Source organism: Gilliamella sp. wkB72, from assembly GCF_001693745.1.
GTDB lineage: Bacteria > Pseudomonadota > Gammaproteobacteria > Enterobacterales > Orbaceae > Gilliamella > Gilliamella apicola_E.
The window spans coordinates 115,343-173,013 of sequence record NZ_LZEI01000012.1; the positions used below are offsets into that span (position 1 = coordinate 115,343).

Below are 57,671 nucleotides of genomic sequence, written 5' to 3' on the forward strand. Positions count from 1 at the left end.
CATATGGCACAACATTATCAACAAATTCAGCACCAGCTTCGTTCCAATTAGGTCGTGAAGTGACAAAATTATCTTCAATAACCCATTGAATAAATGGCTCACAAGCAATACCACACGGATCATACATGCCACCTAATACATCTTGAATTTCTTCTAAGGTTTCAGATGTTGCAGCAGGAACAATACGGTCAACCATCGTACAAGGGAAAGTTGTATTATTTTCAATCCATTTAGCCAGCTCAAGATCGCGAGCATTTGCTAAATCTAAAATAGCTTTCCTCAAAACTAAACCATTTTCTGGCATGTTGTCACATGATAAAGCCGTAAACGATTTCAATCCTCTTTGCATTCTTCTATATAAAGCTTCAACAATAACACCTGGCGCTGACATAGGTTTACTTGGAGAAGCTAAATCTGCTTTGATTAATTCATTATTCAAATCCAAACCAGTCCCACCAGGCAACATACAGTAACCTTTTTCAGTTACCGTTAATGAAACAATTTCGACAATAGGATCAGCCATTTTTTCTAAAATTGTTTCAATACCGTCTGTTGGTGCTAATAATGATTCTTTTACACTTCCAATAATATAGGCTTGTTTAGATGTCGCGCCTTTTTCAAGCACTGTATATAGATGATCTTGTTTTCTAATATCATTGATTAACTCTTCACCACCAACAATATTTACCTCGCAGATAGCCCAATCACTATTACCTTTATTCAATAAACGATCAGTAAATAGTGCCTGATGTGCTCTGTGAAATGCACCAAAACCTATATGTACAATACGAGCGGTCATTTTCTCCCTATTGTATAAAGGTTTATTTTTGATTGATTGTGGTATTTCTAATAAATTCAACATTTTATACACCGTAATTAACTAACTGCAATATTTATTGGTTAGACATATTTTCATTTGTTGACAAAATTTTCATCTTTATTTTTCAATTTTTGTGATTCATGTCACATTTTTTGGTTTATTTTATAGGGATGTTTGCTAAAATCTTTATAATGGCCGACAATATTGGTAAACCAATTTAAAGATGTAATGGATTTCTTTTATTATTAACTTAGAGGAGTTTAATAATTAGCGTATAATTATCTTCAATAAACTTAATAGTATTCTGAGGATTATAGATTATGCCAAGAGGCAAACGACTCTATCAAGAAATTGGTAATGAGTTAAAATTGTTATTAAAAAGTGGAACTTTTAAAATTGGTGACCGTCTACCACCAGAAAGAGATATTGCTGAGACCTTTGATGTTAGCAGAACGGTAGTTCGAGAAGCATTAATTATGTTAGAGCTTGAAAAATTAGTTGAAGTAAAAAAAGGCTCTGGTGTTTATGTAATTGGTTTACCAAGCGAGTTCTTGTCTGAAAAAGACAGGGAAATAGAAGAAGAGGATTTTGGTCCTTTTGAATTATTACAAGCGAGACAATTAATTGAAAGTAATATTGCCGCTTTTGCTGCCTCACAAATTGTAAAAGCTGATATTGTAGAGTTAAGAGCTATATTAGAACAAGAACGTCAAATTTTAGAACAAGATGTGCTTGATGACTATAGTGCTGATGAAATGTTTCATATTGCAATAGCTCGAGCCACAAAGAACTCAATACTTGAGCGGTTATTAGAAGATCTATGGACAAAACGTTCATCAAGTAAAATGTGGGACCAACTACAAAGTAGAATAACCGATCATAGTTATCGAAAAAAATGGTTATATGATCATGAAAAAATTCTACAGGCATTACAGTTGAAAGATGCAATGGCTGCACGCCATGCTATGTGGCAGCACTTAGAAAATGTTAAACAAACATTAATGACTGTTTCTGACAGTGAAGATCCAAATTTTGATGGTTATTTATTTGACTCTATACCGGTCACTATCGTTAACCAATAGAAACAAATATGCATTGTTTATGGATCTTCATTTTAGAATAATTTTGTAAATGAAGTATCTTTGAGGAGAATTTAAATGGAACAAACAATGCGTTGGTTTGGACCTAACGACCCTGTATCATTGGACGATATTAGACAATCAGGGGCAACAGGAATTGTTACAGCTTTACATCATATTCCCAATGGTGAAATCTGGACAATCGACGAAATTAAAAAACGAAAAAAAATGATTGAAGACAAAGGTCTAACTTGGTCAGTTGTTGAAAGTATTCCTGTTCACGAAGAAATTAAAACCCATTCTGGCAACGTTGAACAACATATTGCCAATTATCAACAATCAATTCGTAATTTAGCCGCTTGTGGTATTGATACTGTTTGTTACAATTTTATGCCAGTATTAGACTGGACTCGCACCGATCTAGGTTATGAATTATCAGACGGTTCAAGAGCTCTACGTTTCGATCAAATTGCTTTTGCTGCATTTGATATTCATATTTTAAAACGACCTAATGCCGAAAAAGATTATTCACAAGAAGATCAGATTTCAGCAAAAAAATATTTTGAAAATATGACGCAAGCCGATAAAGATAAACTTGTTGGAAATATTATCGCTGGGTTACCAGGTGCCGAAGAAGGTTACTCACTAGATCAATTTCGAGCACATCTTGCAACATATGACGGTATTGATAAAGCTAAATTACGTGAGAATTATGCTTATTTCTTGAAAGCTATAGTTCCTGTCGCCGAAGAAGTTGGCGTTGTTCTGACTGTTCATCCAGATGATCCTCCTAGACCTATTTTAGGTTTACCACGCATTGTTTCAACTATTGAAGATATGCAGTGGATAAAAGAAACAGTTGATAGCATTCATAACGGATTCTGCTTCTGTACTGGTTCTTATGGCGTTCGTAGCGATAATGATTTAGTTACAATGGCTGAAAAATTTGCTGATAGAGTTCACTTTATTCATTTGCGCGCAACAGTTCGTGAAGATAATCCATTATCTTTCCACGAAGGTGATCACTTAGCAGGTGATGTTGATATGTATGGCGTAATTAAAGTGCTTATTGCTGAAGAAGAACGACGTAAAAAAGCGGGAATCAAACGTTTAATACCAGTTCGTCCTGATCATGGTCACCAAATGCTTGACGATCTTAAAAAGAAAACCAATCCAGGTTATTCTGCAATAGGACGCTTAAGAGGTTTAGCGGAAATTCGCGGCGTTGAATATGCGATTAGACGTGCATTTTTTGAATAAAGACTAATCGCCTTTGACTTGAGAAGCCCATAATATTGGGCTTTTTTTAATTTGAACATAAAAATAGCGTGATATACACGCTATTGTTCTTATATAGTTAGAATGTCTTTATTTTAAATCATGATTTTAAATATTTATTATCGATATTTTTTATTTAAAGCAACACCAAAAAGATAGCCGAATAAGCACTGCTTAAAAAACATCATATTAAAGAAAGAAATTTTACTGTCTATCCAATTATTTATTCAAATAAAATATAACCAATAATTGGTGAACCAAATACTACTATTATTTTTAGTCGCTGTATTGAGTTATTTATTGAATTTGTGATGTATATCACAATACTTTCTCAAATTGGTATAATAAGTTTTTGATTGTCGATAGCTTTAATTAATTTGAAAATATGAGCTATTGAATAAAAATATATTTCTAAAACTTTAATAGCATTATTACAAAAAATGCTATTGGTTCATTGTTGCTTTGACACAATTTATATTTAACAGCTATACTTTAGGGGATATTTTCTACATCTATATCGTTAAGCAGTTTTTTAATAAGCAGTTTAAACATAAGGGGTGTAAAATGGGTATCTTAAATAATATTTTTTCTAAAATATTTCCAAGCGCACAAGCCGCTGTAGGTCATGCAAAAGATGCAGTGAAAGAGCAAGTTGATAAAATCACTGACACCGTTAAAGGCAACACATCAAGTAACAACACAAATAGTAATACTGAACAAAATCAACAAAATACATCAGAAAATAAAAACCCAATTTCTGAAATCGATGTGATGTCAATTTTAGATAATTTAGCTAAAAAATTTCCTGAAAAACTTAACTGGAAGACATCAATTGTTGATTTATTGAAATTATTAGGTATTGATAACAGTTTAGATGCACGTAAAAAATTAGCAACTGAACTTAATTATACCGGTAGTACAGACGATACAGCAGCAATGAATACATGGTTGATTAAAGAAGTTATGAAGAAAATTGCTGAAAAAGGTGGTAACGTTACTCACTTATTTTCTTAGTCTGGAATGAATACGTGATTTGTCATCCACCTGTTAATCAGGTGGATTTTTTTTAATTTAGTTGAATACAGAAAATATTAATCTTAGCAAATTTAAGCTTTGAATGAATGCAAACGATTCATTGCACTTTCTACTCCATCTTTCAGTAAGATATCTGTGCAATATACTGATTCATCGATTGCTTTATCAATTAAATCTTGTTCTGGTTTAGATGGTTTATTTAATACATAACCAACTACTTTATTCTTATCACCAGGGTGTCCAATACCAATTCTTAACCGATAAAAATTCAAATTATTGCCAAGTTTATTTGCAATATCTTTCAATCCATTATGACCGCCATGACTACCACCAAATTTCAATTTAGCAATACCTGGATTAAGATCTAACTCATCATGAGCAACTAATATCTCATCGGGCTGAATTTGATAAAAAGAAGCCATTGCTTGAACAGCTTTACCACTTAAATTCATAAAGGTAGTTGGTACTAACAAACGGACATCATGACCATGAATATTAATCCGTGAGCTATATCCAAAAAATTTAGCATCAATTTTTAGCGGTTGGTTATAACGTTCAGCAAGAAGATCTACATACCAAGCTCCTGCATTATGGCGAGTTGCAGCATATTCGTTACCTGGATTAGCTAAACCTACAATAAGTTTAATTGTTGTCATAATAGTCTGTCGTCAATTATTATTAGCAAAAAAGCCCCTAGAAGGGGCATTTATCTAATTCAGAAAAAAAGATTATTGATGGAACATTGCTGAAATTGATTCTTCGTTACTAATACGTCGAATTGCTTCAGCAAGCATACCTGATAATGTAAGTTGGCGTACATTTTTCAATGCTTTCACTTCTGCTGTTAATGGAATTGTGTCACAAACTACAATTTCATCAATGGCAGAATCTTTAATGTTACTTACCGCTTTTCCTGAGAAAATAGGGTGAGTTGCATAAGCGAAAACACGTTTTGCACCACGAGCTTTCAATGCATCAGCCGCTTTACAAAGTGTTCCGGCAGTATCAATCATATCATCAACTAAAATACAATCTCTGTCGGCTACATCACCAATAATATTCATCACTTCTGCTTCATTTGCACGTTGACGACGTTTATCAATAATGGCCATGTCAGTATCATTTAAAAGTTTTGCAATTGCACGTGCACGAACAACACCACCAATATCTGGTGATACCACGATTGGGCGTTCAAAATCACGTTGTAACATATCTTCTAAAATTACAGGGCTACCAAATACGTTATCAACAGGTACATCAAAAAAGCCTTGAATTTGTTCAGCATGAAGATCAACCGTTAAAACCCTATCTACACCAACAGTTGATAAAAAGTCTGCAACAACTTTAGCTGTAATAGGCACACGGGCTGAACGCACTCGACGATCTTGTCTTGCATAACCAAAATAAGGAATAACAGCAGTAATACGACCAGCAGATGCTCGACGCATCGCATCAATCATTACTAGTAATTCCATTAAATTGTCATTTGTAGGCGCACAAGTTGATTGGATAATAAAAACATCTTCACCACGGACATTTTCATTAATTTGGACATTGACTTCACCATCACTAAAACGGCTAACAATAATATCACCAAGAGAAGTATAAAGACGATTAGCTATACGTTTTGCTAGTTCGGGTGTGGCGTTACCAGCAAAAAGCTTCATATCAGGCACGAGAAATCCTCAAGCATGTAATCATGATTACATAAAACGTAATCGGTTAAATCGGAGTGATAATTATATAATCATTTACAGATCATCCTCAACTACATTATAAAAAATTATTACAAATATTTTATATCTATCACAATAATATATAGAAATATAAGTTAAAATGATGTTTTTTGAAGTAGATTAAAAATCGGTTAAAATACTGTACCACAAAGGTGAATAATTACCTTGATAAATCATTTAATACTAACAGCAGACACACAATGAGTGAACAATTAAAAACGAATAATCAAGAGACAGAATCTAAACGAACAATACGTAGTTTTGTATTGAGACAAGGCCGCTTAACTAAAGGGCAGCAACAAGCTTTAACTCATTTATGGCCTATATATGGCATTGAATATAATGCACACTCACAAATCACTTTCGAAAATGACAAACCGCTGGTTCTAGAAATCGGTTTCGGTATGGGTGCATCATTGATTGAGATGGCAAAATCCTCGCCAGACAAAAATTTTATAGGTATTGAAGTCCATCGACCAGGCGTAGGCGCTTGCTTAATGGCAATCGAAGAAAATAAATTAACCAATTTAAAAGTAATGTGTCATGATGCAGTTGAAGTATTAGAAAATATGATACCTAATGAATCATTAGATAAAGTTCAAATTTTCTTCCCTGACCCTTGGCATAAAGCAAGGCACAATAAACGCAGAATTATTCAACCTGAATTTGTTAAATTAATTCATGAAAAATTAAAAGTTGATGGAGTATTACATTTAGCTACTGACTGGCAACATTATGCTGAGCATATGCTTGAAGTATTAAGTCAAGCTGATGGGTTTAAAAATTTATCTACAACAAATGACTATATCCCGAGACCTGATGACAGACCTATTACCAAGTTTGAAAAACGTGGGCAAAATCTAGGGCATGGTGTTTGGGATTTGCAATTTATAAAAAAATAATGGTGCCTAGGAGCCAATATGCAAAATGAAACAATCGATTTAATTTGTCAGCGCCGCTCAATTCGGTCTTATAAATCAACACCACTGACTAATGAACAGTTGGAATCAATTTTTCAAGCGGCACAATCGGCTCCGAGCTCTAATTTTCTACAATGCACCACAATTATCCGAATTACAGACAGCGATAATCGTTCAAAGCTAGCACATTATTCAGGAGAGCAAAGTTATATTAATCAAGCTCCTGAATTTTGGGTATTCTGTGCCGATTTTAATCGCCACTTTCAAATTGATTCAACTATTCCACTTGAAAAAGCTGAGCAGCTTTTAGTTGGCTGTATCGATACGGCACTTATGGCGCAAAACGCCGTTATTGCAGCACAGTCATTAGGTTTAGGGACAGTTTTCATTGGTGGATTACGCAATAATATTTCGAAAGTTACCGAATTACTAGCATTACCTAAATATGTCCTTCCTTTATTTGGGCTTTGTATCGGTCATCCTGATCAAAATCCAGAAATAAAACCAAGATTACCGAAGGAATTAGTGTTTTTTGAAAATTACTATCAACCAATAGATGATCAACTATTAGCAAAATACGATACTCAAATGAGTGAATACTATAGTCATCGACAGACAAATCAAAAAGCAAGTGGTTGGAGTGATAAAATTGCTGAAACAATTATCAAAGGGCAAAGAGATTTCATTTTAACTTATTTGCATGAACAAGGATGGATAACTAAATGAACAACACTCAATATCAGTTAGACAAAGTCGTTATACTAAGTCGCCATGGCATACGTACTCCATTAGAAAACACGATAGCGTTCTTAGAAAAATCAAGCCCTTTTAAATGGCCAATTTGGGATCATGCTTATGGTTATCTAACAACACGAGGCGCCGTTTTAGAAACGTTTTTTGGACATTATCTATCACAATGGCTAGAGCAACGAAATATTAAGCTCTCACCAGAGAATCCTGATATATATGTTTATGCAAATAGCCTTCAAAGAACAGTAGCTACGGCTCAATTCTTAGTTGGCGGTGCTTATGCTGGTTATGACATACCTGTTCATCACAAATATACCATCGAAAAAATGGATCCTATTTTTGATCCAAGTGTACAAGATGACTCCCCAGAAATTAAACAAAAAGTCTTAAAAGATATTAATGATGCAGACAAAGCAGCATCAATTTTCAAAAATTTAGCGCCGGCTTATCAAATCGTGTCGGATATATTAGATTATAAAAATTCGCAATTATATTCTGAACTTAAATGTGATTTTGCTGATATTCCTTATGAGCTTCATTTTGTGAAAAATGAAGAACCCGAATTACATGGACCATTAGCAATTGGAATTTGTGCCGTTGATGCTTTTCTATTACAGTATTACTCTGCATTTCCTAAAGAACAAATTGCTTGGGGAAGAATAACCAGCCAAGAACAATGGCAACAAATAATACAAATTCGTAACCACTATATTAACTTAGTTTTTCACTCTAAAACGATTGCACGAAGTATTAGTAAATTATTAATCAATAAGATAGATGATTTAATACACAGTCAATCTCATAAAGTCAATTTATTGGTTGGTCATGATAGTACTATTGCTGCACTGCTCGGTGCTTTGGATTTTGCTGAATATCAACTGCCTAATCAATTTGAAAATACACCAATTGGCGGAATGGTTATATTTCAACGTTACCGCCATCTACCATCAGGTGAATACTTCTTCAAAGCTGAATATGTCTACCAAAGTTTTGATCAGCTATTTACTGGTGAAGCTATTGATATTAATAATCCACCACAACATTATCAACTTAAGTTGCTTAATGCAGAACAAAACAGTGATGGATTCTACCGATGGCAACATTTTGAAAATAGGCTAAAAGAGTTTCAATAAAATTCAGATTAGATTGCCGATATGACTTTAAGTTTCAAATCATTAGGCAATCTATAAATATCAGTCACATTTAAAATTGTTATTTTAATTTCGCCTCAAAATGTAATCGATACCACAAAATAGATAATAATTTTCATAAGTATCTATTCTTTGTATAAAATTTGTTACTTAAAACTTAATTAAAATACTATGAATTACTATTTCAATTAGGCACATATTGAATTTTGATATAACTTATTTGAATGTTATTTAACTAATCCAAAATAATTCAATAAAAATGTAATCGATTTCACAAAATGTTAACTAGATCACTTTTTTTGCATTTTTTTAATGTTATTATCCTGAGCAATTTATAGCTTTTAGTTTATTTCTTACATAAACGATTTCTGAATGATTAGGTAATCATTTAAAGCTTAGCAAAGGAAATTCACTATGAATCAGAAAATTAAATCTGCAATGCATAACAAAAATTATTGGGTATTTAGCCTCTACTTTTTTCTTTATTTTTTCATTATGGGAGCTTACTTTCCATTTTTCCCAGTTTGGTTAAAAATGATAGGTTTAGATCAAGCGGATACTGGATATGTTTTCTCATTTATCTCATTATTTGCACTATTCTTTCAGCCGTTATTTGGGTTGATATCCGATAAGTTAGGTTTAAGAAAACACCTTCTTTGGATTATCACCTTCCTTTTAGTTTTATTTGGACCATTCTTTATATTTATATTAGGTCCTTTACTTAAACTAAATGTTACTCTAGGGGCTACTGCAGGCGGCTTATATCTTGGTATGGTCTTTAGTGGTGGTGCTCCGGCAATAGAAGCATTGGTTGAAAAAATCAGTAGACGCAGTGGATTTGAATTTGGTCGTTGCCGTATGTTTGGTTGCTTCGGCTGGGCGATTTGTGCTTCATTTGTTGGAATCATGATTTCTAAGGATATTAATGCTGTTTTTTGGTTATGTTCTGGCTTTGCCTTAGTGTTACTTATTTTAGTCAAAATAGCCGATCCAGCTAAAACAGCAACCACAGATGTTGTCGACCAAATGGGACTAAATAAACCTGAACCATTTAATTTAAAACTTGCGGTTAATTTACTTAAAATGCCTAAAACTTGGTATTTTATGCTCTACATTATTGGTGTGGCTTGTACTTATGATGTATTTGATCAGCAATTTGCTAACTTCTTCACCTCATTTTTCTCAAGTGAACAAGTTGGTCGTGAAGCATTTGGCTACGTCACAACACTGGGTGAATTTTTAAATGCGACTGTAATGTTTTTTGCTCCAATTATTGTCATGAAAATCGGAAGTAAAAATACTTTACTCGTTGCTGGTGCAATTATGTCAATTCGTATTACAGGTTCAGCATTTGCTAGTAGCGCAGTTGAAGTTATTATTTTAAAAACCTTACATATGTTCGAAGCACCTTTATTGTTAGTTGGTGCATTTAAATATATTACAAAACATTTCCCAATTCGATTATCAGCAACTGTTTACTTAATTGCTTTTTGTTTTGCAAAACAATTATCTATAATGTTTATGTCCACCTTTGCTGGTTTAATGTATGTTAAAATTGGATTTGAAGGAGCATATTTAGTGCTTGGCTTAATTGCATTAAGTTTTACACTTATTTCTGCTTTCACCTTATCAGGACGTGGACCTTTGGATCTTTTCAAAAAGAAAAGCAACGTTGAAATTGAAGAATAGTTAAATAATAACAATTCAAAAAATTAAGGTATCAAAATGAAAATATTAGTAACAGGTGGTTGTGGGTATATAGGCAGTCACACTTGTGTTCAATTAATTCTTGCTGGCTATACTCCTATTATTATTGATAATTTATTTAATAGTAAAGCCTCAGTATTAGAAAGAATAAAAACCATCACAGGAAAATCAGTCGACTTCTATCATGGTGATGTTTGTGATGGAAATTTGCTTGCAAGAATTTTTAAAGAACACGATATTAAAGCTGTTATTCATTTTGCAGGATTGAAAGCCGTTGGTGAATCAGTATATAAACCACTTGAATACTATGAAAATAATGTTTATGGCAGTATTGTTTTAATGAAAGCAATGCGTGATGCTGGCGTTAAACAATTAGTCTTTAGTTCTTCAGCTACCGTATATGGTGAGCTAGCGCCAGTTCCTTACGTCGAAACATTACCACAAGGTTTACCAACTAGCCCGTATGGAAAAAGTAAGCTTATGGTTGAACAATGTATGATGGATTTAGCTATTGCTGAACCTGATTGGTCCTTAACTTTACTGCGATATTTCAATCCTGTAGGTGCTCATCCTAGCGGTTTAATGGGAGAAGATCCGCTTGGTGTGCCCAATAATCTGATGCCTTTCATTACCCAAGTTGCAATAGGCAAACGAGAATCGCTATCAGTATTTGGTAATGATTACCCAACAGTTGATGGCACATGTGTGCGTGACTTTATTCACGTTGTGGATTTAGCAGATGGTCATATTGCAGCACTTAAAACTGATAGAAATAAAGCTGGAGTTCATATCTATAATTTAGGTTCTGGTGTAGGCTTCAGTGTACTGCAAGTGATTAAAGCCTTTGAAAAGGCATCAGGAAAATCACTTAATTGGCATTTCGCACCAAGGCGAGCCGGTGATCTACCTGCATTTTGGGCTGACGCTAAAAAAGCTGAACAACAATTAGGTTGGAAAACAAAGTTAACCCTTGATGATATGGTAAAAGATTCATGGAATTGGCAATCAAAGAATCCGCAAGGTTATCCTGATTAGAGAAATGTTTACATCAAAATTGCAGTAAAACTATAATTAAAGAGGCAAATATGGATATTTTTAACCCAGTTGATCATCCTCATCGCCGATATAACCCATTGACCGCACAATGGGTGTTAGTTTCGCCCCACAGAGCAAAACGCCCTTGGCAAGGTCAACAAGAAACCTTAAATGAAGAACAGAAACCCCATTATGATCCTAATTGTTATTTATGTCCGGGCAATAAACGTGTCACTGGCGATATAAATCCTAACTACACTGGAACGTACGTTTTCACGAATGATTTTGCTGCATTAATGGAAGATACGCCTAATTCACCCGATAGTAACGATCCTCTATTTCAAATCCAAAGTGCCAGAGGAACAAGCCGAGTTATCTGTTTTTCACCAGATCACAGTAAAACTCTACCTGAACTTGATTTACCTGCAATTGAAACGGTGATAAAAACTTGGATCACCCAGCAACAAGAGCTAGGAAAAAAATACCCTTGGGTACAAGTTTTTGAAAACAAAGGGGCAGCAATGGGCTGTTCAAACCCTCATCCGCACGGACAAGTTTGGGCTAATAGTTTTATCCCTAATGAAATAGCGCGAGAAGATCTCAATATGCGCAACTATTTTCAAAAAAATGGACGAAATTTATTAGTAGACTATGTAGAAAAAGAGTTGACCAATAAAGAACGCATTGTGGTAGAAACAGAACATTGGTTAGCCGTCGTTCCTTTTTGGGCTATTTGGCCATTTGAAACCCTACTATTGCCAAAGAAACATATTGCTAGATTAACAATGCTTAACCAATCTGAGCAAAAAGATTTGGCCTTAGCATTAAAAAAACTGACCTGTCATTATGATAATTTATTCAATTGCTCTTTCCCCTACTCTATGGGATGGCATGGTGCACCGTTTGTGGAAGGAAATACTGATTATTGGCAAGTACACGCCCATTTTTATCCTCCGCTATTACGTTCAGCTACCGTAAAAAAATTCATGGTAGGTTATGAAATGTTAGCTGAAGTGCAAAGAGATTTAACGCCAGAGCAAGCAGCCGAAAGACTGCGCAACGTTAGTGATATGCATTATAAAGATAAGAAGGATAAATAAATGAAAGCATTAATCAATAAAACCGCGCAAGCATTTGAGGATCAATTTGGTTATAAACCCGATACCATTGTACAAGCACCGGGCAGAGTAAACCTGATAGGCGAGCACACAGATTACAATGATGGTTTTGTATTACCTTGTGCCATCAATTATGAAACTGTAATTAGCTGTCACAAACGTTCTGACAACTTAGTTAGGGTAATAGCGGTTGATTATAATAATGAACAGGATCAATTTTTACTTAATCCTTCAATTGAAAAACATCCAAATTACCAATGGGCGAATTATGTCCGAGGTGTAATTCAGTATATCGTAAAATATTCAGAAGATATTAGAGGTGTTGATTTAGCTATCAGTGGTAACGTGCCACAAGGTGCAGGATTAAGTTCATCCGCTTCACTTGAAGTTGCAATTGGTAAAATGTTTCAGGTGCTTTACGATTTACCTTTTGATGGCAAAAAAATAGCCTTAATCGGTCAAGAAGCAGAAAACAAATATGTTGGTTGCAACTGTGGCATAATGGATCAATTAATATCCGCGCTTGGCCAAGCACAACATGCTTTATTAATTGATTGCCGATCATTAGAAGCATTACCTATTTCTATCCCCAAAGATCTAGCAGTTGTAATCATTAATTCCAACATTAAACGTGGATTAGTTGATAGCGAATATAATACTCGTCGTAAGCAATGCGAAGCCGCAGCCAAAGCGCTAGGTGTAAATGCCCTTCGTGATGCATCATTGGTTGATTTACTACAGATCAAATCCTCACTCGATCCGCTAGTATTTAAACGTGCTCATCATGTCATTACCGAAAATGAACGTACACTTAAAGCCGCTTATGCGCTTGCTAATGAAGATTATCCATTACTCTCAAAATTAATGGCTGAAAGCCACAATTCGATGCGCGATGATTTTGAAATCACAGTACCTGCAATAGACTACCTAGTTAAAATTATACAAGACGTTATTGGAAATGAAGGTGGGGTACGGATGACGGGTGGTGGTTTTGGTGGTTGTGTTGTTGCCTTAGTTCCTAAGAACAAAGTTGATGAGGTAAAAGATGTGGTTAGCCAAAACTATCATAAGAAATTTAATATTAAGGAAGATTTTTATATCTGTCAGCCAAGTGAAGGGGCTCATAAATTATGTCTGTAAAACAAATTATCACCCTTAAAAATAGCCAAGGCATGAAAATTAAATTGTCCAATTGGGGCGCAACTTGGCTTTCTTGTACCATGCAAGTTGAAGGAGAAAACCGAGAACTAATACTTGGTTGCCAATCATTCGAACAATACGAACAACAAGATGCATATTTAGGCGCTACTGTTGGACGATATGCCAATCGCATTGCAAATGCTGAAATAGATATAGCAGGAAAACATTATCAGCTTATTGCCAATCAAGGCGTTAATCAGTTACATGGTGGCAAATCAGGCTTTGATAAAAAAATATGGAAAATTGAATCACAATCGGAACAACAAGTTACATTTGGATTAATTTCTCCAGATGGTGACCAAGGCTTTCCTGGCGAACTTAAAGTTACCGCTAGTTATACATTAACTGACGATAATCAAGTCATCGTCGAATATAATGCGAGCACAACCAAATGTACGCCAGTTAACTTAACTAACCATGCCTATTTTAATTTAGATGGTGAAACTAATGATATACTTGCACACAGTTTAAAAGTAAATGCTAACTATTACTTACCTGTCGATGCCAATGGTATTCCATGCAATGATTTGCTTGATGTTACTCAAGACGATATGGATTTAAGACAGTTACGAGTTCTATCCGATAATTTGCTAACTAGCCCAGCACGAAAAATTACAGGCGGTTATGACCACGCTTACTTATTAGATAAATCAAAACCAGTTGCAGCTCAACTTGTATCATCAGACAAAAAAGTGACAATGGACGTAACAACGTCTTATCCTGCCCTACAAGTCTATACTGGTAACTTTTTAGCCAACACACCAAATCGTCACAATGGTAAATATGCTAATTTTGCAGGAGTAGCATTAGAAGCTCAGTTTTTACCCGATAGCCCTCATCATCTAACATGGCCACAACCAAGCTGCTTCTTAGAACCGGGACAAACTTACCATCACCAAATTACCTATCAGTTTTTTATAAGCTGATAAATTTCTCTTTTTATTATTGATGAAAAATAAATAACTTCATCAATAATAAAAATTCTACAAGTTTAACCATACCTCAAATAGATTTATGATAATAAAAAAAGTTGAGGAACGGGGTTTTTGAACATAAAAAACGAAGATTTTGTACGGTTAAACTAACAATCCAAGTCAAAATTAGGTATCATATTATCCTATTCGCTAATGGATAAGATAAATGAAAAGTAAAAATCTCACGGCTATTTTTCCGGGAACATTCGATCCAATTACTAATGGTCACATTGATCTAATTACCCGTGCATCCCAACTTTTTCCTCGTTTGATTGTCGCAATAGCGGAAAGCCCTAATAAAAAAACGCTATTTACTTTAGAAGAAAGAGTTAACTTAGCCTCAACACCAGTGGAACATTTACTGAATGTTGAAGTGATTGGCTTTGATAATCTTATGGCTGACTTTGCCCAGAAACACGGAGCAACAGTTATTGTTAGAGGTGTGAGAACAACTCATGATTTTGAATATGAAAGACAACTCGCAGAAATGAATCGAGCATTAAAACCAGATTTAGACACCATCTTTTTAATGCCTTCAATTGCAATGGGATTTATTTCATCTACCATCGTTAAAGACGTTGCTTACCATGGTGGTGATATATCCAATTTAGTACCCTTGCATGTTAAAACAGAGTTATTGAAACGGTTAACATAATATCGATTTATTAATATGGTCAATTTTTATACTCCTCCGAAAAAAAAACTAGCCTCTCAAAAACTGACAGTTACAGTTACAAAATTAGATGCCTTTGGACAAGGGTTAGCAAATCATAAAGGTAAAACAATCTTTATTAAATCAGCCTTGCCGGACGAGACCGTCGATATTCAATTAACCGAAGATAAAAAAAATTACGCTAAAGCCAAAGTAATAAAGTACCATAATTACAGTCAATATCGGGTTAAACCACAATGTAAGTATTTTACCCAATGCGGTGGCTGTGAATTACAACATATTTCGCCAGATCTACAACAACAAGCAAAATATGAAGCACTAATTAAGCTAATACAAAAAGAAACTGGGGCTTTGTTGGAAGATAACACACCTAATATCATTGCTGATCAACCCTATCATTATCGTAGACGTGCTCGGTTATCAATTAATTTCTTCAAAGGTGAATTACTTATTGGTTTCAGGCAATCCGAATCGAACAAAATTATAAATATTGACCACTGCCCAGTATTAGTTGAACAACTAGATGATTTACTCATTCCATTACAATCTTGCTTAAGACAAATCAAACAGAAAAAAGCACTTGGCCATATTGAATTAATTGCAGTTGATAGTGGAATAATTATAGTGTTAAGGCATACTGAGCTATTGACTGAGCAAGATAGTCATTTATTAAAACAGTTTGCTGAAATTCATAACATATCACTCTATTTACATGGTGATAATCTGGTTCATGTTTTTGGCAATAAAGAACATTACTACCTTATCGATCAATTAAAACTAAGCTTTAGCCCACTCGATTTTATTCAAGTAAATAACCAGATTAATCAAAAGATGGTAAATAAAGCACTTGAATGGTTAGATATATCATCAAATGACAAAATACTTGACCTATTTTGCGGCATGGGCAACTTTTCATTACCTATAGCAAAATATTGCCAATCTATTACCGGTGTTGAAGGCGTAGAGGAATTAGTCGAAAAAGCTAAACTTAATGCCAACTTAAATCAAGATAAAATTCAGGCTAAAACCCAATTTTTTACCTGTAATTTAGAAGATAAACAACAATTTTCGATATGGAATCAAACAGTATATGACAAAGTATTATTAGATCCTGCAAGAGCAGGCGCTTATAATGCTACAGCAGAAATTGTTAAATTATCACCATCAAAAATAGTTTATATTTCATGTAATCCTGCTACATTAGCTAGGGACTGCAAACTCTTTATTGAGGAAGGATACAATATTGCAAAGATTGCTATTTTGGATATGTTTCCACAAACTAAGCATATTGAATCAATGTTGATGTTAACCAGATCAGGGTAATAATTATGGTATCAATTAGAGGCGCCCATCAACAAAATGACGAGCATTATACTCTAACACAGTTTGATGTTGAACAATGGGCTAAACATGAACTTTTATTAACCAATTTTGAATCCTATCAAAAGTTTAAGGATATCTGGGATTTTTGTTTTGAACACAGTGCTGGTGCGCCTGAACAAACCTACTGCTTCCAAAATGCAATTGAGATGGTTGAGATTTTATCAACCTTGAACATGGACATTAACAGTTTATGTACAGCCCTTTTACTGCCATTCCTTGATACTAAAATTATCCGCCGTGAAGATCTGCCTGAAAATTTCGATCGCGACATTATTCACATCCTTTCCAGTGTTATCAAAATGAAGGATATCAGGCAACTACGAGCCATCCGTAATGGACATGCAACTACTGAGCAAATTGACAGTATTCGTCGTATGTTATTGGCTATGGTAAATGATTTCCGTAGTGTGGTAATAAAATTAGCAGAGCGTATTACTTATTTACGTAATCTAATGAATGCCCCAAAAGAAGATCAAGTCCTTGCAGCTAAAGAGTGCTTTAATATCTATGCTCCTCTAGCCAATCGATTAGGAATTGGGCAATTAAAATGGGAACTTGAAGATTTTTGTTTCCGTTATTTACATCCAGATCAATATCGTTTCATTGCTCATAAGTTACATGAAAAACGATTGGATCGTGAATCATACATTAATCAATTTGTTAAGAATTTACAGGATATGATGAATAAAGATCATATTCGTGCTGAAGTTTATGGTCGTCCAAAACATATCTATAGTATATGGCGAAAAATGGAACGCAAACATCTACAATTTGAAGAATTATATGATATTCGAGCTGTGCGTATAATTTGTGACCGAATTGAAGATTGCTACAATGCATTAGGTATTGTGCATAGCCATTATAAACATATAGCTAAAGAATTTGATGACTATGTGGCTAACCCCAAACCCAATGGTTATCAATCGATCCATACGGTTGTTTATGGTCCACAAGATAAAACTATTGAAATTCAAATCCGTACTGAACAAATGCACAATGATGCTGAATTAGGTGTAGCCGCACACTGGAAATATAAAGAAGGCAGTACGGATAAGATGACAGCTTACGATCAACGAATTTCTTGGTTGCGTAAGTTATTAACATGGCAACAAGAAATGTCCGAAAGTGGCGAAATTCAAGAAACCGTCCGTAGCCAAATTTTTGATGACCGGGTTTATGTATTTACGCCTAAAGGTGATGTAGTCGATTTACCAACTGGTTCAACCCCTTTAGATTTTGCATATCATATTCATAGTGATGTTGGACATCGTTGTATTGGCGCCAAAGTGGGTGGTCGTATAGTTCCGTTCACTTATATTTTGAAAACTGGCGATCAAGTTGAAATTATTACTCAGAAACAACCAAATCCAAGTCGTGACTGGTTAAATCCTAATACGGGATTTGTTAATAGCAGTCGCGCTCGAGCAAAAATACAAGCTTGGTTCAAAAAGCAAGATAGAGATAAAAATATTGCTGCCGGACAACAAATTTTAGAAAACGAGCTAGAGCCATTAAATATTAGCTTAAAAAGTGTCGAAAAAATTCTTATTAGTAAATACAATGCCCACTCTTTTGATGAGGTACTTGCTGGGATAGGTAGTGGTGATGTTAGGATTAATCAACTTGTTAACTTCATTAATGCCCAATTTAATAAACCGACAGCAGAAGAAGAAGATGAAGCTGTTCTAAAACAAATTACCCAAAAATCAACATCTCAAGCTAAAAATACAGGAAAATCGACCGCTATAAAAGGTGGTGAAATTATTATTGAAGGTGTCGACAATTTACTTTACACCATTGCTAATTGCTGTCGACCTATTCCTGGCGATCCGATTGTTGGCTTTGTGACACAAGGACGAGGTATTTCTATTCATCGAGCTGACTGTGAACAATTGCAAGAGTTAAAAAATCATGCTCCAGAGCGCATTACTAGCGCTATATGGAGTGGCAATCACAATTCAAGTTATACAATGGTTGTTAGAATCATAGCTAACGACAGGAGTGGTTTATTGCGAGATATCACCACTATATTGGCTAACGAGAAAGTAAATGTTTTAGGTGTCTCAAGCCGAATTGAAATGAAACAACAAATTGCGACTATTGATATGGATATGCAAATTTTTGATCAAGATTCACTAGAAAGAGTATTAAACAAAATTAAACAGCTTCCAGATGTAATTGAGGCAAAACGGTTTCAAGGGTAGCTATTGATTAAGTTGCCACTAATTCTAGGTGGCAACTCATTTATTTTGATTGGTTCGTTTTTTCTAGAATCTCAAATTGATAATCATATTGATTTTTTTCATCAGCTTTATGTTGTTCTGAGTGAATTTGTCGCCATGATATTTGAGAATAATCTGGAAAATACGTATCACCTTGTAATTGAGCATCAATATGAGTTAAGTAAAGACGATTAACTAAAGGTAATACCTGACTATATATATTACCCCCACCTATAAAAAATGCCTCTTCAACCGACCGTTCATTGAGCAACGATATTGCTTCATCAACCGATTGAACCCAGCTAACATCAGAGTTTATTGAAGTATCAGCTTGACGACTAATGACAATGTTATGGCGATTAGGCAATGGTCTACCAATAGACTCAAACGTTTTTCGCCCCATAATAACTGGCTTATTTAATGTATTTTTTTTAAACCATGCTAAATCTGCTGGCATATGCCACGGCATTTGATTATTTAACCCAATAACTTGATTATCCGCCATGGCAACAATAATACTTAATATCATATTAGTTCCTTTACACATACCCTAAGGATTTTATACGCTCATTCACATTGTCAGGGAATATAGTCTGCTGCCAAAGTCTTTGACTTAAAGATAGTAATGATTCTTTTTGACCTGAAACAATCCAATTAGCTAACTCGGTCGCCACATCTGGATAAACAACTGGTTTGGGAGAAGGCAAGCTAACCCAATATTTAAGCTTCATGCTATTTAGATTTTCCATCACCGTTGCCATATCCAAAGATTGCAAACATTGAGCATTATAAACTTGTTCAAATTGACCTGCTACTGGCTTAGTTAGAATCTTCTTCCCTAAAGATAACGCTTCAGATATTAATGCAAATCCAGTATTTGAAATAATCCCAGAACAACTAAGCAAAGCTTGCGTAAAATCATCTCGGCTTAACGGTTGTAATAATAAATTCTTACGCTCCGTAACTTGTTTTACATCGGGATGGAAACAACAAAATTGATATTGTGGAAATTGAGTAACTAATTCTGCAATTTCATTTAAATCTTCAAAAGGTAAATACACAACAATTTTACCATCTTCAGTTGGTACAGTTTCAAATGAATCAATCATTGGTGGAATTAGTTTATGGCCAAAGTGAAACCAATGTAAACCAATTGGTTTTGTAACAGGTGCATAATATTTCATAATAACATTGGCTATCATGCCGTATTCTTTTGGCTTAAGGTAATGGCAGACAGATTGGTTACTAATCCCTAAACATTCTCGATTTTGATAATGTGCAGCCCATGCACTTACTGGCTCAAAATCACTAATAATGCAATCATATTTTGATAAATCGAGATCACGAACATCTTTAATTAACCTAAAGGCGCGAATTTTTTGGATAGTTTTTCGATAATTAATTTTTCCATTAAGTGTTGCAAAAGATAGACCGCTAAATGTTCGATAATTGCCAAAGGCCTGCATATCAAAATAATCTTTAGGATCACGACCACTGAAAATGTAATCAACATCAGCACCAGCCTTTTTTAAAGCTTTCGCTAAAGTTCTACTACGACTGATGTGGCCATTTCCTGTTCCTTGAACTCCGTAAAGAATTTTCATATCGTTTTTAATCAGAATATTATTTTTATGCAAATATGATACCAGAACCATTTATATTTGGCTTATTTATTTTATGATTATAACAAATAAATGAGTAAGTGATATTTATCATTAAACGTTTGAACAGCTTTAATTCCTTGGTATTAAAATCAAATTTTTATATCAAGAGTTAAAACTGTATAAATTTGCTGCTATTTTTAGTAAAATGGATTCGAGGAGATTAATTGTGTGATGAATAATGTCGCAAATCATTAACAAGAAGCAATTTTATATTTTAATTATATTGGCAATATTTTTGCTTTTTTCTTCTATTGGGCATTTTTCTCTAATTATCTCTAAACCTTGTTCAGATCATCATTCACCAAATTTTATATCTCAGGTGAACGCAAATCTTAATTATGCAAATACAGATTTGCCGACTTCTAAATCAACAAAATCTTTTATTGGTAAATCGGTTAATCATTGTGCCACTTGCAGTACAATTATAACTAATTATATTGTTAATTTTGATTATCCGATTCATAGTGAACAATATCTACTTACTAAATTTATTCCTGAATATAAAGAATTTATTCCTGAGTTAAAGCCACCAAAATTTATCTAATTTACGCAGTTAAATATTAGTAATAAGTACTGGAAATCAATAACACAATCTCACTTTTTATAGTCTTGACGGTTGTATGCAGGTTATTGTTTAACGTAATAAATAATTATAGGAATACTATGAAACGCCGAAATTTTATAATGAATATTACCGCTGCTGTCGGTGGTTTAATTGCAACTAAAGCCATAGCCAAATTGGATAATTCACCAATGTCTGACATGGTTTGTGATGTTAAATCTGATAATTGTGATAAGGGGGACAACATGCACGATCATATGAATATGAATATGAATATGAACATGAATAACAACATGCCACAAAAACTGTTATCGACTACAGCGCTACCACACGGTAAAAACTTACCCGAGTTAACTAATTTAAAAAATACCAGCACCCAAGCTGGCGTATTTGAAGCAACGCTACATTTAAAACCGGTTAAAATAGCCTTAACACCGGAAATTACCACCGAATTTTGGGCATATAATGGCATGATTCCTGGTCCGAAAATCGAAGTATTTGAAGGCGATCATGTTAAAATAACCGTTAAAAATGATCTCTCACAGCCAACAACCGTTCATTGGCATGGTTTGCTGATTCCTTCAGATCAAGACGGCAACCCGCAAGATGCTATTCCGGCAGGTGGCAGCCGAGTTTATGAATTTACCATTCCAGAAGGCACAGCCGGAACCTATTGGTATCACCCACATGGACATAATACCGTTGCAGAACAAGTCTTTCGTGGTTTAGCCGGTACCTTTATTGTGCGCAGTAAAAATGATCCGCTTGCTTCGCTACCGGAGCAACATTGGTTCTTTTCTGACTTAAAATTAACTGAAAACGGCGAAATCGCCGAAAATTCCATGACCGACTGGATGAATGGTCGGGAAGGACAATTTGTGTTAATCAATGGCGCTTACCAACCCAATATAAAAGTAGAAGGAGCAACCAGAGTCAGAATCTGGAATGCGTGTTCTGGCCGATATTTAAACCTATCAATACCGGATTGTGATGTCTTTTTAGTTGCTACCGACGGCGGTTTCATTGCCGAGCCGCATCAACTCAATAAACCGTTATTACTTACTCCGGCAGAACGGGCTGAAGTGGTTATCGTTCCGAAAAAAACCGCCAGTCTTTATCTGCAAAACATCGGCTACGATCGTGGCAAAATGGGAAATGTACCGCCGGAACCAAACATCATTCTTTCACAGCTCCAGTTAACTCAAACGGCCAGTACAGTTCTACCAACGCATCTAAAACAAGTACCCACTTTAGGCGAAGCCGTCGCCAAAAAATCACTTGAATATACTGAAGTAATGGATAAAAGTGAGCCTCGAGGTGGTATGCTATTTTTAATTAATGGCAAACGGCATGATATGTCACGAATCGACTTGGAAAGTAAACTTCACGATGTTGAAGAGTGGACAATTGTTAATAACTCACATATGGATCACAATTTCCATATACATGGAGCGCAATTTATTGTGCAATCTCGTGAATTAAATGGCACTAAAACTACACCCGAGTTTGTTGCTTTGAAAGATACCACTAACTTACGCCCGCACGAAACGCTTGTTATTAAAATTCAGCAAAATATGCCGGGACTACGTATGTATCACTGTCATATTGTAGAGCATGAAACGCTGGGTATGATGGGGCAATTAATGGTTAAAGAATAATGAAATAAATTACCCACTTTCAAAAAAAGATCGTGGGTATTTTTTAATAAATAAAATAATAAAATTTAATACATTTACTAATAAATAATAATAGTTTTTCATTTTGGCAAAAAATGCTAAGATATTATAGTTATGACCTTGATTAACTACTGGCAACAAATTAGTAAACGCCTCATCATCAAAACAGCCCTATCGCACTTATTATTAGGTGTAATCGCTGCTGGGTTCGGTTTATATGAAGAAAATGCATTACCAGTTCAATCATCTTCCACACAGGTTGGTATTATTGCTATAACAGCAATAGTACAAGATCACCAAGCACCAATAAAAACAAAATCTCAAACTTCATCTTTGTTAAAAGAAGAGCATTACGATAAGCAAATTATCTCACTCAATTATGATGAAGTTACTCCAAATACCGTTATTCGATTATCACCATATAATGGAATAAGAGCGGGTCCTCAAGCTACTGCTTAACGTGTTTTTATATAATTACATTAATTTATTAAATAAGGTTTATTCCTTATTAGTCCCATTATAAAAAAAGAATAAGAGAACAGTTATGTTATTAAAATTATTAACAAAAGTATTCGGTAGCCGTAATGAACGCGTTTTAAGATCTATGCGTAAACGTGTTGAAAATATTAATGCTCTTGAACCATCTATGGAAGCGCTAACCGATGATGAACTTAAAGCAAAAACCAATGAATTTAAGCAGAAGATTGCAAATGGTACTAAGTTAGATGACATATTAGAAGAAGCTTTTGCAGTAGTTCGTGAAGCAAGTAAGCGTGTATTTGGTATGCGCCATTTTGATGTCCAACTCATTGGGGGCATGGTGCTTAATGAGCGCTGTATTGCCGAGATGCGTACTGGTGAAGGTAAAACATTAACAGCTACATTACCTGCCTATTTAAATGCATTAACCGGTAAAGGTGTACATGTTGTAACTGTAAATGATTATTTAGCTCAGCGTGATGCAGAAAATAACCGCCCTCTATTTGAATTTTTGGGCTTAACAGTCGGTATCAATTTACCTAACATGCCTCCAGAAATAAAACGTGATGCTTATAATGCTGATATCACTTATGGTACGAATAATGAATATGGATTTGATTATCTACGCGATAATATGGTGTTTAACAAAGAATCACGTGTTCAACGACCGTTACACTATGCTTTAGTCGATGAGGTTGACTCAATTTTAATAGATGAAGCAAGAACTCCATTAATTATCTCAGGTCAGGCTGAAGATAGTTCAGATAAATATATCAGTATTGATAAAATCATCCCTCATCTTATTAAACAAGAAAAAGAAGATTCAGAGCAATTTCAAGGAGATGGAGATTTCTCAATTGATGAAAAATCACGCCAAGTAAATCTTACTGAACGAGGTTTAATTAAAGTTGAAGAACTATTAATAAAACAAGGAATTATGAAAGGTGATGAATCACTTTATGCACCAAGTAATATTGTGTTGATGCACCATGTCAATGCAGCTCTTCGAGCTCATCATTTATTCCACCGTGACGTAGATTATATTGTTAGGGATAATGAAATTATTATCGTCGATGAACATACAGGCCGTACAATGGATGGTCGCCGTTGGTCGGATGGTTTACATCAAGCAGTAGAAGCTAAAGAACACGTAAAAATTCAAAATGAAAATCAAACGTTAGCTTCTATTACCTTCCAGAATTATTTCCGTTTATACGAAAAATTAGCTGGTATGACCGGTACAGCTGATACTGAAGCCTTTGAATTTAATCAAATCTATGGCTTAGATACCATTGTTATTCCAACCAACCGTCCAATGGTTAGGAAAGATTTACCTGATCTTGTCTATATGACAGAAAAAGAGAAAATTAATGCAATCGTTGCTGATGTGCAAGATTGTGTCAAACGAGGACAGCCAGTCTTAGTAGGTACTGCTTCAATTGAGAAATCCGAACTTGTCTCTCATGCATTTAAAAAAGCAGGGATTAAACATAATGTACTTAATGCTAAATTCCATGCTCAAGAAGCTGAAATTATTGCTGATGCAGGTAGTAAAGGCGCTGTAACTATTGCAACAAATATGGCAGGTCGTGGTACCGATATTATGCTTGGTGGTAATTGGCAAAGTGAAGTTGCGAAATTAGAAAATCCAACTGATGACGATATCCAGAAAGCTAAACAAGCATGGCAAGTTAAACATGAAGAAGTCATTCAACTTGGTGGGCTTTATATTTTAGGTACTGAACGTCATGAATCTCGTCGTATTGATAACCAATTACGTGGACGTGCTGGCCGTCAAGGTGATCCAGGTGTTTCACGTTTTTACTTATCATTAGAAGATCCACTTATGCGTATTTTTGCATCAGAGCGTGTTGGTAACATGATGCGTAAATTGGGTATGAAAGAAGGTGAAGCAATCGAACATCCATGGATCACTAAAGCTATTGCTAATGCTCAGAAAAAAGTTGAAAGCCGCAATTTCGATATTCGTAAACAATTACTTGAATATGATGATGTTGCAAATGATCAACGTAAAGCTATATATAGCCAACGTAATGATTTATTAGATAACGTAGATATCAAAGAAACTATTGATTCTATACATGGAGATGTATTTACCACTGTTATTGATCAATATATTCCACCACAATCTATTGAAGAAATGTGGGATATTCCTGGACTTGAAGCAGCATTAAAAAGTGACTTTGATTTAGATTTACCAATTGCAAAATGGCTTGATGAAGAACAAAATCTTCATGAAGAAACTTTACGTGAACGTATTATACAACTTGCACAAAATAAATATCTTGAAAAAGAAAATATTGCGGGTTCTGAAGCCTTCAGACAGTTTGAAAAAAGTGTTATGTTGCAAACACTTGATACATTGTGGAAAGAACATTTAGCAGCAATGGACTACTTACGCCAAGGTATTCACTTACGAGGCTATGCACAGAAAGATCCTAAACAAGAATATAAACGAGAATCTTTCAACATGTTTGCAAGCATGTTAGATACATTGAAATATGACGTAATTGGTATATTAAGCCGAGTACAAATTCGTTCACAAGAGGAAGTTGAAGAAGCAGAACGCCAACGCCAAGCTGAAGTCGAAAAATTAATGGCTAAGCAGCAAGCTAATCATGAATCAATGGGTGGCATGGGCAATGATGAACAATCAGCAAACTCACAACAACCTGTTGTACGTGCTCAGGCAAAAGTTGGACGTAACGATCCTTGTCCTTGTGGATCAGGCAAAAAATATAAACATTGTCATGGTGCTGTTAATTAAATCAAAAATTTAGTATGATAAATAATCATTGATGTTTAAATAACCAATTAAGGTAAAAAAACAAATGGGAAAGCAGTTGCTTTCCCAAACTTTAATCACATACAAATTGGATCATGAGAAAACATACTGAAATTGCTGTAGGTATCATTCGTTCGCAAGATTGCCAAATCTTTATCACCCAACGCGGTGAAGACTCTCATCTTGCTGGTTTTTGGGAATTTCCTGGGGGAAAAATCGAAGCCGGCGAAACACCTTATCAAACTTTAGAGCGTGAAATAGCAGAAGAAGTTGATATTCATATTCATCAATCACAATTTTTAAAAACTTTTGAACATAGTTATGATGATCGTGATATCACTATTCATGCTTACCTAGTAGAAGAGTGGGATGGTGTTCCTTTTGCAAAAGAAGGACAACCAAGCCGTTGGATAGATCAGGAAGATCTAAATGCAGATGAATTTCCAGATGCTAACAGACCGATTATCGAAATGCTTAAGAACCTAGACAAACAGATCTAAGTTATTTCCTTATTTAATTTTAATTAGACTCTATAAAAACAATGAAAGAATATAAAGTTGTCATTTATCAAGAAGGGGCTTTGTCTTCATTAGTTTTCGGTACAGCTAATTCAAATGCTGACAAATTTTCCGCTTTTTTAAATAATATTGCCCAAGAAGGCTGGCGCGTAATTACAATGCAAAAAGATATCCGTCGCTTATTTTTATTCTGGCAACGTGAAGCCTATCTAATTGTGATGGAGCGAGATAGAGGACAGGTGAAATAAAAACACGTTTTCTATTTTAGAATTAATAATCACTTCGTAAATAGCTATTTAATGATTTTATAAAATCTTTAAAATAATTTAACTCGAAGATTTATTGTGTATTCTTTGTTCAGCCAACGCAAGAAAGATAATCCCAACAATAATAGATAAAGCACCTAATAATCGTGAAATGGTAATTTGTTCGTTAAAAGCAATGACCGACACTATCATTACTGTTACCACTTGTAGGTGAGAAGCAGCAAAAGCTGGACCAACTGGTGCTTTTTGCAATAATACCATCCATGTTATAAATGCACCTGCATACCCAATCATAACTAAATATGCCCAACCATGACTAAAAACTCTTAACAACCAAGCAATATCTGGTTCAAATGGCAACGCTGAAATAGCAGTAAGTTTAAAGCTGGTTTGCCCAAAAGTATCAAAAAAAAGTAGTAAAATAAAACCAATAATATAGAACTTTTTCATTAAGTTAATCCTACTAGTACTACGCCAAGAGTTATAAAAAAAATACCAATCAAACGAAATGGCGTTAAATGTTCTTTAAATAAAACACGCCCAGCAATCATTACTGTAATAATATTAAAAGAGCCTAATAGTATGCTTTTAGACAAAGAAACTTCACTCAAAAAAGCCAACCAAAATACAAAACCGATGAAGTAAACCCCAAAACCTAACCATAACCACATGTTACCAAATAATTTCTGCCAATAATTTAAACCCTTCTCATCATTAGAAGTAATCGCAGCATATTTGAATGCAATCTGCCCTACCGTGTCACAAGCAATATTAATTAACCATAAAAAAAAGATTAAGGTTGACATGAGTGACAAATTCCATGAATTTCAAGCACACTATGCTTTATTAAGAATTGACTTTGGCTAGCAAGTTGTTTAAGTTGAGACTCGATATTCTCAGAATGTTTTTCGATAATTTGCTGACAATTATCACAAATAAATAAGATTGATATATGCTGAGGATCCTGAAAATGAGGGCAAATGATATAGCAATTGGTTGACTCAACTTTATGAATGAAACCTTGCTCAAGTAGAAACTCAAGAGCTCGATAAATCGTTGGCGGTTTTGCTTGTGGCTCACTAACTTTTAAGAGATCTAAAAGATCATATGCGCTCATAGCTTTATTCGCTTTAAGCATGATATCTAAAACGGTTTTACGCTGAGTTGTCAGCTTAATGCCACGTTTTTTGCATAAAGTTTCAATTTTCTCAATCAGCATATTATGCATTCAGTTAAGTTCCCTTCACTTTATTTGTTACTTTTTCAATGCCGCTTTTTTTCTTCTAATTTCTTTTGGGTCATTGATTAAAGCTCGATATATTTCTATACGATCGCCGTCTTTTACTTGTTCATTCAGTTCACAACGTTTTCCATAAATTCCAACAAGATGTTCATCTAATCGAATTTTACATATTGATAAGATATTGGATTTTGTAATGGCTTGCAAGACATTAGTTTGCTCATCAACTGCGCAATCAATAATCGTAGGTTGATTAGGTAGCGCATAGACAACTTGAATATTTATCATATTAATATATCTGCCTTGCTCTTTGAGAAAATGCATTAACCATGTTGGTCATCACCTCCTTAAATATTGGCGTAAAAACAGCACTCATTAATTTATTATTAAACTCAAAGTTTAAATTTAAGCTGATTTTACTTTTTTGCTCATCAATTTTAGTAAATTCCCATCGCCCCTTTAAATGTTTAAATGGACCATCTATCAATGCCATATCAATTGAATTAGGCTCATTAATCTGATTTATGGTGGTAAAAGATTTTTTAAATCCCAATTTTTCAACCTCAATAAATGCAGTTAAAAGATTATCTTGTTTGCTAATAATCCCAGTTGCGATACAATCAGGAACAAACTCAGGGTATCTAGCTATATCATTTACCAACGCAAACATTTGTTGGATTGAATAAGGCTCGATCACTTCATGAAAAACATGTGCCATAATAATAAAAAATTAAAAGTTAAAATTAGTGGCATATAGTATCATGTAACTCTATAATAACGCACATTATGACTAAGAAAAAATCACATAAGCCCGGTTCGGCTACCATTGCATTAAATAAACGTGCGCGTCATGAGTACTTTATTGAAGAGGAAATTGAAGCAGGTTTATCCCTACAAGGTTGGGAAGTTAAATCACTGCGAGCTGGCAAAGCGAATATCAGTGACAGCTATGTGTTACTTAAAAATGGCGAAGCATGGCTATTTGGTGCAACTATAACTCCATTGAGTGTTGCTTCTACCCATGTAGTGTGTGACCCTATACGCACACGAAAATTACTGCTAAATGAACGAGAATTAAACTCGCTTTTTGGACAAATAAATCGTCAAGGTTACACTGTTGTTGCACTTTCATTGTATTGGAAAAATGCATGGGCAAAAGTAAAAATTGGCGTTGCAAAAGGTAAAAAAGAATACGACAAACGTACTGATATTAAAGAACGCCAATGGCAAGTTGACAAAGCACGCATAATGAAAAATGCGAATCGCTAATCATAACGTTTAAATTAACGATGGCGTATAATTTGTGGCTCAATAAAAAATTCTAGATGTTTTAATTCTTTAAAATTTAGCAAATCATCAACCACATCTACACAAGTTAGCGCCATATTTTCGATATCTTGTACAATAGCATCTATCGGATAATACGAATAGCCAAGATAGTTATTGTAATCATAAGAACACAAATACACCTGCTCAGGATCAATTCTAGCTGTAACCAAATAACCTAAGACCTCTTCCAATAAATTACCTGATGGTGTAAAAATAGCTTTTGGCATTCGGCCTAACCTTTCATGAACACCTTTAAGTAATTCAAAACCTTTATTAGGAGAATAATCATCACTCACAATCCATTCTGGTTTTACAGTTAATCCCACACTTTCTAAGCCACGCCTGAAACCCTCAAGTCTTGCACATATCGAAGTTAACTGAATATCACAACCAATAAAATAAAATTCGTCTAAATTCTTTGCATAAGGCTTAATTAAATCACTTACAGACTGTAATGATTCACTTGTAATAAAGGGTAATACGGTATCTTTGAGATAACGGTCAAAAAGTAGTACCGGTGTATTTTGATTAATATCTACATACAATTTATCACTGTCTAATGAGGTTACAACAATCATCGCATCAACTTTTCGCTCTACTAAGTTTTGAGCTACTTTGATTTCAACCTCTTTATTATAGTGACTACAAGTAATTAATAATTGGATATTTTTTTGCCGAAAAGATGATTCAAGATGATGCAAAAACATAGAAAAAAATGAATTTGACATATCGGGGACAATAACACCAATCGTATTGGTGCTGTTAGCTTTCACCAAATATTGACGAATATGGGGTTGATCGCTATATTTCTCCGCGATCGATAAGACTCTTTGCCGAGTTTGTGGAGAAATACGATATTTTTTATCTCGTTTGTTGAATATATGACTGACGGTCGTTGCCGACACGCCAGCCAAACGAGCAATATCATTAATTTTTAGTTTATTACTCGCCATAGATCACCTTAATACTAACGTGGAGTACGTTGTTGTTTATTCGGGAACACTGGATTGTGGTTCACCGATGGACTTTGATACCAATAAGCAACACTCGCAATATCATCACAACGTTCATATAGTCTTATATCATCATTACCGATTTGTTGAAACGCTAATTTGATATTTTTGTGAAATGCAATTGGATCTGGAAGATGCCAACGATATAAACCATGTGAAGGCAAACCATCATCACCAAAACCATGTACTGGATTAGAATCTCCAGTTTGGAAAAAGTCACGTGTTGCATCACGGTTTGTTTGATATGGATAACCCATAAACATTGTTTGGAAACATTTCGCTTTTGGACGACCTTGGCTATCACGGTTATGGAATGCCCAAGCGCCACCAAAGTAATCTTCTGAACCAGTTGAATGTTGTGTTGGATAATCGCTATCATCATCAAGATAGAATTTAAACTCCCCTTCTCCCCACCAATAACGCTCTAAAGCTGTAAGAGCTAAGTAAGTACCTACATAATAACCATAACCTTGAATGTTATCTAATATGACATAATCTTGTGCATGATTAGTCACACGTTGACGACGCCATTGAGCATGAAAGTAAAGTGGATTTTCAAATGGTTTTGGCATCAACGCATAATTAATAGCAAAGAAGAAATGTTGTAAATCAGCTTCATGTTCATTGTGAATTTCAACTCTAGCTTTTTTATTAAATGGCATTCTAAAATAACTATTAAAACCACCTGTTGGATTAACCACTATTGGCATAGAATTAATATCACATCTCGCACCAAAACCATTACAGAAAAAGTCACCAATAGGACTTTCCACTGAAGGAACAGTTTCATCATCCCAATAAATTCGAATCACAACATCACGTAATACAAAGCTTCCACGATGTGTTTTATCAGTTAAAGTAAACCACATATGACGAATTTCCCCTGGGCCGGTAATTTCAGCAATAGTCACTTTTTCACCAGCAGGAATAGATATAAAACCTTGTCCTTTCCTACATGGACCTAAAGCACTAGCTTTCATACACGATTTACCCTTTTCACCAGTCAAATTTTCAGGTGAAATAGTTCTTGTTTGTTCGAAGTGAAACTGTGTTACTGAATCAAATATATTCATTTTGCGTCCTTAATAAGTTTTAACAAATATTATTAATTAAAATATAAATTTCGTTTGCTTAATTACTTTCATTTTCAATTTTGTCTGACTTTCTATCACGACTTAAGAAGGCCATAGCAAATATCATGAAGCCTAAAACAACTAAGCCTAAATAATTAAACGTAGTCGCAGCACCTTCAGTGTCATAAAAATTACCGACAAAGGTAGAAAATAATATTACGCCTACTGAACCGGCTACTTGATAGCCAATCAAAAACACTGTAGCTGACAAGCGAGCATTGAAATTGTTATCAATATATTTAAACACTGAGACTAAAATAGTTGAGATCTCTAAACAGTGCATAAGTTTTATTACGGAAATAATTGCAATACTTTCCACATGGCCAGTTAAAAATATTCGAGTTGCAGATATGAATGCAGCAAAGATTAATGCATTTTTTGCACCAACTTTGTTAACCACGAATGGCACACAAAACATAACAGCGGCTTCTAAAAAGACTTGAAATGAATTTAAAATACCATATAAACGATAACCATCATTTACATCGGTAAATTGCTGAGTAAAAAAGACAGGGAATAATTGTTGGTCATAAATGTTGTACAAGCTATAAGTACCAAGTACATAAACAACAAATATCCAAAACTTTTTCAGTCCAAAGACTGAAACAATTTCATTAAAACTTAGTTTATCTTTCTTCTGAAATACTGCTGCCGATGATTTACTTAAATCTGGTTTGAAATTCAGATTGAGTATCATAAAACAGATACCGACCACTGAAGCAGCCCAAAAGTTAAGATGAGGATTGATACTAATTAAAATACCAGCGATAAAGGTACCCACTGCATAAGCAATACAACCCCAAGTCCGGCATTGTCCAAATTCAAAATCGAAAGCACGGCTGATTTTTTCACAGTAAGAATCGATCAAGCCCATACCGGCAACCCAACCAAAACCTAAGAAGAAACTGCCAAAGATAACACCTACATAAAAATTATGTCTTAAAAGTGGCTCGTAAACATAGATTAATGCAGGTGCAGCACATGTTATGATGACACTTTGAAACCAAATTAGATGTTTTTTTAAGACTAATTTATCTTGATAAACACCATAAATAATCATGATAATTAACGAAATAAAATAGTTAAAAGAATAGATAATACCCGTCTGTTTTGCTGTTAAACCAATCTCTTTACTAAGCCATATTGCATAAAAAGAAAAAACAAAACTACCCGCCGCGTAATACATAATGCTATAAAACGAAGCAAACCAATAAGTTGGTTTTTTATAAAATGCACTTGTCATAATTTATCCTATAAAGAGTTAAGCACTGTTTTAAGTATGAATAGCTAAAAATTTAGCTTTAACGGCTTTATTAGATAAATGTGATCTACATCAAAATTATTTTAATAGGTAATGATGATGTTCAATAAGAAATGGCATTAAAGATTAAAAACAAATAAAAAACAGAAAAATATTAAGCCAAACACAAAACCTCATTTTTTATAACATTAATGTTAATTGTTATTGATAAAATTATTTTCAACAATGCTAATAGATGATAACTATCTGTAAATTAGAAATTTATTACTATTGTATAAAAAGGCAATGTTTTATTTAAAGGTAAATGAGGACAAAAAAATGAAAACAAAAATTGTAGACATTATGGTGAGAGATATTAGATTCCCAACATCTAAAAATTTAGATGGTTCCGATGCAATGAATGCTATATCAGATTATTCTGCAACATATGTAACTTTGATAACAGATTCACCAGACAATATCCAAGGCAATGGTCTTACTTTTACTATTGGAAGAGGCAATGAATTGTGTGTTGAAGCTGTAAAATCTTTATCTGCTTTATTTGTTAAAGATCGATATCTTGAGGATATTACGGAAAATTTTGGCGCTTATTGGCACGAACTTGTGGCAGGTGATTGTCAACTGCGATGGGTTGGACCTGAAAAAGGTGTCATTCACCTGGCAACAGCTGCAATTATCAATGCTATCTGGGATTTATGGGCGAAAAAAGAAGGAAAACCTATATGGAAAATGTTGGTTGATATGTCACCAGAAGAGCTTGTCAAATGTATAGATTTTACTTATTTGACAGATGTTTTAACCCCTGAAGAAGCAATAACATTACTGAGAAAAGTAGAATCTACAAAATCTCAGAGAGAAAAAGAGATGTTAGAGGTTGGTTTTCCTGGTTATACAACTGCAGCCGGTTGGTTAGGGTATTCGGAAGAAAAAATGCGGATGTTAGCAAGAAAAGCTGTTGAAGAAGGATGGACACACTTAAAACAAAAAGTTGGTGCAGATATTGAGCAAGATATGCGCCGAGCTACAATTCTAAGAGAAGAATTAGGATGGGATCGCAAATTAATGATGGATGCAAACCAAATATGGAGTGTTGATGAAGCTGTACAAAATATGCGAAAACTTGCCTTATTTGATCCTTTGTGGATAGAAGAACCAACAAGCCCTGATGATATTTTAGGTCATGCAACGATTAGGGAAAGAATCCATCCGATTGGTGTTGCCACGGGAGAACATGCTCACAACAGAGTAATGTTTAAACAAATGTTCCAAGCTAAAAGTCTAGATTTTTGCCAACTTGATCCAGCTCGATTAGGAGGATTAAATGAAGTTCTTGCCGTAATTCTGATGGCTGCTAAATATAATATCCCTGTTTGCCCTCATGGCGGTGGTGTTGGTCTTTGTCAATATAGCCAAAATATTGTTCTTTTTGATTATATTGCGGTTTCAGCATCATTAGAAAACCGTGTTCTTGAATATGTTGATCATCTACATGAAAATTTCTTAGAGCCTATTGTAATTAAGAAAGGACGTTATATGCCACCAAAACAAGCAGGATATAGCGTAACAATGAAACAAGAATCAATTGAGCAATTTGTTTACCCTAACGGAAAAGAATGGGTAAAGAATTAATGTTGTTTATTTGACATCATGAATAATAGGAGATTTCCATGACGTTAACTAATAATGATTTTATTTTAAAAACAGCAATAAAAAAATCAATAACTCGGTTATTACCTTTTTTAGCTTTAATGTACATCTTAGCATTTCTAGATCGTGCAAATATTGGTTTTGCTCATCATGCCTTTTTAATTGATACAGGTTTGAGTAACGCCGCTTATGCTTTTGGAGCTGGTATATTTTTTATTGGTTATGCCATTTTCGAAGTTCCAAGTAATATATTTATGTACAAATTTGGAGCTAGAGTTTGGCTTGCCCGCATTATGATTACTTGGGGTGTTGTTTCTGCCTTAATGATGTTTGCAAAAACAACTACAATTTTTTATATATTGCGTTTTTTACTAGGAGCATGTGAAGCGGGATTTATGCCTGGGGTTATGTACTATTTGATGCTTTGGTTCCCCATCGATATTAGAGCAAAAGTTGCTGGTTATTTCTGGTTCGGTCCACCGTTAGCATTCGTTTTAGGTGGTCCTCTTTCTGGTTTATTACTTTCTTTTGATGGATTTGCAGGGTTACATGGTTGGCAAATGATGTTTTTAGTCACAGGCGTTTTAACCATCTTAGTAGGAATATGGGCTTGGTTATACCTAGTTGATAAACCTGAAGATGAACGTTGCAAGTGGTTATCTAAAGAAGAGAAAAATGCTTTAATTTCTAAAATGTCACAAGAAGAACAAGAAAAGGCTTCTCACGGACCTAAAGGAATTTTGCAAGCCTTACTAGATCCTAAAGTCATATACTTATGTATTATTGCATTTACAATTCAAGTAGGATCTTATGGTGTTACGTTTTTTTTACCATCACAAATCGCTGGGTTAGTTGGTGACGGTAATGTAGGTCTTTTTGTTGGTTTTTTAAGTGCAATACCTTGGTTTTGTGCTCTACTTGCAGCCTTTTTTATTCCTCATTTATCAACCGTTTTAAAGGAAAGACGTATTATATCAGTTTTAACTCTAGGTACAGCTGCCTTAGGTGTTGCGTTATCAGGTACTTTAGCACAATACAGTGCATTACTGGCTTTTATTTCATTATGTATTGGCTGTGCAGGATTATTGGCTGTCCAACCAATATTTTGGACGTTTCCTACAGGATATTTAAGTGGAGCCGCTGCTGCGTCTGGGATTGCTTTAATCAATTCACTTGCAAATCTAGGAGGTTTTGTTGCTCCTAATATTAGAGTCTTAGCTGAAAGTTGGTTTAACTCGCCATTAGCAGGGCTATATTTACTTGGGATAATTGCCTTCATTGGTGCTATCATGATTTTACCAATGTATGCTTTAAAAATAAGTAAAAGATAATTTTATAAGTTAAAATAATTATCTAATATATTTCTATATATTAGATAATTATATCTGAAAGATTTAAAACGTAATATGAGCCGAAGTCAAATCTTAAGACAAAACACAATCAATCAATTCATTGATTGTATTAATAACAATATATTATCTTTCCCATTACAATCGATTTCGATTCTTGCCGATAACTTTAATGTTAGTCGAACAACCATGAGAGCTGTTTTAGAATATTTATGTCAAGTTGATATTTTAATATATAAAAATAATAAATATTATTTAAACCGTAATCCCATACCAAAAGATAAAATCGCTTGTCAGTTTGATAAACGAGCTGTTCAAGATGAAAAATTTGAAGCTTATTTCTACTATTTGATCAATAGTAAAAAATTATTGCCAGGAGAACATTTTAATGAAATTCAATTAGCTAAAGATGCTAATGTTAGTCCTATTGTTGTTCGTGAATTTTTATTACGCTTTTTACACTATGGGCTTATTAATAATGTAAAAAGAGGTGAATGGGAATTGGTCACCTTTGCTAAGGATTATGCTGAAAAACTTTATGAATTTCGAAGTGTATTAGAGATATTCGCCCTCAAATCCTTTATGGCACAACCAGATAACCATATTAATTGGATCAAAGCAAGAGAATTATTGCAATGTCACAAAAATCTTCAACAAAATATACAAGATGAATATAAACTTTTTTCAACACTTGACCGTGATTTCCATGAACTCATTTTATCGTGTAAAGAAAATCGTTTTTTTTTACAATCATTTGATTTAATTTCCGTTATATTTCATTTCCATTACCAGTGGGACAGTAGTGATCTTAAAGAAAGAAACAGTATTGCTGTATCAGAACATATTGCAATATTAACTGCAATTCTACAAAAAAACGAACCACTCGCCATTGCAGCGTTGTGTCGTCATTTAAATACAGCTAAAAGGTCAATGCAAGAGTCAATTGGACGCGCATTAGCAATAAAAAACAGATAAAAAACAAAAAAATTATATATTCAACACGAAACTACAAAAAAAAAACATACTACTTTTTATCTTCTTCTATAGTTCTCTTTACTTACTACCAATAATTAAAGAGAACAATCATATGACAAAACAATTAAATAGATCCAACTTTCCTGGTCCAATTTACCCTGAAAAAATACTTCAATTTGGTGAAGGAAATTTTTTAAGAGCATTTATAGATTGGATTATTGATAATCTAAATGAAAAAACAAATTTCAATAGTGGTGTTACTATTGTTAGACCTATTGATACACATCAACCATCTATCAATGAACAAGATGGACTTTACACGACTATTATTCGGGGACTGAATGAACAAGGTTGCACAATTGCTACACCGCGAATTATTTATTCGGTTAATCGAGAAATACTAATATATCAAGACTATCAATCCTATTTAGCTTGTGCTGAAAATCCTGAGTTGGAATTTATTTTTTCAAATACTACTGAAGCAGGTATTGCATTTAGTGATAAAGATAAAGCTACAGATCTACCTCCAGCAACTTTTCCTGCAAAATTAACCTGCTTTTTACACCATCGTTTTAAATTTTTTAAAGGCCAAAAAGATAAAGGCTTGATTATCATTCCATGTGAACTTATTGATTATAATGGAGAAAAACTGAAAGAATTGGTTCTGGAATATGCTAAATTATGGCAATTAGATCATGATTTTACAATATGGATCAATGAGTGTAATACCTTTTGCTCAACTTTAGTTGACCGTATTGTGACAGGCTATCCAAAAGATGAAGCAATACAACTTGAACAACAACTTGGTTATCAAGATCGTTTTTTAGATACAGCTGAGTATTTTTATCTGTTTGTTATTCAAGGTCCACAATGGTTAAAACAGAAATTAAAATTAGATCAAGTCGACCTAAATATTTTAGTTGTTGATGATATTAAACCTTATAAAGAAAGAAAAGTAGGTATTTTAAATGGTGCTCATACTGCGATGGTGCCTGTTGCTTACCTTGCTGGATTGAAAACCGTTGGCGAAAGCATGGATGATCCGCAGATTGAAACATTCGTTAAAAATTTAATTAATCAAGAGGTGATTCCAACTTTATCTTTAGATAAAGAACAATTAGTACAATTTGCCGATGAGGTTTTAAAACGCTTTAGAAATCCATTCATTAAACACGAGTTAATGTCAATTTCATTAAATTCATTAACAAAATTTAAAACTCGACTACTGCCACAATTACTAACATATAGTCAACGATTTAACAAACCACCAAAGTATATTTCGTTTTCCTTAGCTGCTCTTATTGCTTTTTATCGAGGCCAATACCAAGGTCAAGCTATTCCATTAACTGATGATGCTCATTTACTAGAGAAGTTTAAAGAGTGGCAACCACTTTATCAAAACGACGCAAAAACACTCGTCTCTAACGTATTAAAAATGACTGATCATTGGGGACAAGATCTCAATAATGTTACCGGATTAACTGATTTAGTGACTAAAAATCTGGAAAACATTTTAGCTCAAGATATTAAAAAATATATTCCAAACAACTAAACAGCAGGAGTCAAACATATGACTAAAATGAAATATATTGTTATTCCAGAACCAGGAAAAGTTGAAGTCAAAGAAATGGAAAAACCAACCTTACAAAAAGGTGAAGCAATCCTAAAAGTATTATATGGTGGTATTTGCGGTTCTGACATGGGAACGTATAAAGGAACTTTTCTTTATGCAAGCTATCCGAGAATCCCAGGTCATGAATTTTCAGCCGAAGTGGTTGAAATAGATGAGAATGATTATGGTATCAAAAAAGGAATGATTGTTACCGCCAATCCTTATTTTAACTGTGGTAAATGTTATTCTTGTCGACGCGGTTTTGTTAACTGCTGTACTGGCAATCAAACTCTTGGCGCACAACGTGATGGTATTTTCAGAGAATATTATAGTATGCCAATTGAACGTATTTATGATGGTAAAGGATTAGATGCATTAACGCTATCAATGATTGAACCATTTTGTATTAGCTATCATTCAATTCAACGAACGTCAGTAAAAAAAGGCGATAAAGTATTAGTCGTTGGTGCCGGACCTATTGGTTTATTTGCTGTCATGGCTGCAGTATTAAAAGAGGCTGACGTATATGTAAGTGACGTCATGCAATCAAGATTAGATAAAGCATTATCATTAGGTGCAAAAGGTGTTATCAGAACAGATAAAGAGAATTTTGAAGAAAGAGTAAAAGAGATTACCCAAGGTGATGGTTTTGATGTTTGTATCGAATGCGTTGGATTACCACAAACTTTCCAAAATTGTATTGATGCAGCAGCTTACCGTGGTCGTGTAGGTCTAGTTGGAGTAAGTAAACAAAAATTAGATTTTGCTTTTACACAAATTCAAACTAAAGAGTTAGATATTTTTGGTTCACGTAATGCACTAAAAAAAGACTTTATCGAATTGATTGATTTAGTTAGTTCTGGAAAATGTGATGTTAAAAAAATCATTACCGACATATACGAATTGAATAATGCCGAAAATGCTTTTAAAGAAATGCGAGATGATCCAAGTAATCGACTTAAATCAGTAATAAAGATAGGTTAACTAAATAATTATCTCTCAATTATTCCGCTACTAACAAGTAGCGGAAAGTGTATTTTTAGGAAAGAGTTCATGAAAAAAATAATTAAAATCAATGGTAACGATAATGTTATTATTGCATTAGAAACATTATACCCAGGCGATAAAATAAATAGTGAGCTATTAAAAGATAATCAACAAATTACTGTTTTACAAGAAATTCCTTCAGGTCATAAAATAGCGATTAAACCGATTTTACAAGGTGAAAACATCATTAAATATGGTTTTCCCATTGGTCATGCATCGCAAGCTATTCAAGTTGGTGAACACGTACATACTCATAATGTTAAAACCAATCTTGGTGAACTTGATGAGTATCAATATGAACCTGTTGCTAGTCATATTTCATCATCACTACCGGATAGAGATGTGAATCTTTATCGCCGAAAAAATGGTGATGTTGGTATTCGTAATGAACTTTGGATCATCCCAACCGTTAGTTGCGTTAATGGTATCGCGGAACAAATTCGTAAACGATTTTTATCAGAAATAGCGAAAGACATTGAGTTAGATCACGCTTTTTTTGATGGTGTCCATCTACTTTCACATCCCTATGGTTGTTCGCAATTAGGAGCAGATCATCAAACAACTAAAACTATATTACAAGATATGGTCAAACATCCTAATGCAGGTGGAGTATTAGTTATTGGTTTAGGATGTGAAAATAATCAACTCTCAGCATTTAAAGAAAGCCTTGGTGAATATGATCATGAGCGAGTCCGTTTTATGATTTCACAAGAAGTGGAAGATGAGATTCAACAAGGTGTGAAGTATTTACTCGAAATATATCAAGTAATGAAATTAGATCGTCGCCAAACAGGTAAGCTTAGTGAACTTAAATTTGGACTTGAGTGTGGGGGATCCGATGGATTATCTGGCATCACAGCAAACCCATTATTAGGCAAGTTTTCTGATTATATAATTACCAATGGCGGAACTAGCGTTTTAACCGAAGTTCCCGAAATGTTTGGAGCAGAAACAATCCTAATGTCTCATTGTATTAATTCACAAATTTTTGAAAAAACAGTAAATATGGTTAACAATTTTAAAAAATATTTTATGACATATAATCAACCTATTTACGAAAATCCTTCTCCAGGTAATAAAGCAGGAGGAATTACAACACTTGAAGACAAATCATTGGGCTGCACCCAAAAAGCAGGTAATAGTAATGTTATTGATGTATTAGAATATGGTGAAAGACTCCAAAAATCAGGTTTAAATTTATTATCAGCTCCGGGAAATGACGCAGTTGCTACAGGTGCATTAGCTGCTGCTGGTTGTCAAATGGTGTTATTTTCAACCGGAAGAGGCACTCCATATGGTGGTGTTGTACCAACTGTAAAAATTTCAACTAACTCAACACTTGCCCAAAAAAAGAAACACTGGATCGATTTTGATGCGGGGCAATTAGTTAATGGAACACCGATGGAGAAACTTTTAGAGCAATTTATTAATTTAATTGTGCAGCTTGCAAACGGTAAACAAACCTGTAATGAAATAAATGAATTTCGTGACCTATCAATATTTAAAAATGGAGTAACTGAATAATTTTTCTTGAAAAGTCCAAATTTGGAAAAATAAAATAATCATAAAATATAACAACATTTTGATAAAAATAATTTTTTCTTATCAAAGTAATGTATAAAATAAGGTCATATTGAATTAATATTCATCAATAAAAAATAACCGCTACTTAGCGGTTATTTTCAAACACATTATTCAGTTTTAAGTCCAAATAATTGACCATTTTGTTTAACAAAAGATTGTGTTACATGCACGTCATTACTATTTTTAATACAAAGTGGATCACTCAGTACATTATCAATAATCACATTATTAAACAAAATACTATTCGCATTCTCAATAAAGAACCCTTTACCAGCCTCCGGTTTGACATCTTTAAACATATCAACCTCGCCTGCTTGGGCATTTTGTTGCATTGAAACACGGATATTATCAAAAGAGATATTAGAAATAGGAGATTCTGGAATACCATATAAAAAGCCGGCATAAGCACGAACATTTTTAGCAATAATGTTTGAAAAGCTAATATTGTGGCATGCTGGTGTAAACTCATTAACGGGTAGAGCATCTTTATTCCAAACAATTGGATCATTTCCTTTTGGACCACAATAATAATAGTAGTTCATAACAAATGCTGATAAAACTTCATCCATTACAATATTACTAAATGTGATATCAGAAATAGTTCCTCCTCGACCTCGACGAGTTTTGAATCTTACACCTCGATCGGTTTTTTGGAATACACAATTTGTAATAGTTACATTACGAATGCAACCACTCATCTCACTACCAAGAACCACCGCACCATGACCATGAATCATATTACAATTAGTAATTAAAATATTCTCACATGGACTTTTTTCAGCTGTTTCTTCAGTGCCTGCTTTTATTGCAATACAATCATCGCCAACATCAATATAACAATTTGAAATTCTTACATTACGACATGATTCAGGGTTAATACCATCGGTATTCGGTGAATCAGCTGGATTAAGAATTGAAATATTATCGACAACGACATTATTTGATTCCATCGGATGAACAGTCCAGCTAGGTGATTGAGTTAGAAAAACTTTTTCAATCGTAACTCGTTCACAAAAATCAAAACCAATTAAATAAGGTCTTGGATATTTAAGATTGCTTCGATCATGACGGAATGTATGCCACCATTTTTGACCATTACCATCAATTTTACCATTTCCAGTTATAACCACATTTTCAATATGTTGGCCGTATATACAAGGCATATACACAGCCTGCTTAACCCCTTCCCAACGAGAATTAACAACAGGATAATCTTTAGCATCATCAGAAAATAATAAAGTCGCCCCTTGCTCAATAACAAGCGTTATGTTGCTACAAAGCTTAATTGCCCCAGTAAAATAGGTACCAACAGGAACAATTAACGTTCCACCACCTAGTTGATCAATATGTTGAATTGCTTTTTCAAAAGCTTGAGTATTTATTGATTTTCCGTCACCAATAGCGCCAAAATCTGTTACAGATACAGTCGTCATGAGTTTATCCTTTATATTATTACAAACCTTTTAATTTACTCTAATGTTTGCAGCTTTAGGTTACAGGATCAGCATACTGATCCTAATAAATATTTTTCTTTAATTAGTTGTGGTCTCTTTTTGCTTAAATCCAATGTTATTATTACCAAAACATTTTTCGTAAGCGATGCCAGATAATTCCTCAACCACTTTTCGAGTTTCAGGCGTAACATCTTCCATTTTGCCACCTTGTCGAATGCGAGCGACTTCATTGATAATAATAGAATGGGTAGAGTGATCGAGCTTCATTCTCCAAGCAAAAAATGCCCCAATTAATGCCATTCCTACAACGCCGTATAAAATAATACCATTAATAGCATCAATTGCGCTTTGTGGCTGTATATGTGATTTCGATTCAAAGCCATAAGCACTTAATATCATACCAAGCACAAAAACAATTGAAGCGCGAACTAGTTTACCTGCCATGGTCATAGCTCCTGCATATACCCCTTCACGACGTCGATTAGTTACAACTTCATCTACATCAGCTAAGAATACATATACACTCCAAGGAATATAGTAAACACCACCAGTACCCAAACCAAACCAAATTGTAATACCCACTACAATCCAAGTGATATGAGGCAGATTAAAGTAATAAATACCGACATAACCAATCATCGATGAAATAACGATGAGTAATGCGATAATAAATGGTTTTTTGAAGCCCTTCTTAGCACAATACATCATAAAAAATGCGGTTGAAACCAACTGACAAATACTACTTAATGAATTCATTGAAGCAACAAATGAACGAGGTTCACCTAAACTAAATACGATGAAATAGGTAAATACCGCTGTAAATAACCATTCAGCACCAAATCCAAATAGATACATTCCTAAATGCGTTCTAAAAGTTTTAACACGGAATGTTGACAAGATATCGATAAAAAGCTTTTTAATTGCTTCAAAAAAGCTATGTACAGATTCATCTTTTACTTCTTCTTTAGGTTTTTCCCAACTATTACAATAAAGCAAAATCAAAGCTAACATCATGATAGTGGCATATGTGATCCCAGTTAATAAAAATGGGGTTGCTGATTCCTTACTATAGAAATAAAAGAATACGCCTGGTATTGCCGCACCTAAGAAATTAGCTACTTTACCAAACATTGCTTTTGAACCAGTTAAATAAGTACGTTCTGAAAAGTTAGATGTCATTTCTACAGGTAACGTATTAAATGGAATCATGATGCTGGTATAAATAATCTCAAATAAAATATATGTTACTAAGTAATACCAAAATCCCATACCATCAATCCATAACATAGGATAAATGACCATTAACGGAATACCAATCAAAATAAAAAATCGACGTCGCCCAAAGCGTTGCCCTATTTTAGTTTGATAGAAATTATCTGTAATAAAGCCCATCAATGGATTCAGTATGACATCCAAATAAGTAGCGATGGAAAAAATCAACGCAGCTTGCACCACACTTAATCCACAAAAAGTGGTATAAAAATAGAGAAGCCAAGCACCACTAATTGCTAATGCACCACTACCAATTAAATTACCACTGCCATAAGAAAATCTTACTAACCATGTAATTTTATTCTTTTTTTCCTTACTCATAAAAGATACCTATAATATTTAAAAAAACGATCCCTCGCATCAAGTCCCGAAGGACTTAATGACGTGGATATTTATTCTTGGATTTTTATCTATAGAGTTACGCCACTTTTCAAAATGGCTAAATTTCTAAAGTTGTTAATTTCGTTACGAGTTTTTTTCCCGCTAGCAATAAGAACGATATAGTCAATAAACTCTATCAACAAAGATTGCATAGAAACTCCTTGTATAAGTTTACCGGCATTAAAATCGATCCAATTGGCTTTCTTATCAGCTAATTGTGTATTAGTCGCAATTTTGACTGTTGGCACAATACCGCCATATGGAGTGCCTCTTCCTGTGGTGAAAAGCACCATATGACATCCAGCTGCTGATAAAGCACCAGTAGCTACTGCATCATTACCAGGTGCGCTTAGTAAATTTAATCCATGTCTAGTTAACATTTCACCGTATTTAAGAACATCAATAACTTCACTACCACCCGCTTTTTGCGTACAACCTAAAGATTTTTCCTCTAAAGTTGTAATGCCACCAGCCTTATTCCCAGGAGAAGGGTTTTCATAGATTGGTTGATTATTTGAAATAAAATATTGTTTAAAATCATTGATCATGTGTACAGTCTTATCAAAAGTCGACTCATCAATACAATGTGACATCAAAATGTTCTCAGCACCAAACATTTCTGGTACTTCAGTAAGAACACTTGTTCCACCATGAGCAATAACATAATCAGAAAACAGACCAAGCATTGGATTAGCTGTAATACCTGAAAAACCATCAGAACCACCACACTCCAATCCAAATTTCAATTCACTTAAATGCCCTACTTCACGTTTATCCTGCTTCATAATGGCATAAAGTTCTCTTAAATGAACCAATGCTGATTCAACTTCATCGGTTTCTTGCTGAGCGATTAAAAATCTAACTCGAGATTCATCATATTCACCTAAACTAGCCTTAAATTCTGAAACCTGATTATTTTCACAACCAAGTCCGATGACCAATACAGCACCAGCATTAGGATGTTTAACTAAATTTTGTAAAATTGTCTTAGTATTTTGATGATCTTGTCCAAGCTGGGAGCAGCCATAAGGATGTTCAAGTACAGTTATACCATCAATTTCTAATTGATTATTTAACTCATCACAAAACTGTTTAACAATTTGTTCTGCTATCCCGTTTATACAAGTTACAGTTGGAATAATCCAAAGTTCATTACGAATACCAACTTCACCATTTTTACGTCGATAAATTTGTACTTCCTTATCGGCAATCTCATGTAACAGATCATTTTTCGATAACGTAGGTTGATATTTGTAATCATTAATATCACTTAAATTGGTTTTTAAATTATGAGAATGAATATGCTCTCCAGCTTTAATTAAGCGAGTAGCATGACCAATTGGTAAGCCATATTTAATAATATTTTCATCTTGCTCAATATCGATAAGGGCAAATTTATGCCCTTGTTTAATAGGATCTTTTAGATCAATTATCTGTCCATCAACGACGATATTTTCTTCATGTGCTTCTAAATCAGATAATGCCACACCGACATTATCTTTATTGTTTATTTTTATATATTTAACCATTGAATCACTCATGTTATTTGCTACCATTAACACATTTTTCAATTGCTTGACGCATTCCCTCTTCGGTTATGACGGTTAAATATTGTGTTAACGTTTGCGCTAATTGAGGAATAGTTAATAGATCATACTCCCAATGAGCCGTGTCACCTAAAACAACTTTGATTAAATCCTCTAATGAGCTTTTCCCTTCTGCAATGGCTGCCCAACTATTACTGAAGCGTTCTAACCAGATTGCATCATCTTGTAACGGATAACTTTGTCCATTACGCACACCACGATAAAATGCGATCAATGCAGCAAAAGAGAACACCAAATGTTTAGGCAATGTTCCTTTTTCTTTCTGATAATTAATTAATTGAGGAAGAATACGTGTTTTAAACTTAGTCATACTATTTAAAGCAATTGACATCAACTGATGTTCAATAAATGGATTTTTAAAACGACTAATAACTGATTGAGCAAAATCAACCAATTCTTGATGAGGTAAATCTAAAACAGGGATAATTTCATCAAAAATGGTTTCTTTTATATAAGATAAAATCTGAGCGTCATTCATTGATTCGCCAACAGTATCAATACCTGATAAATAAGCAACAGGAACTAATGCAGTATGAGCACCATTTAAAATAGCTACTTTACGCTCTTTATACGGTTTAATATCATCAACAATTTTGATGTTCATATTGCATTTATCAAGGCATAATTTTTCAGCTAGCCATTGCGGTCCTTGAATAACAAATAGATAAAAATATTCCGCTGAATCAATAAAGTTATCTTTATAACCTAATTCAGTCTCAAGCTCAGCGATTTGTGCTTTTGGGTATCCTGGAACAATTCTATCTACTAAAGTTGAGCAGAATAAATTATCATTTTCAAGCCAATTGATAAATTGGTCTGACAAGTTCCACTGATTCGCATATTTAAGTACTAATTTTTTAAGTGCATCGCCGTTATAATCAATTAATTCACAAGGAATAATAATCAAACCACTTTCTTTACTGCCGGCAAAGTGAACAAATCTTTCATATAAAAATGCAGTCAATTTTGCTGGATAACTCGTTGCAGGTTTATCTGTTAATTTGTCACTTTCAACATAACTAATACCAGCTTCGGTAGTATTTGAAAAAATAAACTGAATATTCGGATCTTTAGCTAACTCAAGATATTCATCATATTGAGTATATACATTGATTTCGTTATTAACTGAACGAATCAATCTAAACTCTTTCACTGTTTCATTTTGTTCATTTAAACCACGAACAAGCGTTGTATACAACCCATCTTGAATACTTAATGATGGTGGGAAGTCCGTATTTAACGGACGAACCACAACAATACCAGCATCAAGATCAGTTTTTTCATTAAGAATATCTAACTGCCAATCTAAAAATGCACGTAAAAAATTACCTTCGCCAAACTGAACAACACGTGTCGTATATTTTGCACCCAGAAAATCATTTCTGTTTAATGTTTTCATTACTCTAACTCTTCTTTAATTAATCTAATCACAACGACTTAATGCTTTTTAGCTTAGTTCAATACCAAAATAGTTTTTAGCATTATCAAAACTAATATTTTTAACCATTTGACCTAATAATTGGATATCACGTGGTGCTTCGCCATCTTCAACCCAACGTCCAATCATTCGACATAAAATACGTCTAAAATATTCATGACGAGTGTAAGATAAGAAACTACGACTATCGGTTAACATACCAACAAAACGGCTTAATAATCCAAGTTGAGCAAGCTGTGTCATTTGACGAATCATGCCGTCTTTTTGATCATTAAACCACCAGCCTGAACCAAATTGCATTTTTCCTTGAATACCTGCTCCTTGGAAGTTACCAATCATCGTACCAAGAATTTCATTATCAGAAGGGTTTAAACAATACAAAATCGTTTTTGGCAATGCATCTTGTTTTGCTTGAGCATCTAATAGACGAGAAAGTGGTTGAGCAATAGGTGAATCATTAATAGAATCGAACCCAACATCAGGCCCCATTAAATTAAACATTCTTGAATTATTATTACGCAATGCACCTATATGATATTGTTGAACCCATTCACGTTTGTTGTATTCAACGCCCAAGAAAATAAGTACAGCAGTTTTAAATTGAGCAACTTCTTTAGCGGTTAAAACTTCGCCAGATAAACGTTTAGTTAAAATGGTATCTAACTCTTTTTCAGTAGCTTCTTCATAAACAACTGTATCTAATGCATGGTCAGAAATCTTACAACCATGAGCAGCAAAATGATCCATACGTTTTGATAAAGCCTGACAAAGCGCTTGGAATGATGAAATTTCAACATCGGCTACTGCAGAAAGTTTTTCCATATATGCCGCAAAGAATTCTGAATCAATATTGAATGCTTTATCTGGACGCCAGCTTGGTAAAACTTTAACATCAAATGAACTATCTTCTGCAATAGTTTTATGATGAGCTAAATCATCAATAGGATCATCTGTTGTACCTGCCATCTTAACATTCATTTTTTTCATGATGCTACGAGCTGTAAACTCTGGAGTCGCTAACATCTCATTACAAGTATTCCAAATTTGCTCTGCTGTAGAAGGAGATAATAGAACGTTATCAATACCGAAAGGACGACGAAGCTCTAAATGAGTCCAATGATATAAAGGATTACCAATAGTATGAGGAACAGTTTCTGCCCAAGCCTTGAATTTGTCTAAATCACTAATATCAGTACCAGTACAGAATTTTTCTGCAACACCATTGGTACGCATTGCACGCCATTTATAATGATCACCTTTTAACCAAATATCGTATAAATTCTTGAATTGATAATCTTTAGCAATTTGTTCCGGTGGTAAATGGCAGTGATAATCAAAAATTGGCTGATCAGCAGCAAAATCATGATAAAGCTGACGAGAAAATTCGGTATCTAGTAAAAAGTTTTCAGTTAAAAAACTCATTTTATTCTCCATAAATAGTAGTTAACTATTAAAAGATTACAGGAAAATACATCCTGTAATCTTATTAATTTATTGATTAATTTTGATCTGATGATGGTTCTTTCAAAATAGTCCAAACCGCTAAGGCAGCTAAAAGATCTAAACAAGATAAAATTACAAATAATGGACTAAAGCCAACAGTATCAGCAAGTGCACCAACAATAAGTGCAAAAATAGTACTAGCTAGCCATGCAGCCATGCCGGTAAATCCATTCGCTGTTGCCACTTCATTACGGCCAAATACATCAGACGATAAAGTAATTAATGCTCCTGATAATGCTTGGTGAGCAAAACCACCAATACAGAATAAAAAGATAGCAACATAAGGACTTGAAAATAGACCTATCAGACCAGGTGCAATCATAAGCACACCACCAACCGTCACTACCATTTTTCTTGAATTAATTAAGCTTACTTTAAAATGTTTTTGGAAAAATGGTGACATATAACCACCAAGAACACATCCAACATCAGCAAAAAGCATTGGCATCCAAGCAAAAATAGCGATTTGTTTTAAATCAAAGCCATAAGCTGTGAACATGAATAATGGAATCCACGCATTAAAGGTACCCCATGCAGGCTCTGCTAAAAATCTTGGTAAAGCAATTCCCCAAAAACGGCGGCTGGTTAAAATTTTACTCGCTGGTAATTTTTCATTATTTGAAGTTTGATGACTTGCTTCTTGACCAGATAAAATATATTTTTTCTCTTCTTCAGAAAGACGTTTCTGTTTTGTAGGGTGACGATAAAGGATTAACCAAAAAATTCCCCAAATAAAACTTAATAAACCACACAATATAAATGCCCATTGCCAGCTATGGAACCAAATTGCCCATGCAACTAATGGTGGTGCGATCATGGCGCCCACTGATGAACCTAAATTAAACCAACCTACCGCGATCGACCTTTCTTTTGCCGGAAACCATTCACTAGTCGCTTTAAGTCCCGCAGGAATCATTGCGGCTTCTGTTGCACCAACAGCACCTCGAGCAAAAGCCAGTCCGATCCAACTACCTGAAAATGCGGTACTAACACAAAATACTGACCACAAAATAGCAAAAACCGCATATCCCGCTCTCGTGCCTAACAAGTCCAAAATATATCCGGCAACTGGTTGCATAATGGTATAACAAGCTGAATAAGAAGCTACCACATATGAATATTGCTGCGTTGTTAATCCCATTACTTCATTAAGAACTGGGGCGGCTACCGCTATCGAATTTCGCGTAAGATAACCAAGAATTGTGCCTACAGTGACTAATGCTATCATATACCATCGTAGGTTTTTTATCGTTTTGTACATCTTTAATTGCTCCTAAATATATAGATATTTTGGCGCATAATAACATGCCTGACAACTAAAAAAGTTGACATACATCACAAAAATGAACTATATCCCTAATAATTAAAGGGATATTTTTTAAACTAAAAAGTTTGTAACTAAAAAATTTAATTAAAAAAATTGGAACAACATTATTTAATTTGAAGCAATTAGATGTTATTTTAAAAGTCTAAAAAAACTTAAAGGATTTATGCAAAATTCATCATGACCCAAGAACAGCACGAGTATCAAAGACTTTATCAAGTTATCGCAACTGAACTTAAAAACCGAATTATTGACGGCATTTATCCAGTAGGAAGCAAATTACCATCTGAAAGATTGATATGTGAAGAACTAAAAGTAAGTCGTTCAGTTGTCCGTGAAGCTATTATTATGCTTGAAGTTGAAGGTTATGTTGATGCAAGAAAAGGCTCTGGAATTCATGTTATAGCTAATAGTTTACAGACCAATATTCTAACCTCACAGAAAGGATTAAATTTTTCCACGACAGGGCCATTTGAATTATTGCAAGCCCGCCAACTTATTGAAAGTAACATTGCCGAATTTGCAGCAACACAAATTACTAAAGACGACATCGTCAAATTATTAGAAATTCAACATAATGCTAAAAAAGAAGATCATTATCGTGATTCTGATTGGGATCTAAAATTCCATACACAGATTGCCATGATCACACGGAATACCGCTTTAATTACTATCGTTCAAGAAGCTTGGCAGCAAAGAACATTAAACCCATTATGGAAAAAACTTCATGAACATGTACAACAACAAGACATTGAAAGCTGGTGGGATGAACATGACAAAATATTAGATGCGCTAATTAATCGTGATCCGAAAGCGGCTAAGTTAGCCATGTGGCAACATCTAGAGAACACAAAAAAAATGTTATTTGATGCTGCTAGCGAAGATTTTGAAACAAAACGAGATCACTATCTATTTTCAGATAACCCCGTTATTAGTATTAATGAAAATGAGTAGATTCTATTAAAGGCAATACACTTTGCGCCATTGCGCAAAGTGTATTAATTCGCAAAAGTTAAATAATTAACTATTGTTTAAACTATTAACGCTGATCATCAACCGTTACTCCAGCTGGTGGAGTAAACTTAAACTTATCAAGTGCTACCTTACCTAGGGTTTGACGAGATAAATCATAAAAACTACGCTGACCATCTTCCTCGATAATCGTAAAATTTGAAATCATCCCAGTAGGCAAAACAGAAATAACAAAATCTTGGTTAGAACCATCAGTTGGTTTCAATGTAAAAGAGTCTTGTTTACGTGTAACAGTATATGCATTCCAAATAGGATTATGACTATCCGTAATCAAAAGCATTAAACGATTATCCACCGATTTTTTTAAGCTCATTACACTAACTTGTTCAACGGCAGGAGTATAGACCCACATGTTACGCCCATCTGAAATGATTGACGTCTCGTCTGGCTCAGTCATTGTCCAATTAAAGTAATAAGGCCTTGTTACCCACAAATCACCTTTACCTTGTTGAACTGGTTGTTTATCGGCTGTTTTCACATCTTGTGAAAATCGAGCATAAAACCCATCAATTTTAGCTAATCGCTCTTGCAACACCTCTTTATCACCAGCCCATGCTGCACAGCTTGTCATTAACCCAATTAAAATTAAAAACTTCTTCATTACCAATCCTTATGCATTTTGTTTAATACAATAAATTAAACAATCATTTTAATTTAGTTCAAAATATTACCGTTTTTCTGTTAGCTGTGAAAGATATTTTCTTTTCTTTTTCACTTATCAGTTAAGCAGTATATAATAACTGTATTTTGTAAATTTGGATGGTGTAGCATGCCTAGTCTCTCTTTTGAATTTGGGTCAGATGAATTTAAACCTTTAGCGGCAAGGATGCGTCCACGTAATTTATCTGAATATATAGGTCAAAGCCAACTACTTGGTAAAGATAAACCCCTGCCTAAAGCAATTGAAGCAGGTCATTTACATTCTATGATCCTTTGGGGACCACCTGGAACCGGCAAAACCACTTTAGCAGAAATTATTGCGCATCATGCTAATGCCAAAGTAGAACGAATTTCAGCAGTAACTTCAGGGATTAAAGATATTCGCGAAGCGATTGAACGCGCCAAAATTAATCAACAATCCGGAGTAAGAACCATTTTATTTGTTGATGAAGTTCATCGTTTTAATAAAAGCCAACAAGATGCTTTTTTACCTTATGTCGAAAATGGTACTGTAACCTTTATTGGCGCTACCACTGAAAACCCCTCTTTTGAGTTAAATTCAGCACTACTATCCCGTGCCAGAGTCTATCTGCTTAAATCATTAACTAATGAAGATATTGAGCAAATTTTACAACAAGCGATGGATGATCCGGAACGTGGTTATGGCAACCAAAAAATTACGCTACTTGAGGAAACCAGAAAACAGATTGCCGAATTTGTTGGTGGTGATGCAAGACGCGCACTCAACACGCTTGAATTGCTGGTTGATATGTCTGATGGAAAACCATTAACGCCTGAATTACTAAAAGAAGTCATCGGCGAACGTAGTGCAAGATTTGATAATCAAGGTGACCGTTATTATGACCTAATCTCGGCGGTTCATAAATCAATTAGAGGATCTGCACCTGATGCAGCACTTTATTGGTATGCAAGAATCATTTCCGCCGGTGGAGATCCGCTATATGTCGCTCGTCGATTATTGGCTATTGCATCAGAAGATATCGGTAATGCCGACCCAAGAGCAATGCAAGTCGCTTTAGCAGCATGGGACTGTTTTACTCGAGTTGGGCCAACAGAAGGCGAACGAGCTATCGCACAAGCAATTGTTTACCTAGCATGTGCACCTAAAAGTAATGCGGTTTATCTTGCATTTAACCAAGCGATGAAAGATGCAACATCCAAACCTGACTATGATGTTCCAGAACACCTACGCAATGCGCCAACCAGTTTAATGAAAAATTTAGGTTATGGTGCACAATATCGTTATGCACATGATGAACCTAATGCCTATGCAGCTGGTGAAAACTACTTCCCACCAGAAATGGCCGACAGCAAATATTACCACCCAACACAACGAGGTGCTGAGAAAAATTACTCGGAGAAACTGGCTTGGTTGGAAGCACAAAATAAAGCTAGCACAAATCAGCGCTACAAAAAGAATTAGATTGAATATATTAATAGTTACCAAAAGTTCTTGCTTGAGCAAACATGTTGACTGATATCAAATTGATCAAACTAAATCATGCATGTTTAAACAAAGTTTTTGGTAAAGTTGTATATACCTAAAAAATTGATTCACTGATAGGTAAATGAGAGATCCTTAGCAAAGGCTTATCCTAGTTCTTGAGCATATTTAATTAAAATTATATTTGGGAGATAGCCTTAAACAGCTATTATGCTTTATATCCTTATAAAGCTAAATAGCATTATAAAAGCAAATCTCAAGATAAAAATGAATAATATATTGCTAAATATATATAGCTCAATAAACGAAATAGATTCATATTTATGATATGTATTTCGAGTTGTAATTATAGATAGGTAGATCTTATCATTCCCCAATATCTCATTTAGTAAGTAACTACCTATCATTGCCTTTTTTGACAAAAAAAGTTCATATTTCTAAATATCACCCGTAGTCATTGATTTTCGTCAATAAATTAAAGATCACCGCTTATTAAATACACTATATATAGTAATAAAATGATTAATAGGCACTATATATTGTATATTTTGATAAATATCAATTATTATAATCACCATTAAAAACCACAAAAATGGATGGAAAATGAATAAATCAATACTAGTCACAAAACGTGATGGAAAAAAAGAACCTATAAACCTAGACAAAATCCATAAAGTCATTACATGGGCCGCTGAAGGATTAGAAAATGTTTCGGTTTCTCAAGTTGAATTACGTTCGCATATTCAGTTTTATGATGGTATTCGCACTTCCGACATTCATGAAACAATCATTCGTGCAGCAGCAGATCTCATCTCTCAAGATGCACCAGATTACCAATACTTAGCTGCTCGATTAGCGATATTCCATTTACGTAAAAAAGCCTATAACCAATTTACCCCCCCACCGCTTTATGAACATGTAAAAAAACTTGTTGCCAGCGAACGTTATGACAAGCATCTTCTTGAAGATTATAGCCAAGAAGAGTTTGAACAAATGGATAAAATTATCGATCACTGGCGTGACATGAACTTCTCTTATGCAGCGGTTAAACAACTTGAAGGTAAATATTTAGTTCAAAATCGAGTCACTGGGGAAATTTATGAAAGCGCCCAATTCCTATATATCTTAGTGGCAGCATGTTTATTTGCGAATTACCCTAAAAATAGTCGACTAGATTATATCAAACGATTCTATGATGCCGTTTCGACATTTAAAATCTCACTACCCACGCCAATCATGGCAGGTGTTCGTACCCCGACTCGTCAATTTAGTTCTTGTGTACTAATTGAATGTGATGACAGTTTAGATTCCATCAATGCTACCGCAAGTGCTATCGTAAAATATGTTTCTCAACGAGCTGGTATCGGTATTAACGCGGGTCGAATTCGGGCATTAGGTAGCTCTATTCGTGGTGGAGAAGCATTCCATACTGGTTGTATCCCATTTTATAAGTATTTCCAAACCGCGGTTAAATCTTGTTCACAAGGTGGTGTTCGTGGTGGTGCGGCTACCGTATTTTATCCAATTTGGCATTTAGAGGTTGAAAGTTTATTAGTATTACGTAACAACCGAGGTGTTGAAGAAAATCGCGTTCGACATCTGGATTATGGTGTACAAATCAATAAATTAATGTATCAACGCCTCATTAAAAATGAAAACATTACACTATTTAGCCCATCAGATGTACCAGGGCTTTATGATGCGTTTTTCGCCGATCAAGACAAATTTGAAGCACTTTATCATCAATATGAACAAGATGTTAATATCAGAAAACGCGTAGTAAAAGCGGTAGAACTCTTCTCATTATTAATGCAAGAACGCGCATCGACTGGTCGAATTTATATACAAAATGTTGATCACTGTAACACGCATAGTCCGTTTAATGCACAACTTGCGCCGGTACATCAATCTAATTTATGTATGGAAATTGCGTTACCAACCAAACCACTTAATAATGTTAATGACGATAAAGGGGAAATCGCACTTTGCACCCTATCTGCCTTCAATTTAGGTAAAATCGAATCGCTTGACGACTTTGAAGAACTTGCCGAATTAACAGTTCGTGCTCTCGATGCATTACTTGATTATCAAGATTATCCTGTTCCTGCGGCTAAAAACGCATCGCTTAATCGCCGTACGCTTGGTATTGGTGTGATTAATTATGCTTATTATTTAGCGAAACATGGCGTTAAATATTCTGACGGCAGTGCTAATAATTTAACGCATCGTACTTTTGAAGCGATGCAATATTATCTATTAAAAGCATCGAATAACTTAGCCAAAGAAAAAGGCGCCTGCCCACTATTCAATGAGACGACTTATTCACAAGGGATCTTACCTATAGATACCTATAAACAAGATCTCGATACAATCACTAAAGAGCCACTACATTATGATTGGGAGTCTTTACGTGAATCAATAAAAACTCATGGTTTACGTAATTCAACTTTATCAGCATTAATGCCTTCTGAAACATCATCCCAAATCTCCAATGCCACTAACGGTATTGAACCTCCACGTGGTTATATCAGCATTAAAGCATCGAAAGATGGCATCTTAAAACAAGTTGTGCCTGAATATAATAAATTAAAAGATTTATATGAATTACTTTGGCAAATTCCAAATAATACAGGTTATCTGCATTTAGTAGGCATTATGCAGAAGTTCATTGACCAATCAATTTCGGCAAATACTAATTACGATCCAACCAAATTTCTGAATGACAAAGTACCAATGAAACAACTTTTAGCTGATTTACTAACAGCTTATAAATACGGTGTAAAAACCCTTTATTATCATAATACACGTGATGGTGCTGAAGATATTCAAGGTGATATTGAACTCACATCAAGTGATGATGGTTGTGAAGGCGGAGCATGTAAAATTTAATGGCCCTGTTTAGCACTATAACAAAAGTGAAGGATAGCGATAAGTTATCCTTACTATTCCTACTTTTTCCGAATATTTAGTGAAAAAGTAAACAAAATTAGGAGTTCGACTATGAGTATGAATTACAGCACCTTCTCACACGTCCATAATGATCAACTTAAAGAACCAATGTTTCTTGGTCAACCGGTGAATGTTGCTCGTTATGATCAGCAAAAATATGAAATGTTCGAAAAATTAATAGAAAAACAACTTTCTTTCTTTTGGCGCCCAGAAGAAGTCGACGTTTCACAAGATCGTATCGACTATGCAGCTTTACCTGAACATGAAAAACATATCTTTATTAGCAATTTAAAATATCAAACATTGCTTGATTCAATACAAGGACGAAGCCCCAATGTTGCCTTACTTCCCCTAATATCTATCCCTGAACTAGAAACATGGGTAGAGACTTGGTCGTTCTCAGAAACTATCCATTCTCGTTCTTATACGCATATCATCCGCAACATCGTCAATGATCCTTCTGTAGTGTTTGATGATATTGTTACCAATAAAGAAATCCAAAAAAGAGCTGGTGATATTGCGGGTTACTACGATGACCTAATTAGCTACGCAAGTTATTACAACTTATTGGGTGAAGGTAAACACACTATCAATAATCGAACCGTCACTATCGACTTGCGTGAACTGAAAAGACGACTTTATCTCTGCTTAATGAGCGTTAATGCCCTTGAAGCTATTCGTTTTTATGTAAGTTTTGCTTGCTCATTTGCCTTTGCAGAACGAGAATTAATGGAAGGTAATGCTAAAATAATCAAATTGATAGCTCGTGATGAAGCGCTTCATCTAACTGGTACTCAATTTATGATCAACACCCTAAGAAGTGGTGAAGACGATCCTGAAATGGCCGAGATCGCCAAAGAGTGCGAACAAGATTGTTATGACCTGTTCTTACAAGCAGCCAATCAAGAAAAAGAGTGGGCAGAATACCTATTTGAAGGTGGTTCAATGATTGGATTAAATAAAGATATCCTTTGCCAATATGTTGAATACATCACCAATATTCGTATGCAAGCTGTTGGGCTTAAATTACCATTTGAAGTAAAATCCAACCCAATCCCTTGGATCAACAATTGGCTTGTTTCCGATAACGTACAAGTCGCACCACAAGAAGCAGAAATGAGCTCATATCTTGTTGGTCAGATTGACTCAGAAATCAGCGAAGATGATTTAAGTGATTTCAAATTATAATTGATAGTAGCTTGCATGGATTGAAAAAATAAAACTGTGCAAGCTATGTTTAATTATTCGCAATTAGTGCCAAACTAAACATTTATCATTTTGATAAATTTAAGTAATTTAGTTCTTCCTAATTTTTCTACACTATTCTTAAGATTAAATAAAAT

Annotated in this window: 51 protein-coding genes (1 of these 51 cut by a window edge); 31 read left to right on the top strand and 20 right to left on the bottom strand. The window is 34.4% G+C overall.

Features of this window, described 5'->3' with window-relative positions; genetic code table 11:
* On the bottom strand, positions 1-862 hold the 5' portion of the coding sequence (locus A9G07_RS07685; protein WP_065734693.1) for a mannitol dehydrogenase family protein. Its footprint begins 608 nt before the window's first position; 862 of the gene's 1,470 nt are visible here — the first part of the coding sequence; its start codon is at positions 860-862; its stop codon lies beyond the left edge, outside the window.
* A gap of 278 nt (positions 863-1,140) precedes the next feature.
* On the opposite strand from A9G07_RS07685, the gene A9G07_RS07690 reads away from it, so the two are divergent.
* From A9G07_RS07690 to A9G07_RS07700, 3 genes are all read left to right on the top strand, one after another.
* On the top strand, positions 1,141-1,902 hold the full coding sequence (locus A9G07_RS07690) for a GntR family transcriptional regulator (RefSeq protein ID WP_065734694.1): 762 nt from the start codon (positions 1,141-1,143) through the stop codon (positions 1,900-1,902).
* A 75-nt stretch (positions 1,903-1,977) separates the two neighbouring features.
* Complete coding sequence (gene uxuA / locus A9G07_RS07695) at positions 1,978-3,159, top strand: mannonate dehydratase (RefSeq protein ID WP_065734695.1); 1,182 nt, start codon at positions 1,978-1,980, stop codon at positions 3,157-3,159.
* 582 nt (positions 3,160-3,741) lie between these two features.
* The gene (locus tag A9G07_RS07700; RefSeq protein WP_065563636.1) at positions 3,742-4,191 is read left to right on the top strand and encodes a DUF3597 domain-containing protein; all 450 of its coding nucleotides are present in this window, start codon (positions 3,742-3,744) and stop codon (positions 4,189-4,191) included.
* A 92-nt stretch (positions 4,192-4,283) separates the two neighbouring features.
* Here A9G07_RS07700 and pth read toward each other — a convergent pair whose 3' ends face one another.
* Complete coding sequence (gene pth / locus A9G07_RS07705; protein WP_065734696.1) at positions 4,284-4,868, bottom strand: aminoacyl-tRNA hydrolase; 585 nt, start codon at positions 4,866-4,868, stop codon at positions 4,284-4,286.
* Between the two features lie 72 nt (positions 4,869-4,940).
* On the bottom strand, positions 4,941-5,888 hold the full coding sequence (locus A9G07_RS07710; RefSeq protein WP_086319756.1) for a ribose-phosphate pyrophosphokinase: 948 nt from the start codon (positions 5,886-5,888) through the stop codon (positions 4,941-4,943).
* Positions 5,889-6,148: 260 nt separating this feature from the next.
* Here A9G07_RS07710 and trmB point away from each other — a divergent pair, with 260 nt between their 5' ends.
* The 11 genes from trmB (at position 6,149) to relA (ending at position 19,063) form a co-directional block, all read left to right on the top strand.
* Entirely contained in the window at positions 6,149-6,850 is a 702-nt protein-coding gene (gene trmB, locus A9G07_RS07715) for a tRNA (guanosine(46)-N7)-methyltransferase TrmB (protein ID WP_065734697.1), read from the top strand.
* 18 nt (positions 6,851-6,868) lie between these two features.
* The gene (nfsA, locus tag A9G07_RS07720; protein WP_065734698.1) at positions 6,869-7,594 is read left to right on the top strand and encodes an oxygen-insensitive NADPH nitroreductase; all 726 of its coding nucleotides are present in this window, start codon (positions 6,869-6,871) and stop codon (positions 7,592-7,594) included.
* Positions 7,591-8,751, top strand: a complete 1,161-nt coding sequence (locus tag A9G07_RS07725; protein ID WP_065734699.1) for a histidine-type phosphatase — start codon at positions 7,591-7,593, stop codon at positions 8,749-8,751. The genes nfsA and A9G07_RS07725 overlap by 4 nt, the downstream gene beginning before the upstream one ends.
* 432 nt (positions 8,752-9,183) lie before the next feature.
* On the top strand, positions 9,184-10,458 hold the full coding sequence (locus tag A9G07_RS07730; protein ID WP_256122109.1) for an MFS transporter: 1,275 nt from the start codon (positions 9,184-9,186) through the stop codon (positions 10,456-10,458).
* A gap of 36 nt (positions 10,459-10,494) precedes the next feature.
* A complete protein-coding gene (gene galE / locus A9G07_RS07735; RefSeq protein WP_065563641.1) occupies positions 10,495-11,511 on the top strand; it encodes a UDP-glucose 4-epimerase GalE in 1,017 nt (338 codons plus the stop codon).
* Between the two features lie 50 nt (positions 11,512-11,561).
* Positions 11,562-12,611 (top strand): galactose-1-phosphate uridylyltransferase, encoded by a 1,050-nt coding sequence (gene galT / locus A9G07_RS07740; RefSeq protein ID WP_065734700.1) that lies wholly within the window; start codon positions 11,562-11,564, stop codon positions 12,609-12,611.
* A complete protein-coding gene (galK, locus tag A9G07_RS07745) occupies positions 12,612-13,769 on the top strand; it encodes a galactokinase (protein WP_065734701.1) in 1,158 nt (385 codons plus the stop codon).
* Positions 13,760-14,755, top strand: a complete 996-nt coding sequence (galM, locus tag A9G07_RS07750) for a galactose-1-epimerase (protein WP_065734702.1) — start codon at positions 13,760-13,762, stop codon at positions 14,753-14,755. Before galK ends, galM begins: the two co-directional genes overlap by 10 nt.
* 214 nt (positions 14,756-14,969) lie before the next feature.
* On the top strand, positions 14,970-15,458 hold the full coding sequence (gene coaD, locus A9G07_RS07755; protein ID WP_065734703.1) for a pantetheine-phosphate adenylyltransferase: 489 nt from the start codon (positions 14,970-14,972) through the stop codon (positions 15,456-15,458).
* 15 nt (positions 15,459-15,473) lie between these two features.
* Positions 15,474-16,799 (top strand): 23S rRNA (uracil(1939)-C(5))-methyltransferase RlmD, encoded by a 1,326-nt coding sequence (gene rlmD / locus A9G07_RS07760; RefSeq protein WP_065734704.1) that lies wholly within the window; start codon positions 15,474-15,476, stop codon positions 16,797-16,799.
* A 5-nt stretch (positions 16,800-16,804) separates the two neighbouring features.
* Positions 16,805-19,063: a GTP diphosphokinase gene (gene relA, locus A9G07_RS07765; protein WP_065563647.1), complete on the top strand. Its 2,259-nt coding sequence runs from the start codon at positions 16,805-16,807 to the stop codon at positions 19,061-19,063.
* A gap of 40 nt (positions 19,064-19,103) precedes the next feature.
* Here relA and folA read toward each other — a convergent pair whose 3' ends face one another.
* Both folA and A9G07_RS07775 read right to left on the bottom strand, forming a co-directional pair.
* Positions 19,104-19,610 carry a type 3 dihydrofolate reductase gene (folA, locus tag A9G07_RS07770; RefSeq protein ID WP_065734705.1) on the bottom strand — a complete coding sequence of 169 codons (507 nt, stop codon included), beginning with the start codon at positions 19,608-19,610 and terminating at the stop codon, positions 19,104-19,106.
* A 10-nt stretch (positions 19,611-19,620) separates the two neighbouring features.
* Positions 19,621-20,736 (bottom strand): MJ1255/VC2487 family glycosyltransferase, encoded by a 1,116-nt coding sequence (locus A9G07_RS07775; protein ID WP_081303383.1) that lies wholly within the window; start codon positions 20,734-20,736, stop codon positions 19,621-19,623.
* Between the two features lie 187 nt (positions 20,737-20,923).
* Between A9G07_RS07775 and A9G07_RS07780 the strand changes: the two genes are divergently transcribed.
* The 6 genes from A9G07_RS07780 to A9G07_RS07805 all read left to right on the top strand — a co-directional run bounded on the left by A9G07_RS07780 (position 20,924) and on the right by A9G07_RS07805 (position 27,035).
* Complete coding sequence (locus tag A9G07_RS07780) at positions 20,924-21,289, top strand: hypothetical protein (RefSeq protein WP_065734706.1); 366 nt, start codon at positions 20,924-20,926, stop codon at positions 21,287-21,289.
* Positions 21,290-21,408: 119 nt separating this feature from the next.
* Positions 21,409-22,965, top strand: coding sequence for a multicopper oxidase family protein (locus A9G07_RS07785; protein WP_065734707.1), 1,557 nt, complete (start codon positions 21,409-21,411; stop codon positions 22,963-22,965).
* A gap of 132 nt (positions 22,966-23,097) precedes the next feature.
* Positions 23,098-23,442, top strand: coding sequence for a hypothetical protein (locus tag A9G07_RS07790; RefSeq protein WP_065734708.1), 345 nt, complete (start codon positions 23,098-23,100; stop codon positions 23,440-23,442).
* Between the two features lie 85 nt (positions 23,443-23,527).
* Entirely contained in the window at positions 23,528-26,251 is a 2,724-nt protein-coding gene (gene secA / locus A9G07_RS07795; protein ID WP_065734709.1) for a preprotein translocase subunit SecA, read from the top strand.
* A gap of 113 nt (positions 26,252-26,364) precedes the next feature.
* Positions 26,365-26,769: an 8-oxo-dGTP diphosphatase MutT gene (mutT, locus tag A9G07_RS07800; RefSeq protein ID WP_065563652.1), complete on the top strand. Its 405-nt coding sequence runs from the start codon at positions 26,365-26,367 to the stop codon at positions 26,767-26,769.
* A 41-nt stretch (positions 26,770-26,810) separates the two neighbouring features.
* Entirely contained in the window at positions 26,811-27,035 is a 225-nt protein-coding gene (locus A9G07_RS07805; RefSeq protein WP_065563653.1) for a DUF4177 domain-containing protein, read from the top strand.
* A 78-nt stretch (positions 27,036-27,113) separates the two neighbouring features.
* Here A9G07_RS07805 and A9G07_RS07810 read toward each other — a convergent pair whose 3' ends face one another.
* The 5 genes from A9G07_RS07810 to A9G07_RS07830 are packed head-to-tail and all read right to left on the bottom strand — an operon-like array spanning position 27,114 to position 29,011.
* A complete protein-coding gene (locus A9G07_RS07810) occupies positions 27,114-27,503 on the bottom strand; it encodes a DMT family transporter (protein WP_065563654.1) in 390 nt (129 codons plus the stop codon).
* A complete protein-coding gene (locus A9G07_RS07815) occupies positions 27,503-27,859 on the bottom strand; it encodes an EamA family transporter (RefSeq protein WP_065734710.1) in 357 nt (118 codons plus the stop codon). Before A9G07_RS07815 ends, A9G07_RS07810 begins: the two co-directional genes overlap by 1 nt.
* Positions 27,847-28,281, bottom strand: coding sequence for a zinc uptake transcriptional repressor Zur (gene zur, locus A9G07_RS07820; protein WP_065734711.1), 435 nt, complete (start codon positions 28,279-28,281; stop codon positions 27,847-27,849). The genes A9G07_RS07815 and zur overlap by 13 nt, the downstream gene beginning before the upstream one ends.
* 27 nt (positions 28,282-28,308) lie before the next feature.
* On the bottom strand, positions 28,309-28,617 hold the full coding sequence (locus A9G07_RS07825; RefSeq protein ID WP_081299573.1) for an RnfH family protein: 309 nt from the start codon (positions 28,615-28,617) through the stop codon (positions 28,309-28,311).
* Positions 28,583-29,011, bottom strand: coding sequence for a type II toxin-antitoxin system RatA family toxin (locus A9G07_RS07830; protein WP_065734712.1), 429 nt, complete (start codon positions 29,009-29,011; stop codon positions 28,583-28,585). The genes A9G07_RS07825 and A9G07_RS07830 overlap by 35 nt, the downstream gene beginning before the upstream one ends.
* 68 nt (positions 29,012-29,079) lie before the next feature.
* Here A9G07_RS07830 and smpB point away from each other — a divergent pair, with 68 nt between their 5' ends.
* The gene (gene smpB / locus A9G07_RS07835; protein WP_065563659.1) at positions 29,080-29,562 is read left to right on the top strand and encodes an SsrA-binding protein SmpB; all 483 of its coding nucleotides are present in this window, start codon (positions 29,080-29,082) and stop codon (positions 29,560-29,562) included.
* Between the two features lie 14 nt (positions 29,563-29,576).
* On the opposite strand, the gene A9G07_RS07840 is transcribed toward smpB, so the two are convergent.
* The 3 genes from A9G07_RS07840 to A9G07_RS07850 are packed head-to-tail and all read right to left on the bottom strand — an operon-like array spanning position 29,577 to position 33,011.
* The gene (locus A9G07_RS07840; RefSeq protein ID WP_065734713.1) at positions 29,577-30,575 is read right to left on the bottom strand and encodes a LacI family DNA-binding transcriptional regulator; all 999 of its coding nucleotides are present in this window, start codon (positions 30,573-30,575) and stop codon (positions 29,577-29,579) included.
* A gap of 14 nt (positions 30,576-30,589) precedes the next feature.
* Entirely contained in the window at positions 30,590-31,708 is a 1,119-nt protein-coding gene (locus A9G07_RS07845) for a glycoside hydrolase family 172 protein (RefSeq protein WP_065734714.1), read from the bottom strand.
* Positions 31,709-31,766: 58 nt separating this feature from the next.
* Positions 31,767-33,011, bottom strand: coding sequence for an oligosaccharide MFS transporter (locus A9G07_RS07850; RefSeq protein ID WP_065563662.1), 1,245 nt, complete (start codon positions 33,009-33,011; stop codon positions 31,767-31,769).
* A 336-nt stretch (positions 33,012-33,347) separates the two neighbouring features.
* Here A9G07_RS07850 and A9G07_RS07855 point away from each other — a divergent pair, with 336 nt between their 5' ends.
* The 6 genes from A9G07_RS07855 (at position 33,348) to A9G07_RS07880 (ending at position 41,183) form a co-directional block, all read left to right on the top strand.
* Positions 33,348-34,658: an enolase C-terminal domain-like protein gene (locus tag A9G07_RS07855; protein ID WP_065734715.1), complete on the top strand. Its 1,311-nt coding sequence runs from the start codon at positions 33,348-33,350 to the stop codon at positions 34,656-34,658.
* A 38-nt stretch (positions 34,659-34,696) separates the two neighbouring features.
* Positions 34,697-36,007, top strand: coding sequence for an MFS transporter (locus A9G07_RS07860; RefSeq protein ID WP_081303384.1), 1,311 nt, complete (start codon positions 34,697-34,699; stop codon positions 36,005-36,007).
* A gap of 75 nt (positions 36,008-36,082) precedes the next feature.
* Positions 36,083-37,000, top strand: coding sequence for a GntR family transcriptional regulator (locus tag A9G07_RS07865; protein ID WP_065734716.1), 918 nt, complete (start codon positions 36,083-36,085; stop codon positions 36,998-37,000).
* 112 nt (positions 37,001-37,112) lie between these two features.
* Positions 37,113-38,552 carry a tagaturonate reductase gene (locus tag A9G07_RS07870; RefSeq protein ID WP_065734717.1) on the top strand — a complete coding sequence of 480 codons (1,440 nt, stop codon included), beginning with the start codon at positions 37,113-37,115 and terminating at the stop codon, positions 38,550-38,552.
* A gap of 27 nt (positions 38,553-38,579) precedes the next feature.
* Complete coding sequence (locus A9G07_RS07875) at positions 38,580-39,596, top strand: zinc-binding alcohol dehydrogenase family protein (protein WP_065734742.1); 1,017 nt, start codon at positions 38,580-38,582, stop codon at positions 39,594-39,596.
* A 69-nt stretch (positions 39,597-39,665) separates the two neighbouring features.
* Entirely contained in the window at positions 39,666-41,183 is a 1,518-nt protein-coding gene (locus A9G07_RS07880) for a UxaA family hydrolase (RefSeq protein WP_065734718.1), read from the top strand.
* A 167-nt stretch (positions 41,184-41,350) separates the two neighbouring features.
* Here A9G07_RS07880 and A9G07_RS07885 read toward each other — a convergent pair whose 3' ends face one another.
* From A9G07_RS07885 to A9G07_RS07910, 6 genes are all read right to left on the bottom strand, one after another.
* Entirely contained in the window at positions 41,351-42,676 is a 1,326-nt protein-coding gene (locus A9G07_RS07885; protein WP_065734719.1) for a glycoside hydrolase family 28 protein, read from the bottom strand.
* Positions 42,677-42,775: 99 nt separating this feature from the next.
* Positions 42,776-44,290: an MFS transporter gene (locus A9G07_RS07890; RefSeq protein ID WP_065734720.1), complete on the bottom strand. Its 1,515-nt coding sequence runs from the start codon at positions 44,288-44,290 to the stop codon at positions 42,776-42,778.
* A gap of 89 nt (positions 44,291-44,379) precedes the next feature.
* Positions 44,380-45,879 carry a UxaA family hydrolase gene (locus A9G07_RS07895; protein ID WP_065734743.1) on the bottom strand — a complete coding sequence of 500 codons (1,500 nt, stop codon included), beginning with the start codon at positions 45,877-45,879 and terminating at the stop codon, positions 44,380-44,382.
* 13 nt (positions 45,880-45,892) lie between these two features.
* Positions 45,893-47,356, bottom strand: coding sequence for a tagaturonate reductase (locus tag A9G07_RS07900; protein ID WP_065734721.1), 1,464 nt, complete (start codon positions 47,354-47,356; stop codon positions 45,893-45,895).
* A gap of 48 nt (positions 47,357-47,404) precedes the next feature.
* Complete coding sequence (gene uxaC, locus A9G07_RS07905; protein ID WP_065734722.1) at positions 47,405-48,817, bottom strand: glucuronate isomerase; 1,413 nt, start codon at positions 48,815-48,817, stop codon at positions 47,405-47,407.
* A gap of 76 nt (positions 48,818-48,893) precedes the next feature.
* A complete protein-coding gene (locus tag A9G07_RS07910) occupies positions 48,894-50,159 on the bottom strand; it encodes an MFS transporter (RefSeq protein WP_065734723.1) in 1,266 nt (421 codons plus the stop codon).
* 243 nt (positions 50,160-50,402) lie between these two features.
* Between A9G07_RS07910 and exuR the strand changes: the two genes are divergently transcribed.
* Entirely contained in the window at positions 50,403-51,176 is a 774-nt protein-coding gene (gene exuR / locus A9G07_RS07915) for a transcriptional regulator ExuR (protein WP_065734724.1), read from the top strand.
* An 85-nt stretch (positions 51,177-51,261) separates the two neighbouring features.
* Here the strand turns inward: exuR and lolA are convergent, their stop codons facing one another.
* Positions 51,262-51,855, bottom strand: coding sequence for an outer membrane lipoprotein chaperone LolA (lolA, locus tag A9G07_RS07920; protein ID WP_065563669.1), 594 nt, complete (start codon positions 51,853-51,855; stop codon positions 51,262-51,264).
* A gap of 168 nt (positions 51,856-52,023) precedes the next feature.
* Here lolA and A9G07_RS07925 point away from each other — a divergent pair, with 168 nt between their 5' ends.
* The 3 genes from A9G07_RS07925 (at position 52,024) to nrdB (ending at position 57,516) form a co-directional block, all read left to right on the top strand.
* Entirely contained in the window at positions 52,024-53,358 is a 1,335-nt protein-coding gene (locus tag A9G07_RS07925) for a replication-associated recombination protein A (protein ID WP_065734725.1), read from the top strand.
* Positions 53,359-53,982: 624 nt separating this feature from the next.
* Positions 53,983-56,268: a class 1a ribonucleoside-diphosphate reductase subunit alpha gene (gene nrdA / locus A9G07_RS07930; RefSeq protein WP_065734726.1), complete on the top strand. Its 2,286-nt coding sequence runs from the start codon at positions 53,983-53,985 to the stop codon at positions 56,266-56,268.
* A 117-nt stretch (positions 56,269-56,385) separates the two neighbouring features.
* Entirely contained in the window at positions 56,386-57,516 is a 1,131-nt protein-coding gene (gene nrdB, locus A9G07_RS07935) for a class Ia ribonucleoside-diphosphate reductase subunit beta (protein ID WP_065734744.1), read from the top strand.
* Positions 57,517-57,671 lie beyond the last annotated feature (155 nt).

What these genes read in the sequence shown, in the direction of transcription:
- A9G07_RS07690 (WP_065734694.1), top strand. Translation starts at nt 1,141, where the DNA reads ATGCCAAGAGGCAAACGACTCTATCAAGAAATTGGTAATGAGTTAAAA.
- A9G07_RS07840 (WP_065734713.1), bottom strand. Translation starts at nt 30,575, where the DNA reads ATGGCGAGTAATAAACTAAAAATTAATGATATTGCTCGTTTGGCTGGC.
- uxuA (WP_065734695.1), top strand. Translation starts at nt 1,978, where the DNA reads ATGGAACAAACAATGCGTTGGTTTGGACCTAACGACCCTGTATCATTG.
- A9G07_RS07875 (WP_065734742.1), top strand. Translation starts at nt 38,580, where the DNA reads ATGAAATATATTGTTATTCCAGAACCAGGAAAAGTTGAAGTCAAAGAA.
- A9G07_RS07790 (WP_065734708.1), top strand. Translation starts at nt 23,098, where the DNA reads ATGACCTTGATTAACTACTGGCAACAAATTAGTAAACGCCTCATCATC.
- trmB (WP_065734697.1), top strand. Translation starts at nt 6,149, where the DNA reads ATGAGTGAACAATTAAAAACGAATAATCAAGAGACAGAATCTAAACGA.
- A9G07_RS07925 (WP_065734725.1), top strand. Translation starts at nt 52,024, where the DNA reads ATGCCTAGTCTCTCTTTTGAATTTGGGTCAGATGAATTTAAACCTTTA.
- relA (WP_065563647.1), top strand. Translation starts at nt 16,805, where the DNA reads ATGGTATCAATTAGAGGCGCCCATCAACAAAATGACGAGCATTATACT.
- nfsA (WP_065734698.1), top strand. Translation starts at nt 6,869, where the DNA reads ATGCAAAATGAAACAATCGATTTAATTTGTCAGCGCCGCTCAATTCGG.
- exuR (WP_065734724.1), top strand. Translation starts at nt 50,403, where the DNA reads ATGACCCAAGAACAGCACGAGTATCAAAGACTTTATCAAGTTATCGCA.
- A9G07_RS07890 (WP_065734720.1), bottom strand. Translation starts at nt 44,290, where the DNA reads ATGAGTAAGGAAAAAAAGAATAAAATTACATGGTTAGTAAGATTTTCT.
- pth (WP_065734696.1), bottom strand. Translation starts at nt 4,868, where the DNA reads ATGACAACAATTAAACTTATTGTAGGTTTAGCTAATCCAGGTAACGAA.
- nrdA (WP_065734726.1), top strand. Translation starts at nt 53,983, where the DNA reads ATGAATAAATCAATACTAGTCACAAAACGTGATGGAAAAAAAGAACCT.
- secA (WP_065734709.1), top strand. Translation starts at nt 23,528, where the DNA reads ATGTTATTAAAATTATTAACAAAAGTATTCGGTAGCCGTAATGAACGC.
- A9G07_RS07870 (WP_065734717.1), top strand. Translation starts at nt 37,113, where the DNA reads ATGACAAAACAATTAAATAGATCCAACTTTCCTGGTCCAATTTACCCT.
- A9G07_RS07780 (WP_065734706.1), top strand. Translation starts at nt 20,924, where the DNA reads ATGTCGCAAATCATTAACAAGAAGCAATTTTATATTTTAATTATATTG.
- A9G07_RS07775 (WP_081303383.1), bottom strand. Translation starts at nt 20,736, where the DNA reads ATGGTTCTGGTATCATATTTGCATAAAAATAATATTCTGATTAAAAAC.
- uxaC (WP_065734722.1), bottom strand. Translation starts at nt 48,817, where the DNA reads ATGAGTTTTTTAACTGAAAACTTTTTACTAGATACCGAATTTTCTCGT.
- nrdB (WP_065734744.1), top strand. Translation starts at nt 56,386, where the DNA reads ATGAATTACAGCACCTTCTCACACGTCCATAATGATCAACTTAAAGAA.
- folA (WP_065734705.1), bottom strand. Translation starts at nt 19,610, where the DNA reads ATGATATTAAGTATTATTGTTGCCATGGCGGATAATCAAGTTATTGGG.
- A9G07_RS07885 (WP_065734719.1), bottom strand. Translation starts at nt 42,676, where the DNA reads ATGACGACTGTATCTGTAACAGATTTTGGCGCTATTGGTGACGGAAAA.
- A9G07_RS07845 (WP_065734714.1), bottom strand. Translation starts at nt 31,708, where the DNA reads ATGAATATATTTGATTCAGTAACACAGTTTCACTTCGAACAAACAAGA.
- A9G07_RS07785 (WP_065734707.1), top strand. Translation starts at nt 21,409, where the DNA reads ATGAAACGCCGAAATTTTATAATGAATATTACCGCTGCTGTCGGTGGT.
- coaD (WP_065734703.1), top strand. Translation starts at nt 14,970, where the DNA reads ATGAAAAGTAAAAATCTCACGGCTATTTTTCCGGGAACATTCGATCCA.
- zur (WP_065734711.1), bottom strand. Translation starts at nt 28,281, where the DNA reads ATGCATAATATGCTGATTGAGAAAATTGAAACTTTATGCAAAAAACGT.
- A9G07_RS07910 (WP_065734723.1), bottom strand. Translation starts at nt 50,159, where the DNA reads ATGTACAAAACGATAAAAAACCTACGATGGTATATGATAGCATTAGTC.
- galT (WP_065734700.1), top strand. Translation starts at nt 11,562, where the DNA reads ATGGATATTTTTAACCCAGTTGATCATCCTCATCGCCGATATAACCCA.
- A9G07_RS07830 (WP_065734712.1), bottom strand. Translation starts at nt 29,011, where the DNA reads ATGGCACATGTTTTTCATGAAGTGATCGAGCCTTATTCAATCCAACAA.
- A9G07_RS07850 (WP_065563662.1), bottom strand. Translation starts at nt 33,011, where the DNA reads ATGACAAGTGCATTTTATAAAAAACCAACTTATTGGTTTGCTTCGTTT.
- A9G07_RS07865 (WP_065734716.1), top strand. Translation starts at nt 36,083, where the DNA reads ATGAGCCGAAGTCAAATCTTAAGACAAAACACAATCAATCAATTCATT.
- A9G07_RS07725 (WP_065734699.1), top strand. Translation starts at nt 7,591, where the DNA reads ATGAACAACACTCAATATCAGTTAGACAAAGTCGTTATACTAAGTCGC.
- smpB (WP_065563659.1), top strand. Translation starts at nt 29,080, where the DNA reads ATGACTAAGAAAAAATCACATAAGCCCGGTTCGGCTACCATTGCATTA.
- galM (WP_065734702.1), top strand. Translation starts at nt 13,760, where the DNA reads ATGTCTGTAAAACAAATTATCACCCTTAAAAATAGCCAAGGCATGAAA.
- A9G07_RS07855 (WP_065734715.1), top strand. Translation starts at nt 33,348, where the DNA reads ATGAAAACAAAAATTGTAGACATTATGGTGAGAGATATTAGATTCCCA.
- A9G07_RS07815 (WP_065734710.1), bottom strand. Translation starts at nt 27,859, where the DNA reads ATGTCAACCTTAATCTTTTTTTTATGGTTAATTAATATTGCTTGTGAC.
- A9G07_RS07805 (WP_065563653.1), top strand. Translation starts at nt 26,811, where the DNA reads ATGAAAGAATATAAAGTTGTCATTTATCAAGAAGGGGCTTTGTCTTCA.
- A9G07_RS07730 (WP_256122109.1), top strand. Translation starts at nt 9,184, where the DNA reads ATGAATCAGAAAATTAAATCTGCAATGCATAACAAAAATTATTGGGTA.
- A9G07_RS07825 (WP_081299573.1), bottom strand. Translation starts at nt 28,617, where the DNA reads ATGCATTTTCTCAAAGAGCAAGGCAGATATATTAATATGATAAATATT.
- galK (WP_065734701.1), top strand. Translation starts at nt 12,612, where the DNA reads ATGAAAGCATTAATCAATAAAACCGCGCAAGCATTTGAGGATCAATTT.
- A9G07_RS07860 (WP_081303384.1), top strand. Translation starts at nt 34,697, where the DNA reads ATGACGTTAACTAATAATGATTTTATTTTAAAAACAGCAATAAAAAAA.
- A9G07_RS07900 (WP_065734721.1), bottom strand. Translation starts at nt 47,356, where the DNA reads ATGAAAACATTAAACAGAAATGATTTTCTGGGTGCAAAATATACGACA.
- lolA (WP_065563669.1), bottom strand. Translation starts at nt 51,855, where the DNA reads ATGAAGAAGTTTTTAATTTTAATTGGGTTAATGACAAGCTGTGCAGCA.
- A9G07_RS07700 (WP_065563636.1), top strand. Translation starts at nt 3,742, where the DNA reads ATGGGTATCTTAAATAATATTTTTTCTAAAATATTTCCAAGCGCACAA.
- rlmD (WP_065734704.1), top strand. Translation starts at nt 15,474, where the DNA reads ATGGTCAATTTTTATACTCCTCCGAAAAAAAAACTAGCCTCTCAAAAA.
- galE (WP_065563641.1), top strand. Translation starts at nt 10,495, where the DNA reads ATGAAAATATTAGTAACAGGTGGTTGTGGGTATATAGGCAGTCACACT.
- A9G07_RS07880 (WP_065734718.1), top strand. Translation starts at nt 39,666, where the DNA reads ATGAAAAAAATAATTAAAATCAATGGTAACGATAATGTTATTATTGCA.
- A9G07_RS07895 (WP_065734743.1), bottom strand. Translation starts at nt 45,879, where the DNA reads ATGGTTAAATATATAAAAATAAACAATAAAGATAATGTCGGTGTGGCA.
- mutT (WP_065563652.1), top strand. Translation starts at nt 26,365, where the DNA reads ATGAGAAAACATACTGAAATTGCTGTAGGTATCATTCGTTCGCAAGAT.
- A9G07_RS07810 (WP_065563654.1), bottom strand. Translation starts at nt 27,503, where the DNA reads ATGAAAAAGTTCTATATTATTGGTTTTATTTTACTACTTTTTTTTGAT.